The organism is Polaribacter sp. R2A056_3_33, assembly GCF_019278485.1.
GTDB lineage: Bacteria > Bacteroidota > Bacteroidia > Flavobacteriales > Flavobacteriaceae > Polaribacter.
On the sequence record NZ_CP058984.1, the window covers coordinates 4005757 to 4063427 of the forward strand.

Genomic DNA, 57671 nt, shown 5'->3' on the forward strand with positions numbered 1-57671 from the left:
TAGTCGTTTTATTTCTAGGAATTTTACCAACAATAATTGCTCTTGTAGACATTTTAAAGAGTGAATTTAAAGGGAATAATAAAATTGTTTGGTTGCTAGTTGTTTTATTTGCAAACTTTTTTGGTGCTATTTTATATTTTCTAATTGGTAGAGGACAAAAAATAACGGTAGAGAAATCATAAATCAGGTTTTGAGCTCCGTTAGTACTCAGCTTTAGCAAACACTAACAAAGAACTCAGTTAAAAGCAACTTAAATATTAATTGTGAATATTCAACAAAACACATCTTTAAAAAATTATAATACGTTTGGCATTTCTGTAAATGCCAAACGTTTTATTTCTATTGATTCTGTATATCAATTACAACAACTTTTAAAAGTAGAAAAAGACCTTTTTTTAATTTCTGGTGGAAGCAATATGTTGCTGACAAAAGATATTGAAAAATTAGTGGTACACTTAGCTATTAAAGGTATTTCTATTGATAACGAAGATGAAAACGCTGTTTATATTACTGTAAATGCTGGAGAAAATTGGCACGATTTTGTATTGTGGTGTGTTTCTGAAAATTATGGAGGAATAGAAAACTTGTCTTTGATTCCGGGGAATGTGGGCACCTGCCCTATTCAGAATATTGGTGCTTATGGTGTAGAAGTAAAAGACACTATTACAAAAGTAGAAGTACTAGATATTGAAACGGGTAAATTGGTTCAGTTTTCTAATGAAGACTGTAATTTTGGTTACAGAAATTCTATATTTAAGAATGAAGTAAAAGGAAAGTACATTATTACTTCGGTTAGTTTTAAGTTGACAAAAATCAACCATCATTTAAACTCTTCATATGGCGCTATTAATACCGAATTAACGTCTAAAAACATTACAAAACCTACTTTAAAAGATATTTCTGATGCTGTAATTGCTATTCGAAAATCGAAGCTTCCTGATCCGAAAGAAATTGGAAATAGCGGTAGTTTTTTTAAAAACCCTGTTATTGCTACAACTCAGTTTTTAGAATTACAAAAAGACTTTCCAACCATACCAAGTTATAAAATATCGGATACAGAAGTGAAAGTTCCTGCAGGTTGGTTAATAGAACAAGCTGGTTTTAAAGGAAAACGTTTTGGAAATTATGGTGTTCATGAGAAACAAGCGTTGGTATTGGTAAATTATGGTAATGCAACTGGGAAAGAGATTTATCAGCTTGCTGAAAAAATAAAAGAAACCATCTTTAATAAATTTGGAATTCCTCTAGAAATTGAGGTAAATATTATTGCATAAAAAACCTCATCAAATTAATGATGAGGTTAGAGTTAGAAATATAACATTCCCCCAAATACTATATTTCTAACTTTAATGTTTTAATATCTACAATTAATTGTTTTACAGAGTTCTTACTTAAACCATTGTAAATGCCTCTAATGTGTTTATTTTTATCAATAAGAACAAAGTTTTCTGTGTGTAAAAAATCGTCAATACTTTTTGGTGCTCCTAAATCTTCTTCTACAAAATAAGAATTCCTGCCTAAGTCGTAAATTTCTTTTTTATCACCTGTAACTAAATGCCAATTCTTACCAATTTCTTTATCTATAGCATATTTTTTTAATTGTACTACAGAATCTATGGTTGGTGTTACAGAATGAGAAAGTAATAAAATGGCATCATCATCCTTAAAAGCTTCTTGTACTAAAGCCATATTACCTGTCATTTTTGGACAAATACCAGGACAAGTGGTAAAGAAAAAATCTGTTACATATATTTTATTTTCAAATGTTTTTTGGGTGATATTCTTCCCATCCTGATTTGTTAAACTAAAATCTGGAATGGTATGAAAAGTATTTAAAGCATCGCTTTTAGCATCGATCCATTTTGGTGTAAAAGATGCTTCATTATAATAAGGCAATACATCAACTTTACTTGCAATTTCTTTATGATCTGTTTTTTTACAACTTAACAAAAGACATAACCCTATTAGTAAAAAACTATAATTCTTTATTTTTTTCAATTTTTTCATCTTTTAATTGATAACATAAATTTGCACGCTTCATTCCAAAAGTTCTGCCATTTTTAGCTTCATAATTTACATAGATCTTGCCGTTTTGTAACCAAGCTCTTTGCAAACCATTTTCCTTTCCTTTTAACAAATTTCTTTCTTTAGACATTACTCCATCAACATACCATTGTCGCTCTATACCTTCCAACTTCCCTTTTTTGTAAGTTGCCTCATAAGCCAAAGTACCGTTTAGCCACCAAGCTTTATAACTGCCCTCCATAACATTTTGGTTGTAATGCAATGTTACTTTTAAAACTCCATTTTTAAACCAAACGTTATAAACTCCTTCTTTTTTACCATTATAAAAACCTGTCTTTTCCTTTAAGGAATCATTGGTATGATATTTAACTGCAAACCCATTAAAAAGCTTGTTTTTATAATACCAATTCCCTTCGTTACCGTTTAAGATTATACTATCTTTATGAACCGTAACAGCACTATCAATAGTTCTAATTTTAATAGCAGTATTTTTCTTTTTATTATTGGTTGAAGAATTACAACCAATAATAAAAATTGAAAAAAGGAAAAAAAAGAATGCTGTTAATTTCATATTAGTAACCTTGGTAAGGGCCTGTAAAAGCAATATAAGAACCTGTTGTAGAGTACAATTCGTTAATTATATGATAATGATATTCTTCTATTCCATTTGAATGTTGAGTTACAGAAGTATGTCCGCCAGAAGTATCTAAATCCGTTGGGTAAGTATCTGTTGAATTACATTTTCTACCATATAAGAATACACCGTCTAATAAAATACCTACTAGATTTTTATCATCGTTTGTAAATGCTTTTGGTTCTAAATGATAATGATATACTCCAGGTCCAATATGTGCTCCGGTCCAATCTAAACTTGCTGCTGCTTGATCTAAAGCTCCGTTTCCTTCTTGGTCATTAAAAATAGAAGCACCACTTACAGCAACACCAATCGTATTTAATTGTGTACTGACCGTACTTCCCGTTAAATTTGGAGTAGCATCTACCGTAATGGTAACTGCGTTATTATTACTAGACATTATAGACGGAGTTGTAGCTACATCAGATTCTTCCAGGTATAAATCGCTATCTTCTCCCCAATATACACTTTCGTGATTTGGTAAACCTGTTGTTTCTATAGTTACCGTTGTACCTCCATTAGATAAATAAATATCGGTTGCATCTGTATTAAACTCTGCATACGCTGCATGCAATTCTGTTATAACAACATCATCTATTTCAGTGTCTGTACTTAAATCTGATTCACTATCAGACGTACAAGAAACAAATGCAGAAAAAAGTAAAACAATAAGTGATGTGGTCTTAATTAATTGGTTTTTCATTTTTTTAATTATTGGTTTATATAATCTTTAGATGTGGTTTCTAAAAAAAACTTGCGGTTTTTATTTTTTATTTCTTTTTGGGTTCTTTTCCCAATTCATCTTTGGTTATAAAACCATCATTATTTTTATCAACTTTAGAAAAATCTTCCTTTAAAGGTCCTTTGGTTTCTGTTTTAGATAATTTTCCATCCTTATCTGTATCCATCATTTCTAATAGTTCTTCAAAGTTTTTACGTTCTCCTCCTTTTCTTTCTTCATTCCCATCTCTAGGCGGTCCTCTACGCTCATCTTCTTTTACCTCTCCCATTAAACATCTGCTTACATACGGAAATTCATTTGTAACTAAGTACATATATTTTCCATCAATTGTAATTCCGTTACATTCATCTAAATCTCCGGAATTTGCTACATATTCAAAATCGGAACCATAGGTTCCATCATGATCATCATTTACAGCAATATTTATAGTTTCTTTCGGGTTTTCATAAACACAATCTTCTCCCTCACGCGTTCCGTCTAATAATTTGTAACTCGGTTTATAAGCATTACTTTTAGAGTAATAAATAGGAAAACCATCGTGCGCAAAACCAACGTGTACTAAATCTTTTCCGGTATCAAATTCTTCAATTACAGACGTTGGCGTTCCATGATAATGATACTCGCCGGTAGGTTGCACATGTGCATGATTAAAATCGAGTCCTAAATCTATAACATCTTGAAAAGCTTCTACCCTATAATTTTCTCCCGTTTCACAAACAACAACTTCTGCTGTTCCGGGTTCAAACTTTACACCATTTAAAGCAACTCCTGGTTCTCTAACCCAAGTTGCCTTCCCTGTATACTTTGGATTTACAGGAAACGTGTAATTTTTATTTTGTTCAGAAATTGTATTCGGATTTCCTTTTCTTGGAAAAGCACCGGTTTTATGGTCTGGCAATGCATTTGTAACCATTTTTCGTTCATTACCTGTTACAGTAACAATTGTTTTTGTTCCAAAGATTTTACTTATTAAACTATAGGAATCAAAATAATTTACAGCAGAATGTGTATGGCTTTCTGTTTCTCCATGATGTGTATGCTTTGTTGCCTGACTTTTACAACCTATTAATAAAATACTTGCTAATATTGGTATGAAATACTTTTTCATTTTTTTAAATTGTTTTATAAAAGTTTAGATGTCTTTTTATAGATAAACTTGTGTTCTTTAACTTATTTTAACAAAAAAAGCCTCATAATTTCTTATGAAGCTTTTAACAATTAACCAAACTCAAATACTATTTTCTTTAATCTAAATAAGCTGCTACCGCTGTTTTTCTAGAGGTCGCATGTGATTTTAATTGACTAACTGCCGATTGAAAATCTGAACTATTATTTAAAAATGAATATCCTGCAACTTCTGATGTTGCATATTCTTCTACCAAAGCAGCATAACTTGTATATAAAGCCTGAATTGTAGTTTCATTAAATGCACCATTTATAACCTCTTCTACATACGCATCATACTTTTCTTTATAAACTTCATCTTGATACATATACCCAATTAAAGGCCATTGAGATGAACTTAAACCAGAGAAATTTAAAGGTAAAGAACCTCCCATTTTACCAGTTTGTAAAGCTTCATTATTATCCCAAGGAATCCATGTTAATTTACTCGTAGCCGGATCATTGTATAAGAAATAGTTATGTGTCATTCTACCATAAGTATCCCAATTTTGAACCACCGTATTTACTGCTAAATATTTTAAAAAGATCTCAGTATCAAAAACAGCATCTAAAGTGGTTCTCCAAGCTTCAGGATCTGAAGTTCTTGTACCATCGTTTATAATTGTTAAAAGGTTTTGTACATCAGAAAAATCTGCCTCATCTTCATTATTCTTTTTCACATATTCATCTTCATCAAAAGTTCCGCTTGCAAAACTTGCTGCATCTCCATCTGGTTTGTATAAATTTCCGTCATCATCAGAAAATTGTGTATCTAAAACACTTCCATCTACTTCTTCAACTAAAGTATACAACCCAAAATACTGTGGTCCATCTCCATGATCTACATATAAGGTGTAAAATGCGGTATGAGATGCTACTAAACCAGCATTTCTAAATACATCTGTGGCTACCTTTTCTCTTAACATAGAGCTATCATCATAATTATTTTTAAGACTCAATTTTTTAATTCCATAAAAACGTTGATTCTTTATTTGAGGATAATCATCTTCAAACTCATCAAAATCTAATTTAAACGATAGCTTTAAAATACCTGCTTGCCAACTAGACTGCAAACTAGAATTTCCTTTAAAACGCAAACCAACTCTGTACCATTCATTACCTTCATAAAAAACTTCTCCAGGAACAAAAATAGGATCTTCGTCTGAAAAACCACTTGCACCACTTTGCCCAAATGTGCCGTAAAGGTTTTCCATATCATCTAACATGGTTTGCCAACGCTCTTCTGTAATTACAAAGTCTAACCTTTTTACTGTGTTATCTTCAAAAACTTCGCTAATATTTGGATCTACATCTTTACTATGTGTCGCTTCGGTCCAATCTATTGCTTCAAAATCTGTATCATCTATTACCACAGCAACTTCTTCGTTATCATCTATGTCATCTACTACAACATCAGAAACATCATCACTTGTACACGAAAAAATAAAAAGTGTAATCACTAATGAGAATAAATGAATTTTATAATTTTTCATAATTAATTGTTTGATTGATTTTTTTGATTCTATTTTGTTACCCTTAATTTCTAGCTCTTTCTCTTCTTTCTGGTTTTGGGGCATCTTTCAGTTCTTTTTCTGAAATGAAACCATCTTCATCTGTATCAATTTTTTTAAAATCTTTAACCAAAGGCCCTTTTACTTCTTTTTGAGAAATTTTACCATCTTCATTAGCATCAAATTCTTTTAAAAGTTGTTTAAATGTTGGAGGCCCTTTTGGTTTTTCATCAGAATTACCTTGTTGTGCAAAAGTTGATACTGATACTCCTAAAGAAACTATTATTACTGCTAAAAATTTATTTGTTGATTTTTTCATTTTTAATCTATTTATTAAGTTTATATACCTTTAGATGCGAGTGCTTTTAAAAACTTGTGCACGTTAACTTTACTTTAACATATCTAATTAAAAAATAGTAACACCTAAAAATTAAAGCATTAATTTTATTATAAGAACACTTTAAAAATTAACTTCATCATTCTCAAAAAAAAATCCAAAGCAGTTAAGCTTTGGATTTTTTTTATAACTAAATTATTTATAAATATATTATCTTGGTGGCGGTGGCATTCTTTCATTTCCCGGAGGAGGCATGTTACCATCATTTGGAGGCATTCTATCTCCACCTCTTATGGCTTCTTTAATTATTTTATCAAACTTTTGCACTTGATCTGCTGTACAAATTTCTCTTACCTGTTTAAAAAAAGAAAAAACCTCTGCATCCTTTTTTGCTTGTAAAAGTCCAATTTTTGTAGTTAAAGAATCAATCTTAAAATCTTTTTTATTAAAGCTATCAAATAAAATATCTTTTTGATCTTTAAGCTGATCTTCTAGACCTCTCATTACCTGTCTATGCGCTACATCTAATGTTTTAAATGATGCTTTTTGAGTTTCTGTAAAACTTAATTGTTCGGTTAAAAAATTTCTTGTCGGATTAATTCTTTGATTTTCATGTGGCTTTTTTACCAACATAAAAATTAATACTCCATTTAATAGTAGTAACAAGATTAGAAGAATAGGAAGTAATTTTGATTTCATAACTTTTAATTTAAAATAGAACTACTATCTGTTTGTAAAGAGTATTCTTGTGCAAACGTTTTAATATCTGAAGTTGAACTATCTCTTTGAGATGAACTGTTAAAAGCATAAAAAATAGTTCCTATATTTAATAACAAAACAATACCTAAGGTTGCCAATTGTAACTGCAGTGTAAACCAAGAAAAAACAGGTTTCTTTTCTACCTTTTCAGCTTGTATTTTTTGTAAAACTTTATGCTTAAAAAAGTGATTTACTTCTACTTTATCAATAGTATCTAATACCTTAAAGGTCTCTTCTACTTTTTTATGTGTATCTTTTTTATTCATTTTATTTCAATTATAAAATAACATTATACTTTTTTAGATGCAAATTATTTTAAAAACTTGCGCTTAATTATTGTTTTTATAAAAGTTTATTAATTTTTCTTGCAAACTCTTCTTAGCTCTAAACATTAAAGACTCTACCGAGGACAAACTTTTACCCGTAATTTCTACTATTTCTTGATAACTTTTATCATCAATCTTTGCCAAGGTAAATACAATTCTCTGTGCTTCTGGCAAAGTATTTATAGCCTTAAAAATAGTTGCAGATTTTTCTTTATTCTCTAATAAAATACCTGGGTGATTTACTTCTGTAAAATAACTTGTTTTATCTAACGGAATTTCATTTCCTAAAATAGTTTGCATAAACGCAAATCTCTTTTTAGTATTCTTTTTTCTGATAAATTCTAGACACTTATTGGTCGCTATTTTATAAATCCAAGTAGAAAGTTTAGAATCTCCTTTAAATTTAGAAATAGATCTAAAAACTTCTAAAAAAACTTCTTGTGCAATATCTTCTGCATCTTCTTTATTAGGCACAAAAGAAATACAGGTACCAAAAACTTTCTGTTGATAGTCATCTAAAAGTTGACTAAAAGCAGTCTGTTTTCCTGATTTTAATTGTGCTATTAAGTTCTCTTCGGTCAAGATTATTGTTTTCAAAAAAGTAAACATACAAAAAAAGACTGTCTAGATAAACAGTCGTTTCTTTATTATTAAATATAAAATATATTATTTAGTCATTGTAACAACTCTCTGTGGTAAAGGAGCTTCATAACCGGCATTTCCTAAAGCTTCTACAATTCTCTGTCTAGTATCCCAAAAAACCTCCCAATAATTCTCGCAATTAGCATAAGGTAAAGCTAATAACTCAACACTATTTTGTCCTAAATTATTTACGGCAACTCTTGGAGCACTTGCGCCTTCTTGTAAAACATGATTATCTTTTAAAAGAACATCCAATACAATTTGTTTTGCCTTCTCAATATCCGATCCATATCTAATTGCAAAAGGCATGTCGATACGTAGATTTCCTATTTTAGTTAAATTGGTAATCTTATTAGAAGTAATGGTAGAATTTGGTATAATTTCAGTTTCATTCTGAAACGTTTCTATAACGGTAACAAAGACAGATATTTCTTTTACAAAACCAAAAGCTCCGTTTGTTTTAATTAAATCTCCTACTTTAAAAGGCTTAAAAACAAGTAACATAATACCTGAAGCTATATGCCCTAAAGAACCATTAAAAGCAGCACCAATTGCCAAACCTACACCTGCCATTAATGCTGCAAAAGAGGCCATTGGCAAACCAACAATACCTGCAATAGAAATAATTAATAGTAATTTTAAAATAAAACCAATACTGGTTAATAGAAAAGGTTGTAAAGTTTCATCTAATTTTGTTTTTTCAAACCCTTTAGAAACTCCTTTCATAATCATCCTAATAATCCAAAGACCAATTATTAATGCTGCAAAAGCACCAATTAATTGAAGTCCCCAGTTTCCTAAACCCGCAGAAATTGTGTTGTAAAAGTTTTGTAAAGATTGTGTAATTGTATCCATAATTTTATGTTAAAGTTGTTAATTATATTCAAAGTTTTGACACCTAATTTCTTAAAAAGTCACTATATAAATATTCTATATTGTTTTTTAAGACAGCTTAAGAATTCGTATCTTTGTATCTCAAATTTTTATTATGAAATTATTATTTCTTACTTTAGGTTTATTAGCACTTGCAGTGGCAGGAATCGCTATAAAAATATGGGCAAAAAAAGATGGTAAATTTGCAGGTACTTGTGCAAGCCAAAACCCAATGTTAAACAAATCAGGAGAGTCTTGTGGTTTTTGTGGAAAAACTCCAGACCAATTTGATACTTGCGAAGACACCGAACATAACTAACTCTCTTTTTTAAATGATATTATCTGTACTCTTCTACTCTTTTGTAGTATTTACAGCAATACAAATTATTTATTATCTCATTTTTTCTTCTTTTTTATTCAAAAAAAAAACAGATAGAAAAAATGCCTTAGATATTCCTATAACTGTAATTGTATGTGCCAAAAATGAAGCTAAAAACTTACAAGATTTTTTACCATCTATATTAAATCAAGATTATTCAAATTTTGATATTGTTTTAATAAACGATGCTTCTTCAGACGAAACATTAGAGGTTATGGAGTCTTTTGAAAAAGAACATTCTAATATTAAGTTAATTAATGTTGAGAATATAGAGGCTTTTTGGGGAAATAAAAAATACGCGTTAACACTAGGAATAAAAGGTGCAAAAAATGATCATCTCCTGTTTACAGATGCAGATTGTAAACCTGTATCTAAACATTGGATTTCTGAAATGTCTAAAAATTTCCAAGAAGAAAAAACCATTGTTTTAGGATACGGTAAGTATAAAAAAGAAAAATCATTAGTAAATTTATTTGTTCGTTTCGAAACCTTGTTAACTGCAATACAATATTTTAGTTATGCAAAATTAGGATCTCCGTATATGGGAGTTGGTCGTAATTTAGCATATCATAGATCTGAGTTTTTTAATGTGAAAGGTTTTATAAATCATATCCATATAAAATCTGGTGATGATGATTTGTTTATTCAAGATGCAGCTAACAAAGAAAATACGACCTTTACCATCTCTAAAAAAAGTTTTACAGAATCTATTGCTCCCAAAAGCTTTAAAGAATGGTTTCAACAAAAAAGGAGACATATATCTACAGCAAAATACTATAAACCAAAACATAAATTCTTTTTAGGCTTGTTCTTTGTTTCTAAAGTATTGTTTTATCTTTTGGCTATTCTTTTATTTTTCCTTTATCCTTGGGAACCTGTTTTAGCAATATTTTTAACGTATTATTTAGTACAATTCATTGTTATCGGTTTTTCTGCTAAAAAATTAAAAGAACCAACTATCACTTATGTATTGCCTTTTTTAGAAATAGGACTACTAATATTTCACTTTTCAATATTTATCACTAATTTGTCGTCAAAACCAAATCATTGGAAATAGACAATACTAAACTTACAATCAATATTACAAAGGCTAAAAGTGGAAATCAATCTGCATTTAGATTCTTATTGGATACCTATTGGTCTGCCGTTTATAATTATCAATTAAAGAGAACACAAAGCGAAAACGAAGCAGAAGATATTACTATACAAACGTTTTCTAAAGCTTTTGACAAAATTAATACTTTTGATGAACAGTATGTTTTTAAGACTTGGCTAATCACCATTTCTAAGAATGTTCATATCGATTTACTACGAAAGAAAAATATTTCTATCGCTACTAATACTTCTAAAGAACAAGAAGAAAAAGCGTATTTAGTAGTCGATGAAAACCCTACTCCTGAAGATAAAATTATTACAGAACAAAACTTAGCAAAGTTATTAAGGGACATCAAAAAATTAAAACCTAAATACCAAGAAGTGATTCAGTTACGTTATTTCCAGGAATTATCATATAAAGAAATTTCCGAGCAAATTAACGAACCTATGAATAACGTAAAGGTAAAGTTGTTGAGAGCTAAAAAATTGTTAGCAGAGATTATTAAGAAATCTTAAACTATATACCAATGTTTTTGTAATTAATTCTTTATTTTCTAAAAAACCTTGTAATGACAACAAAACAGAAAAAGAACTCCATCTCTAAAAAAGACAAGAATAACATAAGAATAAGTACTTTAATTGCTGTAGTTTCTTTTATTATTTTTAAAGCTATAATTTCTGATTGGGAACATTTTAAGGCGGGTTTAACCGGGCACTTTTAGAAGAAAATTCAACATCTCATTATTTCTTATAAAACAAGTTTAATACTTAAAATGATAACCCTACTTTTTTATTTTTTCCTTTGTATCTTTGTTTTTCAAATTCAATAAAAAATGGCAATAGAATCTGTAATACTTCCAGAAAAAGCTAAAAAACCAAAATGGTTACGTGTAAAATTACCTGTTGGTAAAAAATACACGGAACTAAGAACTTTGGTAGATAAATATAAACTGAATACCATTTGTACTAGTGGAAGCTGCCCAAACATGGGAGAATGTTGGGGAGAAGGAACTGCTACATTTATGATTTTAGGAAACACATGTACTCGTTCTTGTGGTTTTTGTGGTGTAAAAACCGGAAGACCAGATACTGTAGAATGGGATGAACCAGAAAAAGTGGCACGTTCTATAAAATTAATGAGCATAAAACACGCTGTAATTACTTCTGTAGATAGAGACGATTTAAAAGATGGTGGTTCTATTATTTGGGCAGAAACTGTCGATGCAATCCGTAGAGCAAACCCAAAAACAACTTTAGAAACTTTAATTCCAGATTTTCAAGGAAATACAAAGCAGCTAGATAGAGTTATAGAAGTACATCCAGAAGTAGTTTCTCATAATATGGAAACCGTTAGAAGGTTGACTCGTGAAGTTAGAATACAAGCAAAATACGATAGAAGTTTAGGTGTTTTAAAATACTTAAAAGAAAACGGAATGCGAACTAAAACTGGTTTAATGCTAGGTTTAGGAGAAATGGAAGAAGAAGTTATACAAACCATGAAAGATTTACGTGCAGTAAATTGTGATATTATTACGATTGGTCAGTATTTACAACCTACCAAAAAGCATTTACCGGTTAAAGAATTTATCACTCCAGATCAGTTTAAAAAATACGAAACATTAGGTTTAGAAATGGGCTTTATGTATGTAGAAAGTGGTGCTTTAGTACGTTCTTCTTACAAGGCACATAAACACGCTGTATAAATATTTTTAAGTTTATAATGTATTAGCATAAACACTTATATCTTTACATCAAAAATGAATAAAATTTAACGATTCTCAATTGAGAGTCGTTTTTTTATTAAATTAATATAAAAATTAAATTTAATTAACATATTCTCAAATAATATACTATTTTTGCACCGTGTTTGAAAAAGCACTATTGAAAGCAACTTTGTAAACTGTTTTTGAGATAAATATTTGAATTAGTAAGTAAAAAAAACCATCTCAAATGAGATGGTTTTTTTATGAAAATTAATAAAAGTAATTTTTAAATTACCTTAATACAGCTTCTAAATTCTTTTCGAATGATTGCTGTAATTTTTGCATTATTTTATCTATTTGTTTGTCTGCTAAAGTTTTTGTTTCATCTTGTAATAAGAAACTAACTGCATACGATTTTTTTCCTTCTGGTAATTTATCACCTTCGTAAACATCAAATAAATCAACCTCTTTTAATAGCTTTTTTTCAGCTTGAAAAGCTAAATTGTATACTTCGTTAAAAGAAACTTTAGAGTCTAATAATAAGGCTAAATCACGTTTTACAATTGGGAATTTAGATAACTCACTTACTTTAATATTCTTATTTCCTACTAATTTTAAAATAGTATCCCAATTAAAATCAGCAAATAAAACCTCTTGCTTAATTCCGAATTCTTTTAATAAAGAAGCTTTCACAACTCCAAATTCTACTAATTTTATTTTTCCTAAACCAAAAGAAATTCCTTCAGAAAAAATATCTTGTTTAGATGGTGACGATTTTACTTTATCTATTCCTAATCTACTTAATAAAGAAGTAATAACACCTTTTAAGTAAAAGAAGTCAGTTGATTTACTAGCAACACTCCAGCTTTCTTTTGTTCTGTTACCGGTAACAAAAAGCGTTAAATGTTTGTTTTCTTCGTATTTCTCGTTGTATTTATGATATGTTTTACCAAATTCATAAAATTGTAGTGAGTTATTCTTTCTATTGATATTATAACTAACAGATTCTAAACCACTAAACAATAAAGATTGACGTAATACTTTTAAATCGTTACTTAACGGATTTAACATTTCTACATTTGCCTCTTCATTAATATTCTCAGACAATGCCGTGTATTCTGGCTTTGTTAAAGAATTTGCCATTGTTTCGTTAAAACCTAAAGCACTTAATTGGTTTGCAATAACGTTCTCTATCTTAGTTTCTTTATTAGAATCAAAAGAAATTGAAGTATTTAGTTTGTGAGAAAATTCAATATTATTGTAACCGTATACTCTTAAAATTTCTTCAATAATATCTGCTTCACGCTGTACATCTGTTCTATAAGAAGGTATTGTTAAACCAAGACCACCGTTAGTTACACTGTTAATTTTAATTTCTAAAGAAGCTAAAATATTTTTAATGGTTTCTTTAGGAATCTCTTGTCCTATTAATCTATACACATGCTCAAAAGACAAAAATACTTGAAAATCTTCTATCTTAACAGGATAAAAATCAGAAACATCTGATGCTAATTTACCACCTGCATATTCTTCTATTAACAATGCTGCTCTTTTTAAAGCATATTCTGTTGTATTTATATCTATACCACGCTCAAAACGGAAAGATGCATCTGTATTTAAAGCATGTCTTTTGGCTGTTTTACGAACACTAACCGGATTAAAATAAGCACTTTCTAAAAATATAGATTTTGTATATTTTGAAACTCCAGAATGTAAACCTCCAAAAACACCTGCGATACAAAGCGGATTAGAATCTCCATCACAAATCATAATATCTTCTGATGATAATTCTCTTTCAACTTCATCTAAAGTGGTAAACTTAGTACCTTCTTCTAATGTTTTTACAAGTATTTTATTTCCTTTTATTTTCTGAGCATCAAAGGCATGTAAAGGCTGTCCTAATTCATGTAAAACATAATTTGTAATATCTACAATATTGTTTTTAGGTGTTAAGCCAATAGCCTTTAACCTATTTTGAATCCATTCTGGCGAATCTTTAACTTCTATATCTGTAATCGTAATACCACAATAACGAGGAGTAGCTTCTTTACTTTCTACTTCTACATCTACGCGTAACGTTCTTTCATCTACATGAAAATTACTTACAGAAGGAGATATCAATTCTAATTTAATATCTTGTTGAATTAAACCTGCACGTAAATCTCTTGCAACACCAAAATGGCTCATTGCATCAGATCTATTAGGCGTTAACCCTATTTCGAAAACATAATCTGTTTCTATTTTAAAAACTTCTGCAACTGGTGTACCCGTTTTTAGTTTTTTATCTAAGACTAAAATTCCGTCATGCCCTTTACCTAAACCTAATTCATCTTCGGCACAAATCATTCCATGACTCTCCTCACCTCGTATCTTACCTTTTTTTATTTTAAAGCCGTCACCCTTCTCGTCATATAAAGTAGTTCCAATAGTTGCAACTGGCACTTTTTGTCCTGCAGCAACATTAGGTGCACCACACACAATTTGTACGGGATTCTCTAGGCCTAAATCTACTGTAGTTACTTTTAAACGATCTGCGTTAGGATGCTGTATACAAGTTAAAACCTTACCAACAACAATTCCTTTTAAACTTCCTTTTATAGATTCTTTGGTTTCAATTCCTTCCACCTCTAAACCTAAATCAGTTAACAATTCTCCTGTTTTAACAGGCTCCCAATCTATCTGCAAAAATTGTTGTAACCAATTGTATGATATTTTCATATTATTTTTTTCCGGGTTTGTTAACTGCAAATTTACTTAAAATCTACTTTTTATCATCCATTTTAATTCTAAAAAGTAAGTTTATTTTTAATATTTCTAAAATAAATTATAACGTGTCTTTAAATCTGAATAATGTTGTAGAAAACACAGAATTACCAACCACTTTCTAGCAAATGTTTTATTTCTGAAGAGCACCAATTACAGCCTCTTTTTTTAGTTTCGGACCTGTACTATAAAAAAGTTGCTACTTCTAAAGTTTAAATGTATTTTGATTACATTTTTTTTATTAAAATGAAAAATTAGTTCGTAAAAAAAGTTAGAACAACCTAATTATGCATTTATAAAACTGGTTTTAATATTTTAAATTGAAGAATTTATTGCATGTATTTTACTTCGATAATTATCGAAAAAAAAAACACAAAATAAAGTAAGGATGTTGTCTAATTTTATTGAAATATTTTTTGATTGACCTTCTTAAAAAAGTAGTAATAAATATTAGCAAAAGTGACACCTACTAAAGCGCCTACAATAATATCTAGAGGAAAGTGTACTCCTAAATACAACCTACTATAAGCGAAAATTAATGGCCAAAATAAAACAAAGTAGATATACTTATATTTATCTTTTAAAAGTAATACTACAAAAACAGAGAAAAATGTTGAGGTAGAAGCATGCCCAGAGGTAAAACTAAAACTCTGAGGAGTAATTAGCGTTCTTAATAAGTGCTTTATTTCTGGATCGTTATTAGGACGTAAACGTTGTACAGAATTTTTTATAAGGTTCGTAAATTGGTCTGAAAAGGCGACCAATAAAATCATGGTAAGAATCATAAATCCACCTTGTTTCCAACCATAAGCCTTAATGGTTAAATAAAAAATAAGAATAAACAATGGGCTCCAATAAAGCTGATTGGTAATTACCAACCAAAACGGATCCCATTGCTCACTCCCTAAACTGTTTAGAAAAATTAATAACTCTTTATCTAAATGTATAATATTTTCTAACAAATTATTTTCCAATTTTTAATACTTCAACTTCAAAAACTAAATCAGATTTTGCAGGAAAAGGACCATATTTTTCTTCACCATACCCTAAATAGTAAGGGATAAATAAACGTACTTTTTCTCCTTCGTTCATCGTTAAGACACCTTCTTTAAAACCTGCAATCATAGGTCTTTGAGTATCATTTAACTGACAAACAAAAGGTGTTCCACTAGTTTCTGCTGTAGACTGAATTTTTTTACCATCTGCAGTATACAAGGTATAATTAATAGTTAAAGGTTTGTTGTCAACTATTTTTTTTCCAGAAGTTTCTTTTAATTTTAAAATGCGAAGTCCAGAAGATGTTTTTTCTGCTTTAGCTTCATCCATTTCATCTAAAAAAGCTACCTTTTCTACTAAATAATTAGCATATCTTGCTTTTTCAACTTCATCTTCAGCTTTCTTTTTATCTTTTTCTAAATTTGCGAAATCTCCTAATTGAGTATCAAAAACTTCTGCGGCATTAAAGCTATTTGCTTCAGCCCCAAGTTTAAGAATCTTTACAGATAAAATAGTATCTTTTTGTACAATACTATTTACAACAGACATTCTTGTAGAATCTATTGCTTTATTTAACTGTAAAGAATCTTTAATTTTACTTTTTAATTCTTTTAACTGAAGTGCGTTTATTATTGTTTTACCAAACACAGCATGTTTACCATCTAAATGTGGAATTGGTTTATGAGTAATAAAAAACTGAGTATTGTTGGTTGTTGGTCCTGCATTTGCCATAGAAAGAATCCCTTTATCATTATGTCTGTACATTAAATCTCCATCTTCACTCTTTGGAAATTCGTCGCCAAAAACATAACCTGCATCTTTTCTTCCACTAGCAGTAAAACCACCACCCTGAATTACAAAGTTATCTACAACTCTATGAAAAATAACACCTTCATAAAAGTCTTTACCTTTTAAAGAATCTACTAACTTGCTATTTGTTCCTTCTACAAGAGAAACAAAGTTTGCAACTGTCATTGGTACATCTTCTGCATATAATTCTACTAAAATCTCCCCTTTATTGGTTAAAATTTCAGCATAAACTCCATCATTAAGCCCTTTGTACTTTTCTGGTGTAGTGCTGCATGCAGTTAATAAAATAACAAATGCAATTAAGTATTTTAAATTCTTCATCAAGTATATTATTTTGTAATTTCTAATAATTCTACTTCAAAAATTAATGTAGAAAATGGCTTAATATCTGCACCTTTTTGTTGTGCTCCGTAAGCTAATTCTTGAGGTATAAAAAATTTGTATTTAGAACCAACATTCATTAACTGCACACCTTCTGTCCATCCTTTAATTACTTGGTTTAATCCAAATTCTGCTGGTGTACCTCTATCTACAGAGCTATCAAAAACCTTTCCTTCTATGTTAGTTCCATGATAATGAACTTTTACTTTAGTAGTTGGTCCTTCTGGCTTGTCTCCGTTACCTTCTTTTAAAACAATGTACTGTAAACCACTATCTGTAGTAATTACACCTTCTTTTGTTTTATTTTCTGCTAAAAAGTCAATTCCTGCTTTTTTATTTTCTCCAAACTTAGCTTCTGCTTCATTAGCTGCTTTTTCTTGCTGCTCTTTCATTTGCTCTGCTTGTTTCTTTTGAAAATAAGGGCTAATTACACTCTGAATATCTTTAACATCTATTAATAAATTAGTAGAATCTAAACCATTTCTAATTGCCTGTGTAAGAATATCTTTATTTACTTCTTCGAAACCAGATCTTAATTGACCAGACATACTTAAACCAATTGCATAACTAACAGAGTCTATTTCTGTTTCTAAAGATTTAACTTCTTTTACTTGGTTACCACAAGAAACCATAGATGCAACAACAGCTACTGCTAAAATACTTTTTACTACTTTCATTTTTAATTATTTATATTGATTAATGTTACTGTACTCTTAATTGATTGATTAATTCCTATTTTATTTCCATCTCCAGAAACGCCATAAGCACTATAAGACGGAATCACAAATGTAATGGTTTCTCCAACTTTCATCAACTTTATTCCTACTTGAAGTGCAGAAATAAAATCTTCTTTATCTACTCTGTAATTTTTTACCCCTAATTCGTCCTTACTATAAATTATATCTCCCTGTAAATCAGCAATATTATACGATATCACAGTAAGATCTCCTTCTTTTGGAGTTGGAGCGTTTTCTTCTATTTTGTTGATGTAGGCATACCAAAATCCATTAGGAGAAACTTGATATGTATTTACTGAATCTTTTTTAATTACGTCTAAAATCTTAGCTTCTTCTAAAGCATTTAACTTTATAGATTCCTTAATAGTTTCCTTTAATACCGTTGTAGAGGCCTTAGGATTAATCGGTTTTCTAGGCTCTATTTTAGAGCAGCCTATACATAAAATTGATGTTAGAACTAAAATTTTAATTTTCATAAGAAGCTTTTAATTCATTTTGATATTGTGGTAATAAACTAACAAATTTGGTCACTGTCTCTGCCATGGAAATGTCAGACCTTCCTCCTGCTGCATTGTCATGTCCGCCTCCAGAAAAATGATTCCTTGAAAATTGATTTACAGAAAAAGTTCCTTTAGAACGGAAAGATATTTTTACCATGCCTTGCTCACTATCTTCTATAAAAATTGCAGCAAAAATAATTCCTTTCAAAGAAAGTGCATAATTCACAACACCTTCTGTATCTCCTTTTTGAAAATCGAATCTCTTTTTTTCTTCCGAAGACAACGTAATATAAGCGGTATTGTACGTTGGTAAAATTTGTAAATTACTTAATGCTTGTCCTAATAACAACAATCTATTATAAGAATTGGCATCATATACATTATTATGTATTTTATCATTTTTTGCACCTTTATCTATTAAAGCGGCAATAATTCTGTGCGTAGTACTTGTGGTAGATCTAAAACGAAAAGATCCAGTATCCGTCATAATACCAGTATATAAACAAGTAGCAATATCTGCATCAATTAAATCTAAATCGGCATTCATTTCTATAAATTGATATACCATTTGACTTGTAGAGCAAATAGTAACATCAGAATACATATATTTTACATCATCTGGTTGTTGATGATGGTCTATCATCGCAAAATCGTTGGGATATTTTTCTAACGTTTTTTGCATATCAGTACCTACTCTATGCAACGTATTAAAATCTAAAAGAAAAATAAGATCTGAAGCTTTTATGGCTTTTTGAGATTGATTATTTTGCCAATCGAAACGATAGGTAGTTTCTGAACCTGGTAACCAATGTAAAAATTCTGGATATTCATTAGGCACAACAACAGTTGCATTGTGTCCTTTTTTATCTAAATAATGTTTTAAAGCTAATGTAGACCCCATAGCATCTCCATCTGGATTTCTATGCCCTACAATTACAATATTTCTCGATGTATCAAGAAAGCTTTTTAACTCTTCCAATCCTTTTAAAATCATAAGATGCGAAGATACAATTTAATAACATTGTTCAAAACATATTTTCTTTTACATTTCTGTTAAAATAAACCCATTTAGTCTTAAAATTTAACAATTAGAATCTACCTTTTAGTTGTTTTTATTTAGAATATTAGTAATCCACTAAAGGAACTTACTACAATAACACCAATGATTTTTACTTCTAGCAGACTTATAAATCCCTACAATTATTTCACTAAAAAAACGGATAAATATAGCGTACAAAATGCAGCTTCAGAACTTAGTTTTAGACTTTTAAAATTCAATTTTAAGAAAAAAGAAATCTCCATAGAAATGCGGGGTAAAATAATAAGTTACAACAAGAATTCACACAAGTTTACCCTTAACTTGCAGTTAACATTAAATAATGTACTTTTGCAAAAATATAAAAAATAGAATGGCAACAAATAGAACATTTACAATGCTTAAACCAGATGCTGTAGAAAACGGACATACTGGAGCAATTTTAGACAAAATTAACGCTGCTGGATTTAGAATTGTAGCTTTAAAGAAAACTCAAATGACACAAGCAGATGCTGAAACTTTTTATGCTGTGCATAATGAGCGTCCGTTTTTTGGTGAGTTAGTAGAGTTCATGACACGTGGACCAATTGTAGCTGCAATCTTAGAAAAAGATAACGCTGTAGAAGATTTTAGAACCTTAATTGGTGCTACAAATCCTGCTGATGCTGCAGAAGGTACAATTAGAAAATTATACGCAACTTCTATGGGAGAAAATGCTGTACATGGTTCTGATTCTGATGAAAATGCAGAAATTGAAGGAAACTTTCACTTTTCTGGAAGAGACCAATTTTAAGAATTTATAAAATTCTTGAAAACTATATTTCATAAAAAAACTCACAACGAAAGTTGTGAGTTTTTTTGTTTTAACATTATTATTATAAACAGTACTTGTTTTGCAACTCTTCTACCTCATTGGTATTGTAAGTTTTATCATACTTGTATTCTTTTGCTTTAGCTAAAGCATTACAAGCTTTATCTAATTGATTATTTTCTATATAAATTAAAGCTAAACATTTATAAGCATAAGAATTAACCGTGTTTTCTTCTAGGGATTTTTGTAAATCTTTAATAGCCTCTTCAAACCTACCTAATTTATAATATATCTCTCCTCTTGTTGCCCAAATAGTTTTTTCTACTGAAATATCTTTTTCTGATAACTTATGACTTCTTTTATCCGCTATCGTTTTCTCTATAAAACCTACAGCTTTTGTATAATCTCCAGTTTCCAAATAAAGTTTCGCTTTATTAAAGAAAGCATAATAATTATTCGGATTAATATCGTGGCATTTATTTAAATACTCTAATGCCAAGTCATAATCTTTAGCTTTTAACAGCAACCAACCTAAATTATTTAAAACAGCTTGATTGTCTCCTTCAATAGCTAAGGCTTTAAAATTATACATCAATGCTTTTTCATAATCTTCAATAGCGCTATAAACAATAGCCAAACTATGATATATACTTCTTTGAGAAGATAATCTTATTTCATTTGGACTTAGTTTAGAAAGAATAAAGTTAAAATCTTCTAAAGCTTCATCGTAAAAACCAAGTCCCGAATTTAATTTAGCTCTTCTAAAAGCCCACATTAAATTATCTTTACTATAAGGTAAAAAACCATTACATATTCTTATTTTTTTATAACTTTTCTCCCCTTTAACAACCGCTCCTTCCAAAGTATAATCAACACGATTTTTCACTTTATCCTTTTTATACTTCCAAACTGTTTTAACATTACCATTTGGATAGTAAAAGTTAGCAATACTATCATGATAACCTTTAGAGTTAAATACGTAGTTAGACCTTAAAGCACCACTTTTATAAAAAGTTTTATAACCTAAAAATTTTCCAGACTTAAAATTCCTTGCAACTCTTAAATTTCCATTCTCATAATAAGATTTAGCGGGTAAATCTTTATAAAGTTTAGCTCTTTGAGAAAACCCCAACAGTGGGCATAATAATATAAAAAGACAAATTATAAATTTATTCATACTCTCTTTTTTTTATCATACCAACAATAATTTAGAAATTACATCATCGCCAATTTCTTCATTCATCATTTTTACAATCTTATCTTTACCATAACTTAATTCTTCACGCAAAACAGAAGACGTTAACTGAATAACCAATGTTTTATTTTGCAGCTTAACAGAAGTGGTATGATTGGCAACACCAGGTCCCATCATTTTATTCCAAGTTTCTTCTATTTTAATTTTTTGCATTCCTTTACTCAAGTTGTTTTCCTTGATAAAACTTTTCATTAAATCTTCAATAGAAAAGGAATCATTTTCTCTTTTTGCCATTATATAATAGATTATTGGATTTTTTGAAACTTTAAAACTAATATTACAATTTAAAAATCTGATATTCTTTACTCCCTTGCTTTAATATATTCTCTGTTCTTTCAAAATGCGTATCTGTAATAAATATCTGTCCGAATTCATCGTTATTTACCAAATCTATAATTTGAGACACTCTGTTTTCATCTAATTTATCAAAAATATCATCTAACAATAAAATAGGAGTTACTTTAGACTGCTGCTTAATAAACTCAAACTGAGCCAATTTTAAAGCGATTAAATATGATTTTTGCTGTCCTTGAGAACCAAATTTTTTAATAGGATAATCGCCAATATCAAAACTTAAATCATCTTTATGTATGCCTGAAGTTGTATACTGTATAATTTTATCTTTTGTTAATGACTTTTCTAATAGATGTTTCATAGAAAAATCATGCAACTGACTTTTATACAATAAATTAACACGTTCTTTATCACCAGAAATTATTTGATATTTCTCATTAAAAATCGGAATAAAACCTTCTAAAAAACTTTTTCTAACTTCGTAAATACGCGCTCCAAACTCAGAAAGTTGGTCGTCATAGACACTTAAATTTAAAGCATCAAAAGTTCTATTTGCTGCAAAATATTTTAACAATGCGTTTCTTTGACTCAGCACCTTATTATAAGACAATAAATCTTTTAAGTAAGTTTTGTTTTGTTGAGAAATTACGCCATCTATAAACTTTCTTCTTGTATCACTCCCTTCGGTAACCAAATCTCTATCTGCAGGAGAAATAATAACCAATGGTAACTGCCCAATGTGCTCAGAAAACTTCTCGTAACTTTTACCATTTCGTTTTAAAACCTTTTTTTGACCTTTTTTTAAGCTACAAACAATTTTCTCATTTCTATCGTTTAAAAGATAGTCTCCTTCTATCATAAAAAAACCTTCTCCATGTCTAATATTCTGCAAAGCGACAGAATTAAAGTAACTTTTTGTAAAAGACAGGTAATAAATAGCATCTAGAACATTCGTTTTTCCAATACCATTATTACCCACAAAACAATTTATTTTCTTCTGAAAATCAAAAGTTTGCGACTCAATATTTTTAAAATTAAGTAAAGAAATTTTCTGTAAATACATGGATAAATTTTGATATTGAAAACGTTTTGCAAATTATTGAAAATTTAGCGAATTATCCGCTTTTAAAATCCAATTAAAAAAACTATTTTTGTCGCCACTAATTTTTAAGGAAACAATGGCTACATACAAGAAAAAATACAAGGCAGAAAGTAAACAAGTAGAAAATCAAATTGATGAATCTGAATTTGAAACAGCTGGAGTATTAAATACTTTAGACGAAACAGCGTCTAAATCTGAGCAATGGATTGAGAAAAACAACAAACCATTATTTTTATCTTTAATAGCAGTAGTAGTATTGTTTTTAGCTTACATGGGTTATACTAAATATGTAGTGGAGCCAAACGAAACAAAAGCTTCTAACGAGTTAGCTTTTCCTAGAAAATATTTTAACGAAGCGTCAATTGCAGGTTCTGGAGTAGATTCTTTATTAACTTTAGGATTAGAAGGTGCAGATGGTAATTATGGTTTCTTAGACATTGCAGATTCTTTTAGCGGAACGGATGCAGGAAACTTAGCAAACTATTATGCAGGTGTTTCTTATTTACAAATGAAGAAATACGACAAAGCAATTGAGCACTTAAGTAAATTTGATTCTGATGATGAGTTATTAGGTCCAGTTTCTATTGGTGCTATTGGTGATGCTTTTGCAGACATTAACCAATCTGAAGATGCTTTAAGTTACTATGAAAAAGCTGCAAACAAAAAAAGTAATGATTTTACAACTCCATTATACTTATTTAAAGCAGGTCAAATTGCTATGGAATTAAAAGATTTTGGTAAAGCAGAAACATTATTTACAAAAATTAAAGAAAACTATTCTAAATCTGACCAAGGTAGAGATATAGAAAAATATATAGCAGCAGCTAAATACGCTAACTAAAATAGTTCGCAGTAAAACAGTACAGTTGGCAGTAAATAACTAACTAAAAGCTGATAACTGCAGACTGAACACTAAAAATATGGCTACAACCAATTTATCAGTTTACGATAAAACAACAATCCCAAATGCGAAATCTTTTCGATTTGGGATTGTTGTTTCAGAATGGAATCCTGAAATTACAGGGAATTTACAAAAAGGTGCAATTGAAACTTTATTAGATTGCGGTGCAACTAAAGAAAACATTATTTCTTGGGATGTTCCTGGAAGTTTTGAATTAGTTTATGGTTGCAAGAAAATGATTGCAATGCAACAACTTGATGCAATTATTGCCATTGGAAACGTAATACAAGGAGAAACTAAACATTTCGATTTTGTTTGTGAAGGCGTTACCCAAGGTATTGTAGATTTAAATGTAAAATACGATGTTCCTGTTATATTTTGTGTTTTAACAGATAACACAAAACAGCAATCTTTAGACAGATCTGGAGGTAAATTAGGTAACAAAGGAACAGAATGTGCTGTTGCAGCAATTAAAATGGCTGCACTTAAAAATATTGATGCTACTTCAGAAAGTATTGGTTACTAATAATAACCATTTCCCTACAAGGTTTCTCTAACCTTGTAGGTATTCTTTTATTTTCCCTAAAGTTCTCTCTACACAGTTTTTAAAAAGTTTGCAAGAAAAATTAAGAACTCTTTTAACATCTTTGTTTGAAGAATTCCTTTTAATTCTGTAAATTTGAAACACTTATAAAGTTGGTATAATCCTTGATTTATTCTAGAATTTATAAACCAATAATACTAAAACTATGGGATTTTTAAAACGTACTAATAAAAAATTTGATTACCAACCTCGTTTTTACAAAGGAGAAGGTAGCCCTTTTAAAATAGAACACAAATTAGATCAGTTTAGAACAACCACTGGTAAAAATAAAGGAATTAAAGGTAAATTTAGTGATGCTTTTGATGATTTAAAAAATTCAGACAGAAGCGTAAACAAAACACTTTTTTATATTATCGCAATTTTAGTACTTATCTTTTTGTACATCATAGATTTCGATTTATCCATTTTTCAATAAAAATTAATGTCGGATATTATTCAATTATTACCAGATCATGTTGCTAACCAAATTGCTGCAGGAGAAGTCGTTCAACGCCCTGCTTCTGTTGTAAAAGAGTTGCTAGAAAACGCCATTGATGCTGGTTCAAACAATATAAAACTTTTATTAAAAGACGCTGGAAAAACGTTAATTCAAGTAATTGATAACGGAAAAGGAATGAGCACCACAGACGCTAGAATGAGTTTTGAGCGTCATGCAACTTCTAAAATCCAAAAGGCAGAAGATTTATTTAACCTGAACACCAAAGGTTTTAGAGGAGAAGCTTTAGCATCTATTGCTGCCATTGCACATGTAGAATTAAAAACAAAACAAGACGACGAAGAGCTAGGTACTTGCATAAAAATTGAAGGAAGTAAAATTGTATCACAAGATTTTATTTCTACTAGTAAAGGAACCAGTATTGCTGTAAAAAACTTGTTTTACAATATTCCGGCAAGAAGAAATTTTTTAAAATCGGATACTGTAGAAACGCGTCATATTATAGATGAATTTCAAAGAGTAGCTTTAGCGCATCCAAATATTGCTTTTTTAATGCATCATAATGATAATGAAGTTTATCATTTAAAAAGCAGTAATTTAAGAAAACGAATTGTGAGTGTTTTTGGCACTAAAATGAATGAAAAGTTAGTTCCTATAAACGAATATACTGATATAGTAGGTATAGAAGGTTTTGTTGCGAAACCAGAATTTTCTAAAAGAAAAAGAGGAGAACAATTCTTTTTTGTAAACGATCGTTTTATAAAAAGTTCATACTTAAATCATGCAGTGGTAAATGCTTTTGATGGTTTGTTGGAACAGGGATCACATCCCTCCTATTTTTTATACCTAACAGTACCTGCAAATACTATTGACATTAACATTCATCCAACTAAAACAGAGATAAAGTTTGATAATGAAAAAGCATTGTATGCCATGTTAAGAGCTACTGTAAAACACAGTTTAGGCCAATACAATGTAGCGCCTGTTTTAGATTTTAATAGAGATGCAAATTTAGATACGCCGTATCATTTTAATTCAAAACCAAAATCTACATCTACACCAAAAATATCCGTAGATCCAGATTTTAATCCATTTAAGGAAGAAGCAAATAAAGAAATTCATACGCCGTTTAAAAGCGAACCAAAAACAGAAAGTTGGGAATCTCTATATACTCCTACTATTGCAGATACAGAAGAAGAGATACAATCGGAATTATTTGACAATCAACAAGAAATAAAAACACAAAAAACATTTCAAATTCAGCGAAAATATTTACTGAGTTCTATAAAATCTGGTGTAGTTTTAATCAATCAATCTTTAGCGCATCAACGTATTTTATATGAAGACTTCTTAGAAAGTATTACTGTAAAAGAAGCTAACAGTCAGCAATTATTGTTTCCCGTTAAAATTTCTTACACATCGGCAGAAATAGAAATGATTTATACTATAAAAACTGAATTAGAAAATGCTGGTTTTTCTTTTGATGAATTTACAAAAGACAGTGTTACTATAAAAGGAATACCTGTTTCGGTTACAGAGAGTAAAATAACAATTATCTTAGAAGAGTTATTAAGTGATATCGATTTAGAAGTACCAGATGCTAGTTTTAGTCATTTTGATGTAATGGCAAAATCATTTTCAAAAACATTGTCTATTAAAACAGGTACACAACTTTCTGAACGAGAACAAGAAGGATTGGTAAATGATTTATTTTCTTGTAAGGAACCGACCATTTCTCCTTTTGGAAAACCAATTTTTAAAACATTAACATTAAACGAAATAGACAATCTATTTAACAGTTAAAAATGAACACGAAACTTACAGATGCCATAAAACATATAATTATTATAAATGTAATTTTATTTGTGGCTCCGCAACTTTTAAAATTAGATTTTACAAATATCTTGGCTTTACATTTTCCTGAAAATGAACATTTCGGAATTTGGCAGTACGTAACACACATGTTTATGCACGGTGGTTTTAGTCATATATTGTTTAATATGTACGGTTTATGGGCTTTTGGTACTCCCTTGGAACAAATATGGGGAAAAAAGAAATTTATCTTTTTCTATTTTTCCGCAGGAATTGGAGCCGGAGTAATTTACACATTAGTCAATTATTATCAATTTAACGGCATCTATGAACTTTTTATAAATGCAGGTTTAAATAATTCTGAAGTTTTATCTATATTAAAATCTGGTAGCACCAATGATGCTCGTATTATAGGTGCCATTACGCAAGATCAATTTAATCAAATAACCTCTTTATACAATACTCCTGCAGTTGGAGCCTCTGGAGCTGTATATGGTGTTTTAGTAGCTTTTGGTCTTTATTTTAAAGATGCAAAATTAGCATTGATATTTTTCCCTGTTCCTATTGCTGCAAAGTACTTTATACCGGTAATGATTTTGGGAGATTTATTCTTTGGAATGACTAAATACTCTATTGGAAACATAGCTCATTTTGCACACGTTGGAGGGGCTTTAATAGGTTTTATAATTGCTTGGTATTGGAAAAAGAATGAATTTAAAACATATTAATGAGTTTTATAGACGACATAAAAAACCGCTATAAAAGCGGAAATATTGTAGAAAAATTAATCTACATAAACCTTGCTATCTTTGTATTCACCTTGTTAACATCTGTTTTTCAAGATTTATATAAAGGTGAAATTAATTGGGTAGTTTCATGGTTTTCTTTGGATGATAATTTTACATCATTACTGACCAAACCTTGGACTATTATTACTTATGGTTTTTTACATGCCGACTTTCTACACATTCTTTTAAATCTAATAACTCTATACTTTGTAGGAAACTTATTCATCGAATATTTTACACAAAAACAACTATTAACCTTCTACCTATTAGGTACTTTTTTTGGTGGTGCATTGTTTATTTTAAGCCATAACTACTTTCCTTTGTTTCAAGGTCAATCTTCTATATTAGTAGGAGCTTCTGCAGGAATTTCAGCCATATTTATAGGAATTACCACATATATACCCAACTATCAATTAAAAATACGTTTTATTGGTTTTGTTAAACTATGGTACTTGGGCGCTATTTGGGTAGGTTTAGATATATTAGCACTCTCTGGAGGAAATGCTGGCGGCCATTTTGCACATTTAGGAGGTGCATTATTTGGTTTTTTGTATGTTCAAAAAGCAGCCAATAAAGAAATACAAATTTTCGATAAAATAGCAGTCCTATTTTCAACAAAAAAGAAACCTTTAAAAACAGTTTACAAATCACCTAAAAAAACAGTAAAAACTACTAAAGATACTTCTTTAAATCAACAACAAATAGATGCTATTTTAGATAAAATTAGCAAATCTGGTTATGACACTTTAACGAAAGAAGAAAAAGAGTTTTTATTTAAACAAGGAAGATAGTAGTATGAAAAATTTGTCCCCCCTAGATAAGATTTTATATTTTATAAACTCAATATTAGCAACCCTACTATTGCTCTCTTATGTACTACATTTTATATCTCCTGCAACCATACCCTTTGTAGCAATTATAAGTCTATTTGTACCGTTTTTAATGATAATAAATCTACTTTTTGCCATTTACTGGTTAATTAGATTGAAAAAACAATTATTACTATCCGTTACAGTTTTTATTATTGGAATCTTTTTTTCCTATCCTTTTTATAAAATTTCAGGTAACAACTCTTCTTTAAATAATGATTTAAAAGTGATGAGTTATAATGTAAAAAGCTTCGATCTTTTTCATAAAAAGAAAGACTCTATTATGCAAGATGGATACGAATTTATAGCCGCAAAAGATCCGGATGTTATTAGCATACAAGAGTATTATAAATCTAATAAAAACAAATTCTCATTTCCATACAAATACGTAAAACTTCGTCCGAATAGTACTAAATACGGAATGGCTATTTACTCTAAACATAAGATTATTAATGCAGGGTCTTTAGATTTAAAAAGTACTGGTAATAATATTATTTTTGCAGATATATTAAAGAAAAATGACACCATCAGAATTTATAATATCCATTTAGAATCTTTAAGAATAAAACCAAATGAAGAGAATTTTGGCGAAGAAAATTCAGAAAAATTAATAGAAAGGGTTTCTAATTCCTTTAAAGAACAAGCAGAACAAACCGTTCAGTTTTTAGCACATGAGCAACAATGGAAAGGAAAAAAAATTGTTTGTGGAGATTTTAATAATACAAGCTACTCTTGGGTATATAACAAAATAGCAAAAGATAAAAAAGATACTTATATCGAGTCTGGTAAAGGTTTTGGTAAAACCTATGATTACTGGTTTCCTATGAGAATCGATTTCATTTTAACCGACAATGACGCCATTAGCAACAAGTTTACAACCTATTCAGAAAAATACTCAGACCATTTTGCTATTATGGCAAAAATTAACTGGTAAAATTTTCTATATTCATACTATAAAATTAAATTTTCTAATTCAATGAAACATTTTGATGTAGCGATTATTGGAAGCGGACCTTCTGGAGCTTCAACCGCTTTTTATTTAGGTAAACAAGGTATCTCTACCGTTATCATAGAAAAAGAAACTTTACCACGTTATAAAACGTGTGGTGGCGGTTTTGTTAATAGAGGAAGAAAAGACATGCCTTTTGAGATTAACGAAGTTATTGAAAGTGAATTCTTTGCTGTTGATAGCTATTTTAATGACGGTAAAATTTATTACCAATCTTCTAAAGAAAAACCAATCATAACTATGATTATGAGAGATGCTTTTGATAATTTAATTGTAGAAAAAGCAAAAGAATTTGGTGTTACTTTATTAGAAAACAATACATTAAAAGGTATTAATTTTAAAGATAACAAATCTGTATTACAAACCTCTCAAGGAGAAATTACTGCAAATTTTATAATTGCTGCAGACGGTGTTTTAAGTCAGACAGCAAAAATGGCTGGTTGGAAAGAAGACACTAGAAAACTAATACCAGCTTTAGAATATGAAGTAGAAGTTTCTGAGGAAGATTTTAAACGATTATCTACAAATGTACGTTTTGATATTGACGCAGTTCCTTATGGATACGCATGGAGTTTTCCAAAGAAAAATCATTTATCTTTAGGTGTTTTAACCACTAAGAAAGGTAAAATCAATTTAAAAGAGTATTACAGAAAATACTTAAAAACGCTAGGTATTAAAGAAGTTATAAAAGAAGATGCTCACGGTTTTAAAATCCCCATTGCTCCAAGAACAGATGGTTTTGTTAAAAATAATGTTTTTTTAATTGGAGATGCTGCTGGTTTTGCAGAACCAATAACTGCAGAAGGAATATCGAACGCTATTTTAAGCGGAAAATATGTGGCAGAAGCACTTATTGAAAGTAAATTAGAGAAAGCTTTAGCTGAAAAACTGTACATAGAAAAATTAAATATTAAGATATTACCAGAATTAAACTCTGGTACCACTTTATCTAAATTCTTTTATAATAACAATCCAGTTAGAAATTATATACTAAAAAAATACGGACAGCATTTTAGCGATTTAATGGTAGACATTTTACATGGAGACAAACCGTTTCCAACAAACGTCTCTGAAAAATTAAAAGCTAAAATTAAAGAGAAGTTATTTTAAACAAAACGATGCACTAAACCCTGCATAGTAATGCGAGGTATATGCATCTTTAATTATAAATACAATTCGTATTTTGTTTCTGCCATACCTTCATCATTTATAAAAGTATTTTTTATTTGAAAACAATTTGCTTCTAAAATTTTAGAAGAACCTATATTTTCATCTACTACATATGCAATAATTTTATCCATTTTAAGTTTCTTACAATAAGAAATTAATCCACCACAAACCTCAAAACCAAACCCTTGATTCCAAAATTCTTCTAAAAAGCGATATCCAATTTCATCGTCTAGATTGTTTTTAACTAAGGCCACTGTTCCTATAAATTGATTGTCCGTTTTCCTGATAATAGCGTAAACCCAAAAGTCATTTTTAGGGATATTATATTTTAAAATTAAAGCTTTTAACTCAATTTCATTTTCAATATAGCTCTTTGGGTTTCCTATAGCATATTTTAAAACATTTGTATTACTTTCTAGTTTATGAAATGCATCTAAATCTTCTACATTTAGTCTCCTAATAATTAACCTTTCCGTTTCAAAAATCATCAATAATATCGTACTTTTGCGCTTCTAAACTGTTTTATACAGTATTTGTAAATATACAATTTTGAACTTTAAGAAATAAATCCTTTTTTAAAGTTTTGTTTTTTGTTAAACAACCTTATTAGAATGAATGCAGATAAAAAAGTTGCCTTTTACACTTTAGGATGCAAATTAAATTTTTCAGAAACGTCTACTATTGCTCGTAATTTTGTGAGTGAAGGTTTTAATCGTGTCGATTTTGAAGAAAAAGCAGACGTGTATGTTATAAATACCTGTTCTGTTACAGATAATGCTGATAAACGCTTTAAAACCATTGTAAAAAATGCTTTAAAGAAAAATGATGACGCTTTTTTAATAGCAGTTGGTTGCTATGCGCAATTAAAACCAGAAGAATTAGCTGCTGTAGATGGTGTAGACTTAGTTTTAGGAGCTACAGAAAAGTTTAATGTTACCAGTTATATAAACGATTTAACTAAAAATAATGTTGGTGAAGTTCACTCTTGTGAAATTTCTGATGCAGATTTTTACGTAGGTTCTTATTCTATTGGAGATAGAACACGTGCGTTTTTAAAAGTACAAGATGGTTGCGATTATAAATGTACCTATTGTACAATACCGCTAGCACGTGGAATTTCTAGAAGCGATACTTTAGAAAATGTAATAGAAAACGCCAAAGAAATATCATCAAAAGGAATTAAAGAAATTGTTTTAACAGGTGTTAATATTGGTGATTACGGTAAAGGTGAATTTGGTAACAAAAAGCACGAACATACATTCTTAGAACTTGTAAAAGAATTAGATAAAGTAGAGGGAATACACCGTTTAAGAATTTCGTCTATAGAACCTAATTTACTAAGAGATGAAACGATTGAGTTTGTATCTAAATCGGACTCTTTTGTACCTCATTTTCATATTCCTTTGCAATCTGGTAGCGATGCGCTACTTAAGAAAATGAAGCGTAGGTATTTAACCAATACATATACAAACAGAGTAACAAGAATTAAAGAAGTAATGCCTAACGCTTGTATTGGTGTAGACGTTATAGTTGGTTTTCCTGGTGAAACAGATGAACTGTTTTTAGAAACGTACAACTATTTAAACGAGATGGATATTTCTTACTTACATGTTTTTACCTACTCTGAAAGACCTAATACAGAAGCAGTACATCTAGAAGGCGTCGTACCTAAAAAAGTACGTGCAAAACGCAGTAAAATGTTACGTGGTTTATCCGCTAAAAAAAGACGTGCTTTTTATGAAAGTCAGTTAGGAAATACGCTAACCGTTTTATTTGAAAATGAAAATAAAGAGGGGTATATAAACGGTTTTACAGAAAATTACGTTAAAGTTAAAACACCTTGGAACCCAGAATTAGTAAATACGTTACATACTATCACACTTACTGAAATTGATGAAGATGGTCTGGTTAGGTTTAATTTTGAAAACAATAGCGTTACAATTTAAAATGTAATTGCTACATTAAAATAAATAGATATGAAAAAGATTCCAATATACTTGGTACCTGGTTTAGCAGCTGGACCAGAAATTTTTGAAAACTTAGAATTATCAAAAGATAAATATGACGTTCATTATTTAGAGTGGATAACCCCCATAGCACAAGAAGAGTCTATTGCTAATTATGCAATGAGAATGAGCGAAGAAGTAAAAGAAGAAAACCCTGTTTTAGTAGGTGTTTCTTTTGGCGGAATTATGGTACAAGAAATGAGTAAATATCTAGATGTTAAAAAAATTATTATTATATCTAGTGTAAAACACCAAAAAGAATTGCCAAAGAGATTTGAATTTGTGAAATTTACAAAAGCTTACAAATTCTTTCCTACAAAAGTTGTTTCAAATTTTGAAGATTATGCGCAATATTTTTTAGGAAAATCGTTAAAGAAGAGAGCAGATATATATAAAAAGTATCTTTCTGTTAGAAGCGAATTGTATTTAAACTGGTCTATTGGCACCATTATTAGATGGGTACAAACAGAAAAAGACCAAAACATTACTCATATTCACGGCACAAGTGATCATGTATTTCCTATAAAAAACATAAAAAAATGTATACAAATAGAAGGTGGTAGCCATATTATGATTATCACTAAAGCCAAAAAATTAACTAAAATTATTAACGATACTTTAACTAGTTAAAATACAGGTCATCCTTATTTTTAAATCACAAAAACATTGCAATCTCATGAATAAATCACTCCGTTTTCTTTCACTACTTAGCATTTTAATAATTGCTTTTTTATTTTATAATGGCATAAATAAAAATGAAACAGACCCGCAAACAAGTACGCATGCAACCTATAAAATAAAAGCGTTAAAACTACCTAATAATTTAAATCTTGCAGGTGAAAGGGTTCCTTTAGAAATTCCTGATGTTAAAGAAAGAATGGAAAGAGAACTGTTAGTTAATACCTATTGGCAATCTAATGGATTATTATTGATAAAGAGAGCTAATAAGTACTTTCCTATTTTAGAACCATTGCTTAAAAAATATGGTTTACCAGACGATTTTAAATTTTTAGCCTTGGCAGAAAGTGCTTTTATAGACGAAACGTCTAACGTAGGTGCAGCAGGTATGTGGCATTTTATGAAGGCAACAGGTAAAGAATACGGATTAGAGATTAATAGCAATGTAGACGAGCGTTACGATATTGAAAAATCGACAAAAGTAGCTGCTGAGTATTTAAAAAAATCTCAAAAACGTTTTAATTCTTGGACTTTAGCTGCCGCTGCATATAATGCAGGAAACTATGGCGTTAGTAAAAGATTAGATGAGCAAGAAGTAACTAATTATTACGATGCTAAATTGCCAGATGAAACCGAAAGATATGTATTAAGAATTATTGCTTTAAAAGAAGTAATAAGCAATCCCAAAAAATATGGTTTTGTCTTTGAAAATGAAGACTTATATACCTTAGCAAAAACAAGAACTATAAAAGTTGATACAGCAATATCTAACATTACACATTTTGCCAAAAAATTCGGAATGAATTATAAAGAGTTTAAAATTCATAACCCTTGGTTAAGAGAAAATAAACTAAACAATAAAAGTAGAAAGGTATACGAGATTAAAATACCTATTAACTAAAATAGTTATTATTCAATAATATTTTTAATTCTACCTACCAACCCAGATTCTAACTGAACTTTAATACCATACGGATGGTTTTGAGATTTAGTTAGAATTTTTGCTATAACACCTTCTGTTAATTCTCCACTTCGTTGATGTGGTTTCTGTACAATTTCTACAAATAAGCCAATCTTAACATTTTTTCTTTGTCTTCCGTCTATCATAAATACAGTTTTAAAATACTAAAATAAAAAAAGCCTATCAATATTGATAGGCTTTTAGATAAAAAATTAACTAGTAATAAATATATATTATAATACTCTTACGTTTACTGCGTTTAATCCTTTTTTTCCATCTTGTAAGTCGAATTCAACTTCATCGTTTTCACGAATTTCATCGATTAATCCTGATACATGTACAAAATGTTCTTTGTTTGATCCTTCTTCAGTGATAAATCCAAATCCTTTAGATTCATTGAAAAATTTTACGATTCCTTTATTCATAATAAAAATTATTTGTTGTCAATTTAATTACTAACAACATTTATATAATAACAAATGTAATGCCAAAATTTGAATAACAGAGTAATTTTTTATGATAGTTTATTTATTCTGAATTATTACAGCATAAAAAAAGCCTATCAATAAATTGATAGGCTTTTAGTTAAAAAATTAACTAGTAATAAATATATATTATAATACTCTTACGTTTACTGCGTTTAATCCTTTTTTTCCATCTTGTAAGTCGAATTCAACCTCATCGTTTTCACGAATTTCATCGATTAATCCTGAAACATGTACAAAATGTTCTTTGTTTGATCCTTCTTCAGTGATAAATCCAAATCCTTTAGATTCATTGAAAAATTTTACGGTACCTTTATTCATAATAAAAAAATATTGTGTTGTTAAATTAATTCCTAACAACGTTTATTGAATTGCAAATGTAATGCCAAAAATTAACAATCCTATCAAAATAATTAAGTTATTTTCAAAAAAACAACACTAATCACTAATTACCAGAGATTTAACCACATTAAATTCATCAATAATCTCTCTTAGAACGTCTTTTACTGGTTTTATTTCATGAATTAAACCAGCAATTTGACCAATTTCTAACTCACCTTCATCTAAATCTCCCTCAAACATTCCTTTTTTAGATCTTGCTCTACCTAATAATTCTATTAAATTTTCTTTAGTTGGGTTCTGTTTATATAATTCTTGTACATCATTATAAAATTTATTTTTCACCAAACGAACTGGTGCTAATTCTTTTAACGTTAACTGTGTGTCTCCGTCTTTAACGGTAACAATGGTATTTTTAAAATTAATATGAGCAGAAGATTCTAACGTTGCAGCAAACCTACTTCCTATCTGTACACCATCTGCACCTAAAACCATAGCCGCCAACATCCCTCTTCCGGTTCCTATTCCACCAGCCGCAATTACAGGTATTTTAACTTGCTCTTTTACCATAGGTATTAAAGTAAAAGTAGTTGTTTCTTCCCTCCCATTATGTCCGCCTGCCTCAAAACCTTCACAAACAACAGCATCTACACCTGCCACTTCTGCTTTTAAAGCAAACTTAACAGAACTTACAACATGTACAACCGTAACTCCTTTCTCCTTTAAAAAGGACGTCCAAGTTTTTGGATTTCCTGCAGAAGTAAAAACAATCTTTACGCCTTCTTCTACAATAATATCCATTATTTTTTCAATATCTGGATACAGCATTGGTACATTTACACCAAAAGGCTTTGAAGTTGCTTTTTTACATTTAATAATGTGTTCTCTTAAAACATCTGGATACATAGAACCTGCACCAATTAAACCTAAACCACCTGCATTAGAAACTGCTGAAGCTAATTTCCATCCAGAAACCCAAATCATGCCTCCTTGTACAATCGGGTATTTTATATTGAAAAGAGTTGTTATTTTATTAGTCATTATTGTTTTATAATTTTAATATTTTTTTGCTGATTTCCTTTTAATATTTTCAACAAATAAATACCTGTATTCAAAAACGAAATATCAATATTTTTGGAAGTTACTGCTGCTTTTTCAAATACTTTTTCACCTAAAATGGTATAAATTTGAATTGACAGATCCTCAAAATTATCAGTAGAAATAGTAAAACGATCTTGAACAGGGTTTGGAGAAATCTTTAAATTGATAACTTCACCTTTTAATAAAGATAAACTAGCAATATAACTATTCAATGCTATTTCAAAGTTAGGAATTCCATAACCATGCTGGTCCGTAGGGTTATTAAATTTATCCGCAGATTCGTAAATAGCAGTTTTTAAATAATCATTATAATTTTCACCAGATTTTTTTAAGGATGATTTTAAAAGAAATCCTTCATTCTGATTTAAACAAGCAATTAGACCTGCCATTATGGGTGATGAAAAAGACGTTCCGCTAGATAAAGTTGTGATTTCTCCAGAATTATAATCTATCAACGCTGGGTTTTGACCTTTACCTAGTATTTCTGGTTTTATTCTTCCGTCGGATGTTGGTCCGAAAGAACTAAAACTTGCAATATTTCCTGAAGAATTTACCGCTCCAACCGAAATCACAGAAGGGGCGTCTGCCGGTGCTCCCATATATTTCCAAGAATTAGTTCCGTCATTACCAACCGCATTTACCAAAAGCAAACCACGTGAAGCACCAATTTCTGCTCCTCTAGAAATAAAAGTGGTTTTACCATCCATATCTGCGTAGGTGTGGTTGTGATTAGGATTGTCATACGTAGTATAGCCTAAAGAGGTGTTAATTACGTCTACACCCAAACTATCTGCTAGTTCTGCTGCTTCTACCCATAAAGTCTCTTCTAAAACAGTTTCCGTTTCTGAAATTTCTGATATAAATAAATAAAATTTTGCATCTGGAGCCGTACCAACATATTCATCTTTAATATACGCAGCAATTGAAGACAAAACATGCGTTCCATGGCTACTTCTTGTATAATAGTTATCATTTCTATCAGCAAAATTATAGCCTCCTAAAATTTGATTGTTATCTCTTATTCTGCTAAAAGTATCTAAGGTATTTACATTAGGAAACCCTGCATCTATAATTGCTATTATTTGTCCTTCGCCAGTTAATTCTTGTTGATGCAAATAATCTCCCTTTAACATTTTAATTTGATTATCGGTTGCACCATAATTAAAATCAGTAAGGTTTTCATTCAACTTATTATAATGATTTGGAGTTATTGTTTTTCCTTTTGATTTACCATTTAGATTCAAAGATTTATTAGCAAATTCTACAGATGCTATAAAACTATATTTAGAAATTAAAGTATTAATATCTGTAACCTCTCCTTGAACATGAACAGCGTTTAACCATTTAGATTTACCTAAAACAGTAACTGTTTCATCATTATTAAGTTGATTATAATACGCTTCATCAACAGGAACATCTTTAGAATCTAAAGGAATATTGAGTCTAGATCTTCTATCTAACGCTCTTTGAGTAAGCATCGAAATAGGGTTTTCTAAAAAACTAGTTTCTTGAGGTTTATCTTTAATAAAAAGCCAAGCATCTTCTTGTGCATCAACTTTTAAAAAAATCATTAGACATAAAAAAAGTAGTAATTTCTTCATACTCCGAAATTACTACTTTTTTATGATTTTTATAAATATTTTAAGAGATAACTCCAGAGCCTAATAACTCTTCCTCTTTATACCAAGCTACAAATTGACCTTCTTGTATGGCAGATTGTTTGTTCTCGAATGCTACGTACAAGCCAGATTCTACTTTGTGCAAAATAGCACTTTCTAAAGGTTGTCTGTATCTAATTCTTGCATCGACCTGCATAGTTTCTCCAACTTTTAAAGTTAAATCTTCACGAATCCAATGCATTTCTTCATTAGAAACAAACAATACGTTTCTGTACAATCCTGGGTGATTTTTACCTTCTCCTGTGTAAATTACATTTTCTACAACATCGGTTTCTATCACATACAAACCTTCTTTTGTACCACCAACATTTAAACCTTTACGTTGTCCTTTTGTAAAATAATGTGCTCCTTGATGCTTACCAACCACTTTACCATCTTCTTTTTTGTATGTAAATTTGGTAGCGTAATATTTTAATTCTTCTTCTTTATTTTCAAAAGTAGGGGCCTGTTTTGTGTATTGCTCAAAATCGGTTGGAATCGTTACAATTACCCCTTCTTTAGGTTGTAATTTTTGTTGTAAAAACTCAGGTAAACGTACCTTACCAATAAAACATAAACCTTGCGAATCTTTCTTTTCTGCAGTAATTAAATCTGCTTCTTTAGCTATTTCCCTAACTTCTGGTTTTGTTAATTCACCAATAGGAAACAATGCTTTTGTTAATTGTTCTTGAGATAATTGACATAAAAAATAAGACTGATCTTTATTATTATCCTTACCAGCCAATAATTTATAAACTGGTTTTCCGTCTATAATTTCTTCACCTTTTCTACAATAATGACCTGTAGCCACATAATCTGCACCCAATTTTAAAGCGATGTCCATAAAAACGTCAAACTTAATTTCTCGGTTACAAAGTACATCTGGGTTTGGTGTTCTACCCTTAGAATATTCATCGAACATATAATCTACAATACGTTCTTTATATTGCGCACTTAAATCTACTACCTGAAAAGGAATCCCTAATTTTTCTGCAACAATCATTGCATCATTAGAATCTTCTAACCAAGGACATTCATTAGAAATAGTGACAGAATCATCGTGCCAATTTTTCATAAATAGCCCAATTACATCATACCCTTGTTCCTTTAATAAATGTGCAGTAACACTACTATCTACACCACCAGAAAGACCAACAACTACTCGTTTCATTTTTAATTTTTGAGGATGCAAAGGTACACATTAGAAATGGTTTTAACAGATTGAAAGAATTGATAAAGCCATTGTTTTGTTTTATATAACAAGTTCTTTTTAACAATACACGGAACAAACCGAGGATTAATCTTCTTTTTTACGAGAAAACGTGTTTTTCTTTCTAATTTCTTTTTCTGAAGCCACTTCTCCATCCATATAATACTCCCAATTACCTACTCTTAATCCGTTTTTATAATTTCCAATTTCTTTTAAAACACCGTCTAATTCAAAATATTTTGCTAAGCCATTTAAAGCACCGTTTTCATACGTAACCTCTTCAATTAAAACTCCTTTATTAGAATATTTACTAACAATACCGTTTAACAATCCGTTTTTGTAAGTAGCAAATTCTGTAACTTGACCATCTTGATAATAAATTATTTGTGATCCATGTAATTTTCCATTTTTATAATTTTCTTCCGACATAATTATACCATCAGGATAAAAATATTTCCAATTACCTACTCGTTTTCTGCCTTTTAGAACACCTTCTGTTTCTATTTTTCCTTTTAGAGTAAAAAATTGAACATATAGAGAATCTGAGTTTTCGTAGAATTTTTTAATAATCACAGGATGTCTCGAACTTGTAATGTCGTAGAACTTAAAAACACCTATCTCTTTTCCGTTTCTAAATTGACCAACATAGCGTATTCGTTTATTAGAATAATACTTTTTCCAAACTCCTACCCTTTGGTTATTAGCATTTACTTGATTAATTTTTTGTCCATTAAAATCTTCACTTGTAAAAAAACAAGCGAAAAACAGTAAAATAAAAAACAGTCTTTTTATCTTTATCATTAAATATAATTTTAAAACAAAGATACATTAATCGTGTCAAAATCAAATTTACTTTTCGTAACCGAACAACTCCACAACATGGAAAACCCTAAAAGGGAAAACAGACAAAGAGTTGCCAATATTATTATAGAAACTCCACAACTATTTAAAGAACTGGTTACTATTACTTTTGATACCGAAAATAAAGTATCTATAAAGTCTGCTTGGATTTTAGAATGGATGTGCACACATCATCATTTGGAGTGGATTTTAACTCATTTAGATGAATTCACTCTAAAAATTAAAACCTTAAAATTTGATAGTGCCATTAGACCATGTGCTAAAATTTGTGAACATTTAGCGACTGCTTATTATTCTAAAACAGAAAACATTGTACAAAAAAAACTGACAAAAAACCATATAAACAGTATCGTCGAAACAGGTTTCGATTGGTTAATTACACCACAAAAAATTGCAGTAAGAGCTTATACAATGACTACTTTATACTATTTCGGATTAGAAAAAGAGTGGATTCATCCTGAATTAAAACACTTAATTCAAACTAAAATTATACATGAAAGTAAGGGGTGTAAAGCTCGTGGAAGATTCATTTTAGAATTGATAGAAAAACATAGAAAATCTACTTTATAAATCTGCTAAATTCACTATTTTTGCAGTTAACAACATAACTAAAAAATGGAATTAACACAATTAAATGCCATCTCTCCTATTGATGGTCGCTATAGAGGTAAAATATCAAAATTATCAGATTATTTTTCGGAAGAAGCCTTAATAAAATACAGAGTTCGTGTAGAAATTGAATATTTTATTGCTTTGTGCGAAATTCCTTTACCTCAATTATCAGATTTTAACAACGATTTATTTGATGATTTACGTAAAATTTATATTGATTTTACTGCTGAAGATGCTCAGAAAATAAAAGATATTGAAAGCATTACAAACCATGATGTAAAAGCTGTTGAATATTTTATCAAAGAAAAGTTTGATGCCTTAGGTTTACAAGCACATAAAGAGTTTATCCATTTTGGATTAACTTCTCAAGATATCAACAACACCGCTGTTCCGCTTTCTATTAAAGAAGCAATGAACGATGTTTATGTACCTCATTATACTGAGCTTTTAGAAAAGTTACAAGAATTAGTTATTGAGTGGAAAGAGATTTCTATGTTGGCAAGAACACATGGTCAGCCAGCATCTCCAACAAGATTAGGAAAAGAAATAGAAGTTTTCGTGGTACGTTTAAAAGCACAATTCAACTTATTAAATGACATACCAAGTGCTGCAAAATTTGGTGGAGCAACAGGTAATTATAACGCACATAAAGTTGCATACCCAAGTATAGATTGGAAAGAATTTGGAAGTAATTTTGTACAAGGAAAATTAGGTTTACACCACTCTTTTCCTACAACTCAAATAGAACATTACGATCATTTAGCTGCTTTATTTGATAATTTAAAACGTATAAACACTATTATCTTAGATTTAGATAGAGATTTCTGGACCTATGTTTCTACAGATTATTTTAAACAAAAAATTAAAGCAGGTGAAGTTGGTTCTTCTGCAATGCCACATAAAGTAAATCCTATCGATTTTGAAAATTCTGAAGGAAACTTAGGTTTGGCAAATGCAATTTTTGAACATCTTTCTGCTAAATTACCAGTATCTCGTTTACAACGTGATTTAACTGATAGTACTGTTTTACGTAATGTTGGTGTACCATTTGGTCATACAATTATTGCATTTACATCTACCTTAAAAGGATTGAATAAATTATTGTTAAACAAAGAAAAGTTTGCACAAGATTTAGAAAACAATTGGGCAGTTGTTGCAGAAGCAATTCAGACTATTTTAAGACGTGAAGCATATCCTAATCCTTATGAAGCATTAAAAGGATTGACGAGAACGAATGCTAAAATCAACCAAAAATCTATTGCAGACTTTATTGATACTTTAGAAGTTTCACTAGAAATTAAAGAAGAATTAAAAGCAATTACACCAAGTAATTATACAGGTATATAAGCTATGTTAAAAATAGAACCAAGAAACAAGAATCAAGAATCAAGACAAAAGGATGCTAAAAAACAGTATCCTTTTGTATCTTGTTTCTTGGTTTTATTCAGTATTATATTTTTCTCTTGTCAGTCAGATTTAAAAGATAACTCAGATCGCTTTAAAAAAGGTGTTTTTGAGATTCCTGCAGGAGATGGATATAGTAAAACAACGATCACTAGAAAAGATAGTCTTCAAATTGAAGAGTATGATAAAATTATAAGCATCTCTAATGATAGTACTTATGGAGAAAAAAAGATAAAACATATTGATACATTATATATCAAATGGAAAAATAATTTCTTCTATACATTAAAGATGAAATCTCCAAAAAAGGAAATTGATAAAGAACCTATTTATGTTCAAATTACAAAAGTAACAGATAGTTCTTTTAGTTTTTCTGCAAAAATTGGCTTTAGTAAATTTGCTACAGATGGTACTATTTATAAGGTGAAATAAAATTATTATTCCTGTAATTCCATACTGTAAAAAACGACGAACTTAAAACAAACGCTGTCTTAGTATATCTACGTCGTCATTTGTAATTTAATTTATATAGTTTTTTTTAACAAAATGAAATTAGTTATCCAACAGGATAGTTGTAATTTGCACCCATTATTTTAGATATATCAACCATAGAAACAAAAGTAATATCAAACAGCTAAATAAATATATTGGTATCTTAATGTTGGTAATATTCCTATTGCCAATTTTTACACTTTCTGCTCATGCGTTTAGCAACCATGAACACGGTGTTTGCATTTCTAAAGTTGAAAATCATATTCATAAAAAAGACGTTGATTGTAAGTTAGATGTTTATCAAACAAACAATTCTCTCTTAACTGAAAACCTCTTTAACATTAAGTTAAACACTCTTATTTATACTAATAATAGGTTACAATATAATTTCTTAAAAAATCATTATCAATTATCGTTTTTATTAAGAGGGCCACCTGTATGTATTTAAATTAAGTTCTTTTAATTTAAATTATGAAAATAAAAAATGATCAAATTATTTTGTAAATGTGTACTTGCAATATGTATAACTACATCTGCATTTGCACAAGATTGCCAGTTATCCTTTAAAGGGAAAATCACTGATTTCCATGATGGTACATCAATTATTGGTGCTTCTCTAAAAGTTAAAAATTCAAACAAATACGCTATTACAGATTTTGATGGCTTGTTTGAATTTAATAATTTATGTGAAGGTAAAACAACTATTGTAATAGAACATATATCATGTGAAACGAAAGAAATTGTCTTTAATTTAAGTGGAAACACTTTTAAAGAAATTACTTTAGAACATCATATAGAAGATCTAGAAGAAGTTGTTATAGCATCTACACATAAAGTAACATCTAAAACAATACAAACTACAAAAATAGATAACAAGGTTATTGAAGAATATAGTGGTAAAAGTTTAGGTGATGCTTTAAAAAATGTTGCAGGTGTTTCTTCTATCAACACCGGAAATTCTATTGTTAAACCTGTAATAAATGGTTTGCACAGTAGTAGAATTATAGTAATGACAAATGGTGTTAGATTACAGGATCAAGAATGGGGTATAGAACATGCACCAAATATTGATATAAATAATGCTGATAAAATTACAGTAATTAAAGGTGCCAATTCTTTAGAGTTTGGTGGAGATGCCATTGGTGGTGTTATTGTTATGGAACCAATAAAACACGCTTTAAAAGATAGTATTTATGGCAAAACAATTTTAGGCTTACAAAGTAACGGAAGAGGTGGTAATTTACATACAAGTATTACTAAAACCACAGAAAAAGGTTGGTTTATAGATGCTAAAACTACTATAAAAAAGTTTGGCGATTTTAATAGTCCAGATTATAATTTAACAAACACTGGTTTAAGTTCTCAAGCCTTCTCTATTCAATCGGGATTAAAAAAATATGAAAGTGGCTTTACCTTTAATTATAGTTTTGTACATAATAATATTGGTATTTTAAAAGCGTCGCACATTGGTAATTTAGATGATTTAGTAAGTGCCATAAATAATAAAGAGCCTCTAATTATAGAGGATTTCAGTTATACTATTAATGCGCCAAAGCAAGAGGTAAATCACCATATTTTTAAGACTAATTATTACAAAAGGTTTAAAAACTTAGGCAAACTTGAGGTTCAATATGATTTTCAAAAAAATCAGCGTTTTGAGTTTGATATACGAGTTGGAGACGATAAAGATAAAGCTGCTATTGATTTAGATTTAACAACACATTCAATCAGTTCTTCTTTTGATTTTAACAACAATCTAGATCAAACTTATAAAGTTGGACTAAAAGGGAGTTATCAAAATAATTTTGCAAACCCTTTAACGGGTATTAGAAGGTTAATACCTGATTATGATAAATTTGATGCTGGTATTTTTGCAATTGGAAACTTTACCTTAAGTGATAAAACAACAGCAAATGTTGGTGTAAGGTATGATTACAATTACATAAATGCTAAAAAGTTCTATTTAAAAAGTAGATGGACAGAAAGAGGTTATGACACAGAATTTAGTGATTTAATTACAGGAGATTTTACCACACAATGGTTGGTAAACCCTGTTTTTAATTTTCATAATGTATCTGCTTCCGCAGGAATTGTTTATCAAGTAAATGATAAAAATGCGGTCTTATTTAATTATGGTTTATCTAGTAGGGCACCAAATGCATCAGAACTATTTAGTGACGGTTTACATCATTCTGCTTCAAGAATTGAATTGGGAGATTTAGATTTACAACAAGAAGTTTCAAATAGAGTTTCTTCTACGTACACTTATCAATCTAACGATACAAGAATTTCTACAGAGGTATTTTTTAATAACATTCATAATTTTATTTATTTAGAACCAACAGGAATAGAACAAACAATTCGTGGTGCTTTTCCTGTTTGGGAGTACAGAGCTACAAATGCAAGTTTGTACGGAATCGATTTTACGTGGCAACAAAAAATTAATGATGCTTTTACTTTTAATAATAAATCTTCTTTAACTTTTGGGTACGAAACAAAAACAAATAGAGACTTAATAGACATTCCTGCTCCAAGTTTTAAAAACTCTTTGGAGTACAGAAATAAAAAATGGCATCAATTAGGAGTTCGTTTAGAGAGTGAATTGGTTTTAAAACAAATCAATTATCCAGATAACAACTTTTCTGTTTATTTACCAACACAAGATATCGATGCTTTAGTAGACATTAGCTCTACACCATCAGGTTATCACCTATTACATTTACATACAGATGCTGTTTTTCAGTTATCAAAAAAAACAGATTTACAAATTTCAGCAGGCGTAACAAATCTATTAAACACAAGATATAGAAACAACTTAAATAGGTTACGATATTATGCTGATGATTTAGGAAGAAATTATAGTTTACAATTAAAAATTAATTATTAAAAATCAATTATTAAAACACACATTATGAAATCAATTAAACACGTATTAGTATTAGCATCAATTATTGTTTTAGCAGCATCTTGTTCAGATGATGACCCAATAGCTGTTAACGAAGAAGAATTAATCACAACTGTAACACTCGTTTTAACTCCTGAAAATGGTGGTGATACTATTACTTTAAAAAGTACAGATTTAGATGGAGACGGACCAACGGAACCAGAAGTTAGTATTTCTGGAAATTTAGCTGCTAACACCATATATACAGGAGTAACAAAAGTTTTAAACGAAACTGAAAACCCTGCAGAAGATATTACATTAGAAGTTGAAGAAGAAGGTGTAGATCACCAATTCTTTTATACTTTTACTAACGAAATAGCTTCTACAACGTACATAGATACAGATTTAAATGGGGCACCAATTGGTATTGATTTTTCATTAACAACAACAGATGCAGGATCAGAAAGCTTAACAGTTTCTCTTATACATGAGCCAAATAAAAGTGGTGAAGGTGTTGTAGATGGTGATATTTCTAATGCTGCTGGAGAAACAGATGCAGAAGTAACTTTCGCTATTACTATTGAATAATTTTTTATTAAAAATAAAAAAAAAGTGCTGAGTTTTAGAACTCAGCACTTTTTTTATTTAACATATTTTGTTTTCTTAATAGTACTTAAAGAAATAAAAGCAGCTAAAAAGAAAACAGCTAAAGCCAAAACACTAGATTGTATAGATATCATAGAATTTAAAATTCCGAAAGTTACCATACCTACTACTAAGGCTATTTTTTCTGTTACATCAAAAAAGCTAAAATAGGACGCATTATCTTCTGTTTTTGGTAACATTTTTGAGTATGTAGATCTTGCTAAAGATTGTATAGCTCCCATTACCAAACCTATTAAAGCTCCTAAAATATAAAAGTAAATTTCTATATTCGGAGTATCTTTAGTTAAGTTAAATCCTATAAAACAAACCAATCCCCAAATAGCAATGGTAATTTTTAATGTTTTTATATTCCCTATTTTATTTGACAATCTAGAAAATAAAAAAGCGCCTATAATTCCTACAAACTGAACTAGTAAAATAGTACCAATTAAGTTTAAGGTTTCTAAACCTAAAATAGTACCAAAAATACCCGCCATTAAAATAATAGTCTGCACGCCGATACTCCATAAAAAGAATGAAATTAAAAAAATTTTTAATTCTCTATAAGCAAATAATTCTTTGGCAACTTTTTTTATTTCTTTTAATCCTTTCGCAAAATAATTGTCTTTTGGGATTTCTTTTTTCTCTTCGTTTGGCAATTTAGCATAGGTTATTTGTGCAAAACCAAGCCACCACAAACCTACTAAGACAAAAGATAATTGTGAGCCAAATTGTTTATCATAAAAACCAAAAACTTCAGTTTCTATTAAAACTAAGCACAAAAGCAATAATAAAATAGACCCCAAATACCCTAACATAAACCCTTTTGCACTTGCATTGTCTTGTTGATCTGGTAAAGCAACTTCTGGCAAATACGCATTGTAAAATACGATACTTCCCCAAAAACCTATACTCGCCAAAATGGTAAAAAGGATTCCGACCCAAAGCGTTTCTTTTCCTGTAAAAAAATATAAACTCATTACAGAGAGCGCGCCTAATAAACAGAAACCCTTTAAAAACTTCTTTTTATTACCAGCATAATCTGCAATACCAGAAAGCATCGGAGATATAAAAGCCACTACTAAAAAAGAAAATGCCATTGCATAATTATACAAGGTTGTCGGATTCCAAAGTGTGTCTAAAAAAGTAATTTTTCCTTCTGTATTTGCAAAACCTTCCGAAGCTGTTAAGCCTGCATAATAAATAGGAAAAACAGCAGTACTAATTACTAAAGAATATACTGAGTTTGCCCAATCATAAAAAGCCCAAGCATTAATTAATTTTTTATCTCCAATTTTTAACATAAAATCTATTTTATAAAAAAACCGTTCAAAAAAACATCTTTTTTTGAACGGTTACAATATAGGAAATCTATTTGTTTCCTTATTTTTTATTTATATCTTTTACTTGGCGTTGTACTCTGCTGCATATTTTTTAGCCGTTGGTAAATAATTTCTTAAATCTTGTATTCTAGATTCATTAGAAGGGTGTGTACTTAAAATTTCTGGTTGAGAACTTCCGTTAGATAAGTTACTCATTCTTACCCAAACCTCAGCAGCTTCCCTTCCATCATAACCTGCCATAATCATAAAAACCAAACCTAACCTGTCTGCTTCCTGCTCATGAACTCTACTGAATTTTAACATTCCTAAACCAGTAGTAACACCAAATGCAGTATTCCATAATTGTTGAGATTCGTCACTTTTACCAGAAGTACCCAATGCTACGGCAACACCACCTAATTGTTGTAATTGTCCTTGAGACATTCTTTCTTGTCCGTGTTTAGCAAAAGCATGTGCAACTTCGTGCCCCATTACTGCTGCAACTCCATTCTCATTAGCACAAATTGGCATAATACCAGTATAAAAAACGACTTTTCCTCCTGGCATACACCAAGCATTTACGGTTTCATCATCTACTAAATTAAATTCCCATCTATAAGAATCTGCTTCTGAGCTCATATTGTTTGCTCGCATAAAACGATCTACCGCTGCAGAAATATTTTTACCAACATTTTTAATTTGGTTAGACATTGCAGTATTTGTAGATAATTTATTTTCTTCTAAAAAAGTACTGTATTGAGCAAAACTAGTAGGTAGCACTTGTGCATCACTTACAAAATTGACACGACTTCTCCCCGTAATTGGTACGGTACTACATTCTACAAAAAGTAAAACTGTTAAAAGTAAAACTGCTATTTTTTTCATCTATTTATTTTTTATGATCACTAATTGATAAGACACATCTATTTCTAAATTGTCACTATTGGTTGATTATTTACAATTCTATAAAATTACATATTCTATCTTAATCAAAAAAATAATTTATTGCCGAAAGTTAAATCTGTAATTATGTCACAAAGTTTTCGTCTAACTTAAAAACATTTAAAATTTATGAAAAATATTTTCTCTTTACTAGTTTTTATTTTAATGATTAGCTGTAATGGTATAGCTCAAACATCATCCAAAGAAAAAAAAACATACAACATTGAAAAAACAAATGCTGAATGGAAAAAAGAATTAACAGCTAAACAGTATTATATATTACGAGAAGCAGGTACCGAAAAACCTTTTTCGAGTTCTTTTAACACAAACAAAAAAAAAGGAACTTACGTTTGTGCTGCTTGTGAAACACCTCTTTATAAATCTGAATACAAATATGATTCTGGTTCTGGTTGGCCTTCTTTTGACCGAGCAATAAAGAAAAATGTTGAGTTAGATGTAGATTATAAAATTGGTTATGCAAGAACAGAATTAAAATGCAATACTTGTGGAGGTCACTTAGGTCATTCTTTTGATGATGGCCCTAAAAACACCACTGGAAAACGTCATTGTATTAATGGAGACGCTTTAAAATTCATAACTAAATAAACGATAACTATAAACAAAAAATCAAATTAAAGTTAATTTCTTGTTAAAAATGCATATATTTAAGAAAAAACTGCATTATAATTAAAAAGAAATTTTCATTGATTAAAGAACTACTTTTCATAATACTTGTTTTACTTGTAATTGAAACGCATTCTCAACAAACAAAACAAACTCTTTTAAAACCTACAATATCTACAGTAGGTAGTACATCTGTATACCCTATTTCTAACAATATAATAAGGTATACAGTTATACAAAGCATTGGTCAATCTAGTATTATTGGCACAAAAAGCACTGGTAAAATAGATGTACAACAAGGTTTTTTAAATAATAGTAAAATATTTAATATCAATAACTCTGACAAGGATATTATTGATAAATCTCTTCGCCTTGTCATTTCTCCAAATCCTTTTATAGAATATCTAACACTCAATTTCTCCAAAGAAACTAAGCATAAAATTCATATACACATATATGATGTTACTAGGAAAATCATCTTAAAAAAAGAATATTCCTCTACAGACATTTTACTTATCCAGTTAAAAAACTATAGTATAGGCACTTATATTATACGCATACAAAGCGGTAATAATACGTTTACAGAAAAAATACTAAAAACAGAATAAGGGATGTGGAAAAATATCTCAAATATTATAATTATAACTGTTGTATTTATTTTCATAAATAATACAACAAAAGCACAACAAGCCTATTTAGAAACTGGTTTTGAAAACGCCTATTTTAAAAATTATGTAAATAATTTAGGAAATAATACTTTAGATTTAAGTTACTCAAAAGCACAAGATTTTTTTATTGAAAGTGGTTTTAGATTTGCGTTATATGAAGAACGATTTACTTGGGATATAGGACTTGGATACAACAAATATAAAATTAATACTGGTTTTTATTCTGGTAAGATTAGCACACCAACAACGTATGATTTAAGTTATTTAACCTTAAAACCAGGGATAAACTTTGCATTTGTTAATGAAAGGCGATTAAAAGTACAGGTACACACACATATTTCTTACGATTGGCTTATTTCAGGCACAAGAACATATAAAGATAATACAGTAAATTTATACAAGGAAAATACTTTTGACAAAAATTTAATTAGAATACACAGAGGAATAAGTGTAGAGTATGTTATTCATGACAATCTATCTACTTATGTAAAATATAATGTAGCTGATAGTTTTAAAGAAAAAAACAAAGACAGTAATATAGAAGAAGCATATTCATTTCACTCCAAGGCATTTTCATTTGGATTGTTATTCTATATTTTAAGATTAAATAACAGAAGGTTCTAAAAAATAAATATGAAATTTTCACATAAAATACGGCTCTTTTTATTTTTACTGACAAACACTTTTCTGTTTGGTCAAACACCTGGTTTTAATTATCAGGCGTTAATTTTAAATAACGAAGAAATTCAGATTCCTGGAACAAACGTATTAGAAAATAAAGTTCCTTTAGGTCTAGAAGAAATTATCCTACGTTTTACTATATCAAATGAAACCTCTGTAGAATATATAGAAGAACATACAATTAGTACAGATAAAAACGGCATGGTTTCTCTTATTGTAGGAGAAGGAATACCCATAAGTAATACATTTTATGATATTAATTGGGATGGAAAATTAAAATATTTAAATGTTGAACTAAATATTCTAAATGATAACGACGGTTTTGTCTTTTTAGACAGTCAAAAAATATTATACAGACCTCAACCTGATCGTGGTAATGAGAATAGAAATGGGAACATAAAAATAGTAAGTTCTTTAGGAGACTTATCTCCTCCTTATCAATTAGGAGATATCATTTGGCTTACAGATTATGGTATAAATAACTCCCCATCATTAATGATTTGGGATGATATAAAATGGACACCTATTAATAATGATTTTGATCCTACTAATGAATTTGGACTTATAGTAGTGGGTAATGATAGCTTTAGAGATGCTCAATTCAAAAAACCTGTAACTGGAGATCAAGTTTGGAATCAGACTTGTAATTGTTTAGAAGTATATGATGGTACTCAATGGGTTTCATTAAGAAATATGAAAGCTGAAAATGGCCTTTACACAAGAGACAATAAAATAAAATTAGGTGGTATTTTAATAGAACCAACTTTAATTACCACAAGTGCAACAAACACATTTGCCTTTGCAGGATTGCAAGAAAGCACAAATACTGAAGATCAAATAGTCGTTATGGATAAAAGTACAGGTGTTTTAAGACAAAAACCTAATTCTACTCTCCATCAAAAAAAACAAGTAATTATTATTGCTTCTGATGGTCAATTAGAATTTACCACTCCCCTCAAAATTACAAATTCTGATAAAATAGATGTATTTAGAAACGGTGTTCGCATCAATTTTATTGCAATTAACAATACAACTATAAAACTAGAACAAGAAGCGAAATGTTACCAAGATGATAAAGTTAGAATAGTCCAACTATATTAATACATCACTCATAAAAAACTGAAAAGCCTATGAATAAAAACAATTAAAAAAGAAAAATAACAATTAAATTAATTAAAAATGAAAACTATGAAAACGAATTATTTAAAATCAACAATATTAGGTATTATAATTATGGCGAGTAGTACCATAAATGCCCAAAGAACAGAAACCTCAACTAATGCTGCAACCGATTTTACAAAACAAGCAAATACCGTTTTAGGTGAGGCTGGCGGATCTATAAAAGTTATTGATAATAAGGGTACAATTAAGTATTTACAATCTAGTAATGGCGTAACAATGTTTACGGACACCGCACCAGATGGAGGTGTAATTACAACCTGGCAATTGGGTGGTACTTTAACAGATGATACTTATATTGACGCATCAGGAGCTATTTTTGCTATTACAGGAATTGATGGAATTGACACAACCGCTGGTGATGCTGAAAACTCAGCTGCAACAGCTTTTGACACTACAGGATATTCATTATTAGTTAGGGATGAAGCTACTGGTGAAACAAAAAAACTTTTAATGACTAATTTCATTGATGTTCTATGGGATGAAACAGAATTGACTGCAGATGTAACAACTGACTTTACTGTGGATGCTGTTGGTATTTTAGCAACTACAAACGTTAATCGTGTATCTGTGTATAGAAATGGAGCAAAATTAAGATCTGGTACAGATTACACAATTACTAACGTTAATGAAGTAAACATAGTTGTTGCTTCATTAGGCGGTACTGCTTATACTGGAGATGTTTTTGAAGTACACTTTATTAAGTAAAAATAGCATCTTTATAAATTATGGTTTGTAAAATTACAAGCCATAATATTACTATTCATAAAAGAATACAACTCTTATTTTCAAAATCAACTTTCTTATTTTTTTGACTTTATAACTCTATTTTATAAATAAAAATGCAGCAATTTCTAAAGCAACATATCATAACTTTTTTACTACTATTAGTAGCTAGTATATATGCTCAAGAAGTTAGCGTTATCAATAACAAAGGAACTATACTTAACATAAGAAATAATACAGTTACAACTTCTAATACGAGTAATTCAAATCCAGTAGAAAACGATATTTGGTTTGATACTTCCTCCTCACCCACTACTGTTAAAATTTATAATGGTACTTCTTGGGAAAAATTATCTCCAACAGCTACCGAAGGATCTGTATTTTTTGCAAGTGCTACAGGTATACCTACAGAAGACAATACTCAATTATTCTGGGATAGCACCAATAATAGACTGGGTATAGGGACAAGTTCACCTACAAATAAGTTCCATGTTACAGGAGCCATGAGAACGGAAGGCATTTTAAATTCTGATGGTACTATGGGTAGGCCATCATACAGATTTAAAAATGATATAGATACAGGAATGTACAGCCCAGTCGCAGATGAAATTAGGTTTTCAGTTGGTGGTATAGAAGCTCTCAATATTGATGAAATAGCAAACACAACAACTGTAACTATAAAAGAAACCCTAAAATTAGATGGTCGTATTAAGGATAAAAATAATTCTACAGGTATTACTGGACAAATTTTATCAGCAATTAATACAGGAACAAATTGGATAGATGCTTCAACTATAAATACGGATACTCAAAAAATTGATATTTATACTTTAAATATAGATGGAAAAAATTTAGAGATTTCATTAGAAAATGATGCTGAAACAACAAAACAAACAGATTTATCAGCATTAAAAATTACAGGTGATATTTCAGGAACCTTAGCAGCATCCACCATTATAAAAATACAAAACATAGATGTTTCAAACATACCTCCAACAAACGGACAAACATTAGTTTATGATAATACTTCATCTCAATATATACCAAAAACTTTTTATACACCTACAGTAAGCGAACGCTACCCAAATGCAATACAAACAATTGCAGAATCTTCCAATTTTACAACAATCAACTTTCAATCTCAAGATTTTACTCCCAACTCTTCAGATTACACTAATACTACAGATGGAATTATTGCACTTAACACAGGTAGATATAAAATTACATACAGAATTACATCCGAAGTAATAAATAATGTTCGAGTTGGAGGAGAATTTCAACTCACAAAAAATACGATATCGGTAAATAATACAATAGCTTATAGTTATCAAACAAGTAATTTGGTAAATAAAAGTACGGTAACGATGGTAAAAATTTTAGATTTAATTGCAAATGATAAAATTGGAGTTCAAGGTAGAGTTTACGAAAGTGATCGTGGAACTCTAGATAGTTTAACCATACTACCTGAAGGAACTATGCTAACTCTTGAAAAAATTAATTAAGAAGAAAACTAAACACTTTATGTTATTATAAAGCGAATTTACTTTCTAATTCTGCTATAACCATTTGCAGTTTTCAGGATATCTATTATTGTAGAATACGAGAGAGTATTTGCTGAAGTAAACAACCATTCACACTTAAAAAACACTAAAAGTCATATTAAGCCTCAACAGTTTATAACGTATTTTTTTTGTATCTTACTTACATAATTTATTATTGATGGAAAAAGAGGAAATTGCAGATTTATTAGAGGAAAATCACAATACTTTATTTAAATGGTTAGAAGATCAACCAAATGACAACTGGGAAAAAGGTCCCGATGGAAAATGGACTGTAGGACAACAAATACTTCACTTAGTAAATAGCTTACAACTTTTAAATAACGCTTTAAGTTATCCTCGCTTTTTTTTAAAATACAAATTTGGGTTATGTAATAGAGAACCTATAGATTACAAAACGATTGTAAGCAAGTACCATCAAAAATTACTTGACAAAAAAGATAAAACAAAGAAATACAATCAAAAGTTAAAAAAAACATTATTAAAAGATAGAGAACGTCTATTAATAAAACTGCAAATACAGAGTAAAAAACTACAATTTAAACTCAAAAAAATTAGTGATGTTAATTTAGACACATTGGTACTTCCGCATCCATTAATGGGTAAAATGACTATTAGAGAAATTATAATGTGGACAGCATATCACACAGAACATCATACCAAAATATTAATAATGCATTATGGTGAAGAGACTTATTGCTAACCTTAGTAGGTATAAAATATCGAATTTTACTTCGTGATAAAAATAAGATCATAAGTTTAAATTCATATTATTCAATATTTTAATAAGAAACTTCGTTTTTACTTAACCTATTTACCTTTAATTGATCTCTAATCAATTAATAAATATCTTTAACTACATATTTTCTAATTCTGATTCAATAAAAAACTATTCTAATTCATATATTTGTGCTTCCTAAAAAAGAAGACGAATTATGTTTAATAATTTAAGCGATAAATTAGATAAAGCTTTACACACCTTAAAAGGTCATGGTAAAATTACAGAAGTTAATGTTGCCGAAACATTAAAAGAAGTTAGAAGAGCGTTGTTAGACGCCGATGTTAACTTTAAAATTGCCAAAGAATTTACCAAAAGAGTTCAAACCAAAGCATTAGGGCAAGACGTTTTAACTACGTTAAACCCAGGTCAATTAATGGTAAAGTTAGTTAAAGATGAACTAACAGAATTAATGGGTGGAGAAACTGTAGGTGTTAATTTAGGTGGTTCGCCAACTGTAATTTTAATGTCTGGTTTACAAGGTTCTGGTAAAACTACTTTTTCAGGAAAATTAGCAAACTTTCTTAAAGATAAAAAATCTAAACAAGTTTTATTAGTTGGTTGTGATGTTTATAGACCTGCTGCAATAAATCAATTACAAGTTGTTGGAGAACAAATTGGTGTTGAGGTGTATGCAGAAGTTGGAAACAATAATCCTGTTGAAATTTCACAAAACGCTATAAAACATGCAAAAGCAAACGGTAAAAACGTAGTTATTATTGATACTGCTGGTCGTTTAGCCGTGGATACAGAGATGATGAATGAAATTTCTAACATTCATAAAGCTGTAAGTCCACAAGAAACTTTATTCGTGGTAGATTCTATGACAGGGCAAGATGCAGTAAATACTGCAAAAGCTTTTAATGATATCTTAAATTTTGATGGAGTTGTTCTTACAAAATTAGATGGAGATACTCGTGGTGGAGCTGCATTATCTATTAAATCTGTTGTTGATAAACCAATTAAGTTTATTGGTACTGGAGAAAAAATGGACGCAATAGATGTATTCCATCCAGATAGAATGGCAGATCGTATTTTAGGGATGGGAGATGTTGTTTCTTTAGTTGAAAGAGCACAAGACCAATACGATGAAGAAGAAGCTAGAAAATTACAGAAAAAGATTGCTAAAAATCAATTTGGTTTTGATGACTTTTTAAGTCAGATTCAACAAATCAAAAAAATGGGTAGCATGAAAGATTTAGTTGGTATGATTCCTGGAGCTGGTAAAGCAATGAAAGATGTAGATATAGACGATGATGCTTTTAAAGGTATCGAAGCTATTATTCATTCTATGACACCGGAAGAAAGAAGCACACCAACAACAATAAACGCCAGTAGAAAAAAGAGAATTGCAAAAGGTTCTGGAACTTCGGTTAATGAAGTAAACCAGCTAATGAAGCAATTTAACCAAATGAGTAAAATGATGAAGATGATGCAAGGCGGCGGCGGCAAAAAGATGATGCAAATGATGAAAGGAATGAAGTAAAAATATTAAAAAAGATAAACACACGTTTATCTTTTTTTAATTTACATAATACACAACAACTAGACAACAACACAACAAACTAGAAATGATTTTATTAGACGGAAAAAAAACATCTGCAGACATTAAAGAAGAAATTGCTTTAGAAGTAAAAGATTTAAAAAGTAAAGGAGCTGATACGCCTCATTTAGCAGCGATAATCGTTGGAGACGACGGTGCAAGTATCACTTATGTGAATGCAAAAGTAAAAGCTTGTGAGCTTGTTGGTTTCGAATCTACTTTAATTAGATTACCAGATGATACTACCGAAGAAGATTTATTAAATGAAATTGCTATTTTAAATATTGATAAAGATATTGATGGTTTTATTGTGCAACTTCCGTTACCAAAACATATAGATGAGCAAAAAATATTAATGGCTATAAATCCTGATAAGGACGTAGACGGTTTTCATCCAACGAACGTTGGAAAAATGGCTCTAAATTTACCTACTTTTATCTCTGCAACTCCTTTTGGAATTTTAGAGCTATTAGAAAGATATAAGGTTGAGACTTCTGGAAAACACGTGGTTGTTTTAGGTAGAAGTCATATTGTTGGTAGCCCAATGAGTATTTTATTATCTCAAAAAAGAAAGGTTGGTAATGCAACGGTAACAATGTGCCATAGTAGAACTCAAAATTTAAAAGAAATAACTTTACAAGCAGATATTATTATTGCTGCAATTGGTATTCCTGAATTTTTAAAAGCAGATATGATAAAAGATCATGTTACTGTAATTGATGTAGGTATTACTCGTTTAGAAGATGCCTCTAAAAAAAGTGGATTTAGATTGGTTGGTGATGTCGCTTTTGATGAAGTTTCTAAAAAATCTGATTTTATTACTCCTGTTCCTGGTGGAGTTGGCCCAATGACTATTGCCATGTTATTAAAAAACACATTATTAGCTTGCCAAAGAAAAAGCTAATTTTTTATAAGGTATAAAAAAAGCGATGCATTAAATGCATCGCTTTTTTTTGCTTAAAATTGTATTGATTAAATATTATTTTCGGCAAATTCTTTTCTGTAAATTTTTACAATTACTAAAAATAAACTGATTAATAATGGTCCGAAAATTAAACCAATAAACCCAAATAAAGGTACCCCAACAATAACACCAATTAAGGTAATTAAAGGGTGCACATCATCTAATTTTTTTAATACCAAAAGCCTTATAATATTATCTGTAGACCCAACTACAACTATCCCATAAATTAAGATTCCCCAAGCAGCAACACTATCTCCAGAAGCTAACGTTAAAATAAAAACAGGTAATATACCTACAAAGGTTCCTATAAAAGGAATCATAGAACCTACTGTAACAATTGTAAACCAAAAGAATGGGTTATTTATATCGAAAATCAGAAAACCTATTAACGCAATAATACCTTGTGCAATAGCAACTAAAGGAATTCCTATGGTATTAGAACGAACCATAGACTTCGCTTCGGAACCTATAATCTTTAAATTCACTTCGTTTATCGGTAAATATTTGTATAAAGATTTTCTTAAGATTTTTTCATTTACCAACATAAAGTATAATAAGAAGTACATTAAACCAATTGATATAAATATATTAAAGGTACTACCTACAAATCCCTGCAAGTTATCTGTTATCCAACTAGACACTTCTTCCGCGTCTATACTATCTGTAAAATTATAACCTACTTTACCTTCTAAAGAAGTCATTTGTGTTTTAAACTTGGATACAACCTCTTCTGAATTTCCAACTACATCACGCACTTTATTTGCCAACATTAATAAAATACCCGAAATAGGTAAAAGTATACCTATAAAGGAAACTAAGATTAAAAAAGCTGCGGCAATATTTGGTTTCCAATTTTTATTAACCAAAAAAAGCATTGCTTTTCTT

At 29.7% G+C, this 57671-nt stretch carries 63 protein-coding genes (2 of these 63 only partly in view); 33 read left to right on the top strand and 30 right to left on the bottom strand.

What is annotated here, in order from left to right:
• Nucleotides 1-182 carry the 3' portion of a PLD nuclease N-terminal domain-containing protein gene (locus H0I29_RS16905; protein WP_218753554.1) on the top strand. It extends 46 nt beyond the left edge of the window, so only the last 182 of its 228 coding nucleotides appear in the window; its start codon lies off the left edge, out of view; it ends in the stop codon at nt 180-182.
• A gap of 81 nt (nt 183-263) precedes the next feature.
• Nucleotides 264-1274, top strand: a complete 1011-nt coding sequence (murB, locus tag H0I29_RS16910) for a UDP-N-acetylmuramate dehydrogenase (protein WP_218753555.1) — start codon at nt 264-266, stop codon at nt 1272-1274.
• A 58-nt stretch (nt 1275-1332) separates the two neighbouring features.
• Here murB and H0I29_RS16915 read toward each other — a convergent pair whose 3' ends face one another.
• The 10 genes from H0I29_RS16915 to H0I29_RS16960 form a co-directional block, all read right to left on the bottom strand.
• The gene (locus H0I29_RS16915; protein ID WP_218753557.1) at nt 1333-2007 is read right to left on the bottom strand and encodes an SCO family protein; all 675 of its coding nucleotides are present in this window, start codon (nt 2005-2007) and stop codon (nt 1333-1335) included.
• Complete coding sequence (locus tag H0I29_RS16920) at nt 1976-2596, bottom strand: toxin-antitoxin system YwqK family antitoxin (RefSeq protein WP_218753559.1); 621 nt, start codon at nt 2594-2596, stop codon at nt 1976-1978. Before H0I29_RS16920 ends, H0I29_RS16915 begins: the two co-directional genes overlap by 32 nt.
• Nucleotide 2597: 1 nt before the next feature.
• On the bottom strand, nt 2598-3362 hold the full coding sequence (locus H0I29_RS16925; RefSeq protein ID WP_218753561.1) for a YHYH protein: 765 nt from the start codon (nt 3360-3362) through the stop codon (nt 2598-2600).
• Nucleotides 3363-3429: 67 nt separating this feature from the next.
• Complete coding sequence (locus H0I29_RS16930) at nt 3430-4509, bottom strand: YHYH protein (RefSeq protein ID WP_218753563.1); 1080 nt, start codon at nt 4507-4509, stop codon at nt 3430-3432.
• 136 nt (nt 4510-4645) lie between these two features.
• A complete protein-coding gene (locus H0I29_RS16935) occupies nt 4646-6058 on the bottom strand; it encodes a CotH kinase family protein (RefSeq protein WP_218753564.1) in 1413 nt (470 codons plus the stop codon).
• A 43-nt stretch (nt 6059-6101) separates the two neighbouring features.
• Nucleotides 6102-6395, bottom strand: a complete 294-nt coding sequence (locus H0I29_RS16940) for an EF-hand domain-containing protein (protein WP_218730700.1) — start codon at nt 6393-6395, stop codon at nt 6102-6104.
• Between the two features lie 228 nt (nt 6396-6623).
• A complete protein-coding gene (locus H0I29_RS16945; protein WP_218753566.1) occupies nt 6624-7112 on the bottom strand; it encodes a Spy/CpxP family protein refolding chaperone in 489 nt (162 codons plus the stop codon).
• Nucleotides 7113-7117: 5 nt separating this feature from the next.
• Nucleotides 7118-7438: a hypothetical protein gene (locus H0I29_RS16950; RefSeq protein ID WP_218753568.1), complete on the bottom strand. Its 321-nt coding sequence runs from the start codon at nt 7436-7438 to the stop codon at nt 7118-7120.
• 63 nt (nt 7439-7501) lie between these two features.
• A complete protein-coding gene (locus tag H0I29_RS16955; protein WP_218753570.1) occupies nt 7502-8080 on the bottom strand; it encodes an RNA polymerase sigma factor in 579 nt (192 codons plus the stop codon).
• An 84-nt stretch (nt 8081-8164) separates the two neighbouring features.
• Nucleotides 8165-8995, bottom strand: a complete 831-nt coding sequence (locus H0I29_RS16960; protein ID WP_218753572.1) for a mechanosensitive ion channel family protein — start codon at nt 8993-8995, stop codon at nt 8165-8167.
• Nucleotides 8996-9128: 133 nt separating this feature from the next.
• Between H0I29_RS16960 and H0I29_RS16965 the strand changes: the two genes are divergently transcribed.
• The 5 genes from H0I29_RS16965 (at nt 9129) to lipA (ending at nt 12190) form a co-directional block, all read left to right on the top strand.
• Nucleotides 9129-9332, top strand: coding sequence for a membrane or secreted protein (locus tag H0I29_RS16965; protein ID WP_165733369.1), 204 nt, complete (start codon nt 9129-9131; stop codon nt 9330-9332).
• 13 nt (nt 9333-9345) lie between these two features.
• On the top strand, nt 9346-10449 hold the full coding sequence (locus H0I29_RS16970; RefSeq protein WP_218730704.1) for a glycosyltransferase: 1104 nt from the start codon (nt 9346-9348) through the stop codon (nt 10447-10449).
• A complete protein-coding gene (locus H0I29_RS16975; protein ID WP_218730705.1) occupies nt 10440-11003 on the top strand; it encodes an RNA polymerase sigma factor in 564 nt (187 codons plus the stop codon). Before H0I29_RS16970 ends, H0I29_RS16975 begins: the two co-directional genes overlap by 10 nt.
• Before the next feature lie 53 nt (nt 11004-11056).
• Nucleotides 11057-11209 (top strand): hypothetical protein, encoded by a 153-nt coding sequence (locus H0I29_RS16980; RefSeq protein WP_218730706.1) that lies wholly within the window; start codon nt 11057-11059, stop codon nt 11207-11209.
• A 111-nt stretch (nt 11210-11320) separates the two neighbouring features.
• A complete protein-coding gene (gene lipA / locus H0I29_RS16985) occupies nt 11321-12190 on the top strand; it encodes a lipoyl synthase (RefSeq protein WP_218730707.1) in 870 nt (289 codons plus the stop codon).
• A gap of 291 nt (nt 12191-12481) precedes the next feature.
• Here lipA and pheT read toward each other — a convergent pair whose 3' ends face one another.
• From pheT to H0I29_RS17015, 6 genes are all read right to left on the bottom strand, one after another.
• Complete coding sequence (gene pheT / locus H0I29_RS16990; RefSeq protein ID WP_218753573.1) at nt 12482-14908, bottom strand: phenylalanine--tRNA ligase subunit beta; 2427 nt, start codon at nt 14906-14908, stop codon at nt 12482-12484.
• A 446-nt stretch (nt 14909-15354) separates the two neighbouring features.
• Nucleotides 15355-15927, bottom strand: a complete 573-nt coding sequence (locus H0I29_RS16995; protein WP_218730709.1) for a phosphatase PAP2 family protein — start codon at nt 15925-15927, stop codon at nt 15355-15357.
• A complete protein-coding gene (locus tag H0I29_RS17000) occupies nt 15917-17080 on the bottom strand; it encodes a peptidylprolyl isomerase (RefSeq protein ID WP_218753576.1) in 1164 nt (387 codons plus the stop codon). The genes H0I29_RS16995 and H0I29_RS17000 overlap by 11 nt, the downstream gene beginning before the upstream one ends.
• 8 nt (nt 17081-17088) lie before the next feature.
• Entirely contained in the window at nt 17089-17817 is a 729-nt protein-coding gene (locus tag H0I29_RS17005; protein ID WP_218753578.1) for an FKBP-type peptidyl-prolyl cis-trans isomerase, read from the bottom strand.
• Nucleotides 17818-17819: 2 nt separating this feature from the next.
• Nucleotides 17820-18353, bottom strand: coding sequence for a gliding motility-associated peptidyl-prolyl isomerase GldI (gene gldI / locus H0I29_RS17010; RefSeq protein ID WP_218753580.1), 534 nt, complete (start codon nt 18351-18353; stop codon nt 17820-17822).
• Nucleotides 18343-19371, bottom strand: a complete 1029-nt coding sequence (locus H0I29_RS17015; RefSeq protein WP_218730713.1) for a bifunctional oligoribonuclease/PAP phosphatase NrnA — start codon at nt 19369-19371, stop codon at nt 18343-18345. Before H0I29_RS17015 ends, gldI begins: the two co-directional genes overlap by 11 nt.
• 415 nt (nt 19372-19786) lie before the next feature.
• Between H0I29_RS17015 and H0I29_RS17020 the strand changes: the two genes are divergently transcribed.
• On the top strand, nt 19787-20206 hold the full coding sequence (locus tag H0I29_RS17020; RefSeq protein ID WP_218730714.1) for a nucleoside-diphosphate kinase: 420 nt from the start codon (nt 19787-19789) through the stop codon (nt 20204-20206).
• A gap of 82 nt (nt 20207-20288) precedes the next feature.
• On the opposite strand, the gene H0I29_RS17025 is transcribed toward H0I29_RS17020, so the two are convergent.
• Genes H0I29_RS17025 through H0I29_RS17035 form a run of 3 tightly spaced genes read right to left on the bottom strand, consistent with a single transcriptional unit; the run spans nt 20289 to nt 22836 of the window.
• Nucleotides 20289-21401, bottom strand: coding sequence for a tetratricopeptide repeat protein (locus H0I29_RS17025; protein WP_218753582.1), 1113 nt, complete (start codon nt 21399-21401; stop codon nt 20289-20291).
• Nucleotides 21402-21416: 15 nt separating this feature from the next.
• Nucleotides 21417-21713, bottom strand: coding sequence for a DUF721 domain-containing protein (locus tag H0I29_RS17030; protein WP_165733384.1), 297 nt, complete (start codon nt 21711-21713; stop codon nt 21417-21419).
• 43 nt (nt 21714-21756) lie between these two features.
• Nucleotides 21757-22836, bottom strand: coding sequence for a DNA replication/repair protein RecF (locus tag H0I29_RS17035; protein ID WP_218753584.1), 1080 nt, complete (start codon nt 22834-22836; stop codon nt 21757-21759).
• Between the two features lie 88 nt (nt 22837-22924).
• Here H0I29_RS17035 and H0I29_RS17040 point away from each other — a divergent pair, with 88 nt between their 5' ends.
• From H0I29_RS17040 to H0I29_RS17075, 8 genes are all read left to right on the top strand, one after another.
• The gene (locus tag H0I29_RS17040; protein WP_254712656.1) at nt 22925-23716 is read left to right on the top strand and encodes a tol-pal system YbgF family protein; all 792 of its coding nucleotides are present in this window, start codon (nt 22925-22927) and stop codon (nt 23714-23716) included.
• Between the two features lie 79 nt (nt 23717-23795).
• Nucleotides 23796-24302 (top strand): 6,7-dimethyl-8-ribityllumazine synthase, encoded by a 507-nt coding sequence (gene ribH, locus H0I29_RS17045; RefSeq protein WP_218753586.1) that lies wholly within the window; start codon nt 23796-23798, stop codon nt 24300-24302.
• Between the two features lie 223 nt (nt 24303-24525).
• Nucleotides 24526-24795 (top strand): riboflavin synthase subunit beta, encoded by a 270-nt coding sequence (locus H0I29_RS17050; protein WP_165733387.1) that lies wholly within the window; start codon nt 24526-24528, stop codon nt 24793-24795.
• Nucleotides 24796-24801: 6 nt separating this feature from the next.
• Entirely contained in the window at nt 24802-26619 is a 1818-nt protein-coding gene (mutL, locus tag H0I29_RS17055; RefSeq protein WP_218730718.1) for a DNA mismatch repair endonuclease MutL, read from the top strand.
• A gap of 2 nt (nt 26620-26621) precedes the next feature.
• The gene (locus H0I29_RS17060) at nt 26622-27356 is read left to right on the top strand and encodes a rhomboid family intramembrane serine protease (protein WP_165733389.1); all 735 of its coding nucleotides are present in this window, start codon (nt 26622-26624) and stop codon (nt 27354-27356) included.
• Nucleotides 27356-28207, top strand: coding sequence for a rhomboid family intramembrane serine protease (locus tag H0I29_RS17065; protein WP_218753588.1), 852 nt, complete (start codon nt 27356-27358; stop codon nt 28205-28207). Before H0I29_RS17060 ends, H0I29_RS17065 begins: the two co-directional genes overlap by 1 nt.
• Before the next feature lie 151 nt (nt 28208-28358).
• Nucleotides 28359-29219: an endonuclease/exonuclease/phosphatase family protein gene (locus H0I29_RS17070; RefSeq protein WP_254712657.1), complete on the top strand. Its 861-nt coding sequence runs from the start codon at nt 28359-28361 to the stop codon at nt 29217-29219.
• A gap of 42 nt (nt 29220-29261) precedes the next feature.
• Nucleotides 29262-30404, top strand: a complete 1143-nt coding sequence (locus tag H0I29_RS17075) for a geranylgeranyl reductase family protein (RefSeq protein ID WP_218753592.1) — start codon at nt 29262-29264, stop codon at nt 30402-30404.
• 53 nt (nt 30405-30457) lie between these two features.
• Here the strand turns inward: H0I29_RS17075 and H0I29_RS17080 are convergent, their stop codons facing one another.
• Nucleotides 30458-30952: a GNAT family N-acetyltransferase gene (locus H0I29_RS17080; RefSeq protein ID WP_218753594.1), complete on the bottom strand. Its 495-nt coding sequence runs from the start codon at nt 30950-30952 to the stop codon at nt 30458-30460.
• Between the two features lie 123 nt (nt 30953-31075).
• Between H0I29_RS17080 and mtaB the strand changes: the two genes are divergently transcribed.
• From mtaB to H0I29_RS17095, 3 genes are read left to right on the top strand one after another with little or no spacing between them, the layout of a single operon-like run.
• Entirely contained in the window at nt 31076-32410 is a 1335-nt protein-coding gene (gene mtaB / locus H0I29_RS17085) for a tRNA (N(6)-L-threonylcarbamoyladenosine(37)-C(2))-methylthiotransferase MtaB (RefSeq protein ID WP_218730723.1), read from the top strand.
• A 30-nt stretch (nt 32411-32440) separates the two neighbouring features.
• Nucleotides 32441-33100 (top strand): alpha/beta hydrolase, encoded by a 660-nt coding sequence (locus tag H0I29_RS17090; RefSeq protein ID WP_218753596.1) that lies wholly within the window; start codon nt 32441-32443, stop codon nt 33098-33100.
• 46 nt (nt 33101-33146) lie between these two features.
• On the top strand, nt 33147-34049 hold the full coding sequence (locus H0I29_RS17095; protein WP_218753598.1) for a lytic transglycosylase domain-containing protein: 903 nt from the start codon (nt 33147-33149) through the stop codon (nt 34047-34049).
• 8 nt (nt 34050-34057) lie between these two features.
• On the opposite strand, the gene H0I29_RS17100 is transcribed toward H0I29_RS17095, so the two are convergent.
• The 7 genes from H0I29_RS17100 to H0I29_RS17130 form a co-directional block, all read right to left on the bottom strand.
• Entirely contained in the window at nt 34058-34255 is a 198-nt protein-coding gene (locus tag H0I29_RS17100) for a YwbE family protein (RefSeq protein WP_284041439.1), read from the bottom strand.
• A gap of 87 nt (nt 34256-34342) precedes the next feature.
• Nucleotides 34343-34534, bottom strand: coding sequence for a cold-shock protein (locus tag H0I29_RS17105; protein ID WP_218730726.1), 192 nt, complete (start codon nt 34532-34534; stop codon nt 34343-34345).
• A gap of 189 nt (nt 34535-34723) precedes the next feature.
• Nucleotides 34724-34915 carry a cold-shock protein gene (locus H0I29_RS17110; RefSeq protein ID WP_018943662.1) on the bottom strand — a complete coding sequence of 64 codons (192 nt, stop codon included), beginning with the start codon at nt 34913-34915 and terminating at the stop codon, nt 34724-34726.
• A gap of 117 nt (nt 34916-35032) precedes the next feature.
• A complete protein-coding gene (locus H0I29_RS17115) occupies nt 35033-35974 on the bottom strand; it encodes a nitronate monooxygenase family protein (RefSeq protein ID WP_218753600.1) in 942 nt (313 codons plus the stop codon).
• A complete protein-coding gene (locus tag H0I29_RS17120; protein WP_218753602.1) occupies nt 35974-37635 on the bottom strand; it encodes a S8 family serine peptidase in 1662 nt (553 codons plus the stop codon). Before H0I29_RS17120 ends, H0I29_RS17115 begins: the two co-directional genes overlap by 1 nt.
• 40 nt (nt 37636-37675) lie before the next feature.
• Nucleotides 37676-38863, bottom strand: coding sequence for a tRNA 2-thiouridine(34) synthase MnmA (gene mnmA, locus H0I29_RS17125; RefSeq protein WP_218753604.1), 1188 nt, complete (start codon nt 38861-38863; stop codon nt 37676-37678).
• Nucleotides 38864-38989: 126 nt separating this feature from the next.
• Complete coding sequence (locus H0I29_RS17130) at nt 38990-39703, bottom strand: toxin-antitoxin system YwqK family antitoxin (protein ID WP_218753606.1); 714 nt, start codon at nt 39701-39703, stop codon at nt 38990-38992.
• A gap of 78 nt (nt 39704-39781) precedes the next feature.
• Here H0I29_RS17130 and H0I29_RS17135 point away from each other — a divergent pair, with 78 nt between their 5' ends.
• The 5 genes from H0I29_RS17135 to H0I29_RS17155 all read left to right on the top strand — a co-directional run bounded on the left by H0I29_RS17135 (nt 39782) and on the right by H0I29_RS17155 (nt 45743).
• Nucleotides 39782-40333 (top strand): adenylosuccinate lyase, encoded by a 552-nt coding sequence (locus H0I29_RS17135; protein ID WP_218753607.1) that lies wholly within the window; start codon nt 39782-39784, stop codon nt 40331-40333.
• 45 nt (nt 40334-40378) lie between these two features.
• Nucleotides 40379-41722: an adenylosuccinate lyase gene (gene purB, locus H0I29_RS17140; RefSeq protein WP_218753609.1), complete on the top strand. Its 1344-nt coding sequence runs from the start codon at nt 40379-40381 to the stop codon at nt 41720-41722.
• 3 nt (nt 41723-41725) lie between these two features.
• Nucleotides 41726-42211, top strand: coding sequence for a hypothetical protein (locus tag H0I29_RS17145; RefSeq protein ID WP_254712658.1), 486 nt, complete (start codon nt 41726-41728; stop codon nt 42209-42211).
• 544 nt (nt 42212-42755) lie between these two features.
• A complete protein-coding gene (locus H0I29_RS17150) occupies nt 42756-45158 on the top strand; it encodes a TonB-dependent receptor (protein ID WP_218753611.1) in 2403 nt (800 codons plus the stop codon).
• Nucleotides 45159-45182: 24 nt separating this feature from the next.
• Nucleotides 45183-45743 carry a type 1 periplasmic binding fold superfamily protein gene (locus H0I29_RS17155; protein ID WP_218730735.1) on the top strand — a complete coding sequence of 187 codons (561 nt, stop codon included), beginning with the start codon at nt 45183-45185 and terminating at the stop codon, nt 45741-45743.
• A gap of 53 nt (nt 45744-45796) precedes the next feature.
• Here the strand turns inward: H0I29_RS17155 and H0I29_RS17160 are convergent, their stop codons facing one another.
• Nucleotides 45797-47104, bottom strand: coding sequence for an MFS transporter (locus H0I29_RS17160; RefSeq protein WP_218753613.1), 1308 nt, complete (start codon nt 47102-47104; stop codon nt 45797-45799).
• A gap of 99 nt (nt 47105-47203) precedes the next feature.
• Nucleotides 47204-48007, bottom strand: a complete 804-nt coding sequence (locus tag H0I29_RS17165) for a M48 family metallopeptidase (protein WP_218730737.1) — start codon at nt 48005-48007, stop codon at nt 47204-47206.
• 186 nt (nt 48008-48193) lie between these two features.
• On the opposite strand from H0I29_RS17165, the gene msrB reads away from it, so the two are divergent.
• From msrB to folD, 9 genes are all read left to right on the top strand, one after another.
• Nucleotides 48194-48670 carry a peptide-methionine (R)-S-oxide reductase MsrB gene (gene msrB, locus H0I29_RS17170; protein ID WP_218753615.1) on the top strand — a complete coding sequence of 159 codons (477 nt, stop codon included), beginning with the start codon at nt 48194-48196 and terminating at the stop codon, nt 48668-48670.
• 98 nt (nt 48671-48768) lie between these two features.
• Complete coding sequence (locus tag H0I29_RS17175) at nt 48769-49296, top strand: T9SS type A sorting domain-containing protein (protein ID WP_218753617.1); 528 nt, start codon at nt 48769-48771, stop codon at nt 49294-49296.
• Between the two features lie 3 nt (nt 49297-49299).
• Entirely contained in the window at nt 49300-49980 is a 681-nt protein-coding gene (locus H0I29_RS17180; RefSeq protein WP_218753619.1) for a hypothetical protein, read from the top strand.
• 9 nt (nt 49981-49989) lie between these two features.
• The gene (locus H0I29_RS17185; RefSeq protein WP_218753621.1) at nt 49990-51138 is read left to right on the top strand and encodes a hypothetical protein; all 1149 of its coding nucleotides are present in this window, start codon (nt 49990-49992) and stop codon (nt 51136-51138) included.
• An 87-nt stretch (nt 51139-51225) separates the two neighbouring features.
• Entirely contained in the window at nt 51226-51924 is a 699-nt protein-coding gene (locus tag H0I29_RS17190) for a hypothetical protein (RefSeq protein WP_218753623.1), read from the top strand.
• Nucleotides 51925-52058: 134 nt separating this feature from the next.
• The gene (locus tag H0I29_RS17195; RefSeq protein WP_218753624.1) at nt 52059-53444 is read left to right on the top strand and encodes a hypothetical protein; all 1386 of its coding nucleotides are present in this window, start codon (nt 52059-52061) and stop codon (nt 53442-53444) included.
• 217 nt (nt 53445-53661) lie between these two features.
• A complete protein-coding gene (locus H0I29_RS17200) occupies nt 53662-54204 on the top strand; it encodes a DinB family protein (protein WP_218753626.1) in 543 nt (180 codons plus the stop codon).
• A gap of 232 nt (nt 54205-54436) precedes the next feature.
• Nucleotides 54437-55765: a signal recognition particle protein gene (gene ffh, locus H0I29_RS17205; RefSeq protein WP_165733415.1), complete on the top strand. Its 1329-nt coding sequence runs from the start codon at nt 54437-54439 to the stop codon at nt 55763-55765.
• An 85-nt stretch (nt 55766-55850) separates the two neighbouring features.
• Nucleotides 55851-56726: a bifunctional methylenetetrahydrofolate dehydrogenase/methenyltetrahydrofolate cyclohydrolase FolD gene (gene folD / locus H0I29_RS17210; RefSeq protein WP_218730745.1), complete on the top strand. Its 876-nt coding sequence runs from the start codon at nt 55851-55853 to the stop codon at nt 56724-56726.
• A gap of 68 nt (nt 56727-56794) precedes the next feature.
• Here folD and H0I29_RS17215 read toward each other — a convergent pair whose 3' ends face one another.
• A protein-coding gene (locus H0I29_RS17215) for an AI-2E family transporter (RefSeq protein WP_218753628.1) crosses the window boundary here: on the bottom strand, nt 56795-57671 show its 3' portion. Its footprint extends 140 nt past the window's final position; the window shows 877 of its 1017 coding nt (coding positions 141-1017); its start codon lies beyond the right edge, outside the window — the gene reads right to left on this strand; its stop codon occupies nt 56795-56797.

Bases quoted from the DNA above. Each gene is read 5' to 3' on its own strand.
- H0I29_RS16915 (WP_218753557.1), bottom strand. From the start codon at position 2,007: ATGAAAAAATTGAAAAAAATAAAGAATTATAGTTTTTTACTAATAGGG.
- H0I29_RS16920 (WP_218753559.1), bottom strand. From the start codon at position 2,596: ATGAAATTAACAGCATTCTTTTTTTTCCTTTTTTCAATTTTTATTATT.
- H0I29_RS16925 (WP_218753561.1), bottom strand. From the start codon at position 3,362: ATGAAAAACCAATTAATTAAGACCACATCACTTATTGTTTTACTTTTT.
- H0I29_RS16930 (WP_218753563.1), bottom strand. From the start codon at position 4,509: ATGAAAAAGTATTTCATACCAATATTAGCAAGTATTTTATTAATAGGT.
- H0I29_RS16935 (WP_218753564.1), bottom strand. From the start codon at position 6,058: ATGAAAAATTATAAAATTCATTTATTCTCATTAGTGATTACACTTTTT.
- H0I29_RS16940 (WP_218730700.1), bottom strand. From the start codon at position 6,395: ATGAAAAAATCAACAAATAAATTTTTAGCAGTAATAATAGTTTCTTTA.
- H0I29_RS16945 (WP_218753566.1), bottom strand. From the start codon at position 7,112: ATGAAATCAAAATTACTTCCTATTCTTCTAATCTTGTTACTACTATTA.
- H0I29_RS16950 (WP_218753568.1), bottom strand. From the start codon at position 7,438: ATGAATAAAAAAGATACACATAAAAAAGTAGAAGAGACCTTTAAGGTA.
- H0I29_RS16960 (WP_218753572.1), bottom strand. From the start codon at position 8,995: ATGGATACAATTACACAATCTTTACAAAACTTTTACAACACAATTTCT.
- H0I29_RS16965 (WP_165733369.1), top strand. From the start codon at position 9,129: ATGAAATTATTATTTCTTACTTTAGGTTTATTAGCACTTGCAGTGGCA.
- H0I29_RS16970 (WP_218730704.1), top strand. From the start codon at position 9,346: ATGATATTATCTGTACTCTTCTACTCTTTTGTAGTATTTACAGCAATA.
- H0I29_RS16980 (WP_218730706.1), top strand. From the start codon at position 11,057: ATGACAACAAAACAGAAAAAGAACTCCATCTCTAAAAAAGACAAGAAT.
- lipA (WP_218730707.1), top strand. From the start codon at position 11,321: ATGGCAATAGAATCTGTAATACTTCCAGAAAAAGCTAAAAAACCAAAA.
- pheT (WP_218753573.1), bottom strand. From the start codon at position 14,908: ATGAAAATATCATACAATTGGTTACAACAATTTTTGCAGATAGATTGG.
- H0I29_RS17000 (WP_218753576.1), bottom strand. From the start codon at position 17,080: ATGAAGAATTTAAAATACTTAATTGCATTTGTTATTTTATTAACTGCA.
- H0I29_RS17005 (WP_218753578.1), bottom strand. From the start codon at position 17,817: ATGAAAGTAGTAAAAAGTATTTTAGCAGTAGCTGTTGTTGCATCTATG.
- gldI (WP_218753580.1), bottom strand. From the start codon at position 18,353: ATGAAAATTAAAATTTTAGTTCTAACATCAATTTTATGTATAGGCTGC.
- H0I29_RS17015 (WP_218730713.1), bottom strand. From the start codon at position 19,371: ATGATTTTAAAAGGATTGGAAGAGTTAAAAAGCTTTCTTGATACATCG.
- H0I29_RS17020 (WP_218730714.1), top strand. From the start codon at position 19,787: ATGGCAACAAATAGAACATTTACAATGCTTAAACCAGATGCTGTAGAA.
- H0I29_RS17025 (WP_218753582.1), bottom strand. From the start codon at position 21,401: ATGAATAAATTTATAATTTGTCTTTTTATATTATTATGCCCACTGTTG.
- H0I29_RS17030 (WP_165733384.1), bottom strand. From the start codon at position 21,713: ATGGCAAAAAGAGAAAATGATTCCTTTTCTATTGAAGATTTAATGAAA.
- H0I29_RS17035 (WP_218753584.1), bottom strand. From the start codon at position 22,836: ATGTATTTACAGAAAATTTCTTTACTTAATTTTAAAAATATTGAGTCG.
- ribH (WP_218753586.1), top strand. From the start codon at position 23,796: ATGGCTACAACCAATTTATCAGTTTACGATAAAACAACAATCCCAAAT.
- H0I29_RS17050 (WP_165733387.1), top strand. From the start codon at position 24,526: ATGGGATTTTTAAAACGTACTAATAAAAAATTTGATTACCAACCTCGT.
- mutL (WP_218730718.1), top strand. From the start codon at position 24,802: ATGTCGGATATTATTCAATTATTACCAGATCATGTTGCTAACCAAATT.
- H0I29_RS17060 (WP_165733389.1), top strand. From the start codon at position 26,622: ATGAACACGAAACTTACAGATGCCATAAAACATATAATTATTATAAAT.
- H0I29_RS17065 (WP_218753588.1), top strand. From the start codon at position 27,356: ATGAGTTTTATAGACGACATAAAAAACCGCTATAAAAGCGGAAATATT.
- H0I29_RS17070 (WP_254712657.1), top strand. From the start codon at position 28,359: ATGATAATAAATCTACTTTTTGCCATTTACTGGTTAATTAGATTGAAA.
- H0I29_RS17075 (WP_218753592.1), top strand. From the start codon at position 29,262: ATGAAACATTTTGATGTAGCGATTATTGGAAGCGGACCTTCTGGAGCT.
- H0I29_RS17080 (WP_218753594.1), bottom strand. From the start codon at position 30,952: ATGATTTTTGAAACGGAAAGGTTAATTATTAGGAGACTAAATGTAGAA.
- mtaB (WP_218730723.1), top strand. From the start codon at position 31,076: ATGAATGCAGATAAAAAAGTTGCCTTTTACACTTTAGGATGCAAATTA.
- H0I29_RS17090 (WP_218753596.1), top strand. From the start codon at position 32,441: ATGAAAAAGATTCCAATATACTTGGTACCTGGTTTAGCAGCTGGACCA.
- H0I29_RS17095 (WP_218753598.1), top strand. From the start codon at position 33,147: ATGAATAAATCACTCCGTTTTCTTTCACTACTTAGCATTTTAATAATT.
- H0I29_RS17100 (WP_284041439.1), bottom strand. From the start codon at position 34,255: ATGATAGACGGAAGACAAAGAAAAAATGTTAAGATTGGCTTATTTGTA.
- H0I29_RS17105 (WP_218730726.1), bottom strand. From the start codon at position 34,534: ATGAATAAAGGAATCGTAAAATTTTTCAATGAATCTAAAGGATTTGGA.
- H0I29_RS17110 (WP_018943662.1), bottom strand. From the start codon at position 34,915: ATGAATAAAGGTACCGTAAAATTTTTCAATGAATCTAAAGGATTTGGA.
- H0I29_RS17115 (WP_218753600.1), bottom strand. From the start codon at position 35,974: ATGACTAATAAAATAACAACTCTTTTCAATATAAAATACCCGATTGTA.
- H0I29_RS17120 (WP_218753602.1), bottom strand. From the start codon at position 37,635: ATGAAGAAATTACTACTTTTTTTATGTCTAATGATTTTTTTAAAAGTT.
- mnmA (WP_218753604.1), bottom strand. From the start codon at position 38,863: ATGAAACGAGTAGTTGTTGGTCTTTCTGGTGGTGTAGATAGTAGTGTT.
- H0I29_RS17130 (WP_218753606.1), bottom strand. From the start codon at position 39,703: ATGATAAAGATAAAAAGACTGTTTTTTATTTTACTGTTTTTCGCTTGT.
- H0I29_RS17135 (WP_218753607.1), top strand. From the start codon at position 39,782: ATGGAAAACCCTAAAAGGGAAAACAGACAAAGAGTTGCCAATATTATT.
- purB (WP_218753609.1), top strand. From the start codon at position 40,379: ATGGAATTAACACAATTAAATGCCATCTCTCCTATTGATGGTCGCTAT.
- H0I29_RS17145 (WP_254712658.1), top strand. From the start codon at position 41,726: ATGTTAAAAATAGAACCAAGAAACAAGAATCAAGAATCAAGACAAAAG.
- H0I29_RS17150 (WP_218753611.1), top strand. From the start codon at position 42,756: ATGATCAAATTATTTTGTAAATGTGTACTTGCAATATGTATAACTACA.
- H0I29_RS17155 (WP_218730735.1), top strand. From the start codon at position 45,183: ATGAAATCAATTAAACACGTATTAGTATTAGCATCAATTATTGTTTTA.
- H0I29_RS17160 (WP_218753613.1), bottom strand. From the start codon at position 47,104: ATGTTAAAAATTGGAGATAAAAAATTAATTAATGCTTGGGCTTTTTAT.
- H0I29_RS17165 (WP_218730737.1), bottom strand. From the start codon at position 48,007: ATGAAAAAAATAGCAGTTTTACTTTTAACAGTTTTACTTTTTGTAGAA.
- msrB (WP_218753615.1), top strand. From the start codon at position 48,194: ATGAAAAATATTTTCTCTTTACTAGTTTTTATTTTAATGATTAGCTGT.
- H0I29_RS17180 (WP_218753619.1), top strand. From the start codon at position 49,300: ATGTGGAAAAATATCTCAAATATTATAATTATAACTGTTGTATTTATT.
- H0I29_RS17185 (WP_218753621.1), top strand. From the start codon at position 49,990: ATGAAATTTTCACATAAAATACGGCTCTTTTTATTTTTACTGACAAAC.
- H0I29_RS17190 (WP_218753623.1), top strand. From the start codon at position 51,226: ATGAAAACGAATTATTTAAAATCAACAATATTAGGTATTATAATTATG.
- H0I29_RS17195 (WP_218753624.1), top strand. From the start codon at position 52,059: ATGCAGCAATTTCTAAAGCAACATATCATAACTTTTTTACTACTATTA.
- H0I29_RS17200 (WP_218753626.1), top strand. From the start codon at position 53,662: ATGGAAAAAGAGGAAATTGCAGATTTATTAGAGGAAAATCACAATACT.
- ffh (WP_165733415.1), top strand. From the start codon at position 54,437: ATGTTTAATAATTTAAGCGATAAATTAGATAAAGCTTTACACACCTTA.
- folD (WP_218730745.1), top strand. From the start codon at position 55,851: ATGATTTTATTAGACGGAAAAAAAACATCTGCAGACATTAAAGAAGAA.